Below are 54959 nucleotides of genomic sequence, written 5' to 3'. Positions count from 1 at the left end.
GCTCCTGGCACCCCTCATCGTGCTGTACAGCGATAAGGTGGTGCTGCGCTTTGCCGCCAGCGAATGGCTGATGCGCTCCATGGAACTGACCAAAATTGCGGCCCAGACCATGAGCACCGAGAAGCACGCCATCATCTGCGGCTTCGGCCGTAGCGGCCAGTACCTGGCCCGCTTCCTTTCCCGGGAGCACATTTCCTACGTGGCCCTGGACCTGGACCCCGAGCGGGTGCGGGAAGCGGCGGCAGCCGGTGAAACCGTGGTCTACGGCGATGCCGCCCGTCGGGAAACCCTGGTGGCGGCCGGCCTGGCCCGGGCCAGCGTGGTCATCGTCAGCTTTGCCAATACCCCGGCGGCGGAGAAGGTGCTGCACCATGTCCGGGAGCTGAAGCCCGACATGCCGGTGGTGGTGCGTACCGCCGACGAAGCGGACATGGATGCCCTGAGCCGGGCCGGGGCGGCGGAAGTGGTGCCCGAATCCCTGGAGGCTAGCATCATGCTGGCTTCCCACGCCCTGGTGCTGCTCGGGGTGCCCCTGAACCGCGTGCTGAAAATGATCCGCGATATCCGGGGGCAGCGTTATCGCCTGCTGCGAGGCTTCTTCCACGGGGTTTCCGACCGGGAGGCCGATCTGGGCGAGAACCAGCAGTCCCGCCTGCATTCCGTGGCTATCGGTGCTGGCGCCTATGGTGTCGGGCGTACTCTGGCCGAGCTGGACCTGGCCTCCTTCGGCGTGGAGGTCAGCGCCGTGCGTCGGCGTGACATCCGGGCCCTGGAGCCCCTGCCTGAAACCTGCCTGCGGGAAGGCGACGTGGTGGTCCTGCTGGGGACGGTGGAAGGGCTGGAGGCGGCGGAGGACCGCTTGCTTAAGGGGTAGCTACCCAAACCGCCCTGGCGTCAGGCGGAGGTTTTGCTCTGGCGCCAAAGAAAAAGCCCGCCGGATGGCGGGCTTTTTTACGTACTTTGTCTTGTTTGTTAGAGCGTCTTGCAAACGGTATAAACCGTTGCGCCGTCGTCCAAGTAAGAGGCAGCGAGAGCATTGGTTGCAGTGTCGAGGGCATAGGCACCGGCTACTCCGGCAATGCCCCGGACCTGGCCCGCATTGGGGCGGCCATCATCGAATTGGGCGTCGATGGCATTGGCAATCTTGCCAGGCAGGTTGGTGCTGCACAGTACCAATCCAGTCAGACCCAGTGCGCCATTCTGCACATGGAGAACGCCGCCAACCGCGTTTTGGGGAGCGAGGACATTGGTGGTGTCGCCACCGATGAAGCCGGCCAGGCGAAGGTGTTGCCAGAAGAGGCAGTTTTCGGCAGCGGCATTAGCGCCTGCTGAACAATCCAGAACTGCACCCAGGCCAACAGCACCCACTTGGGCGTTACCGTCACCATTGGCGGTCGTCCCACCCCAGCGGCCCACAACCGCTCCTGCCGTGGCGGCGCCATTGTCGTCGCCAGGGAAGCGCTTGTAGCGATCCTGGTAACCATAAACCGCGGCGCTCATGCCGTTCAGGTCGTTGGCCACATTCTTGATCTTGGCCTGGGTGATCAGTTCCTGACCCTTCAGCACCCCGCCAAGAAGCAGGCCGATGATGACGAGTACAATGGCAATTTCAACGAGGGTAAAACCCTTTTGACGTGCGTACATGGTGGTCTCCTTATGACCCGATACTTGAGTGAGTGCTTGGGTGTGAATTGTAAAGCATGTCTCGTGCCGGGACTCGGTTCCCGGCTAAATGGGGATTTTTGGCCGTTTTGCCGGTAAATTCCCTTACGAGTGCTGGCGAGGTGTTGGTTTTTTGACAGTGCTGTTCAAATTTTGCCGTTTCGAGAGGCGGAGCTGGGGATGCTGAACTGGATGAGCCGCTTGCTGCTGCGCCAGGAAGTCCTGCTGGTGGTGCTGCTTGCCTTCTTCTACGGCGCCCTCGCCCTGGGGCCCCGGGCTTTGCTGGGCCAGGGGCTGTGGTTGGTCCATGTGGGCCTCTTCATCCTCTGGCAGCCTTTTGTCGAAACGGCGCGCCGTCTCAGCGCTCTCGAACTGGTGGGCGTGCTGGGCGGGGTGGCCCTGCTCACCTTCAACCTCAACCTGTGGCTGCTGATTTTCTGGACGGCTACCCTCGCCGCCGTGGTCGGCGGGCGGGTGCTGTATGTGCGCCAGCGCCGGCAGCGGATCTTCCTCTTGTTGGCCTTCGGCTATCTGCTTGTCGCCCTGCTGGGCTGGCTGGTGCCCCAGGTGGTGCCCCAGCGCCTGTCTCCGGCTTCCGAACTGGAGCCCCTTTTCCGCTATGCCTTGCCCCTGTTGCTGCTGCTGATGTTGCTGTGGCCCAGGACTGCCTCCCCCGCTCCCGTGCGGCGGGCGGAAATGGTGGATTTCGTCTATAGCCTGTTCGTCCTGCTACTGCTCGCCGTGCTGGTGCTCGGCAGCCTCGCCTTTATGCTCCTTGATGGCACCAGCTACGGTGCTTCGGTGGCCTCCACCGTGCTGGTCATGGCGCTGCTGCTTTTTCTCCTGGCCTGGGCCTGGGACCCCCGGGGCGGTTTTGCCGGGTTTGGTGTTTTCTTCTCCCGCTACCTGATGAGCGTCGCCCTGCCGTTCGAGCAATGGATGCGTCGTCTGACCCTCCATGCAGAACGGGAGGCGGACCCGGAGCTTTTCCTTACCCGCACCCTGGAAGAGTTGCTGGTACTGCCCTGGATGGTGGGGGGTGAATGGCGGGCCGAGCATCGTAGCGGGACATTCGGCGGTCAAGGCGAATTCCAGCAAACCTTCGAATGCCCCCCCCTGAGCCTTTCCCTGAGTACCCGGCACAAGCTGTCGCCGGCCCTGATCCTGCACTTCCATCTGCTGTTGCGGCTGCTGGCGGAGTTCTACCTGGCCAAGCTGCGAGGCCGGACCTTGCAGCAGATGAGCTACGTGCAGGCCGTGCATGAGACCGGGGCACGTCTGACCCACGACGTGAAGAACCTGCTGCAGTCCCTCACCAATCTGTGCCATGTGGCGGAAACCGCCGGGCCGGACGATGCGGAGCGCTTCCAGGCCCTGATGCAGCGCCAGTTGCCCATGGTTACCCAGCGCCTGCGCCAGACCCTGGACAAGCTGGAGCAGCGGCCCGATGCCTCGGACATGCCGGAAGTGCTGGCCGCGGACTGGTGGTCGGCCCTGGTCCAGCGCTATGCCAACCAGGGGGTTGCCTTCACCTTGCGTGGCACCCTGGGGAATGCCCGGGTTCCGGCGAGTGCCTTCGATGCGGTGGCCGACAACCTGCTGCAAAACGCCCTGGGCAAGCGGGTCCAGGATGGGGCTGGCCTGCCGGTGACGGTGAGCCTCAGTGCGCCCGATACGGGCCGGGTCGAAGGCTTGGTGTTACGGGTGGAGGATGAAGGCAGCCCCGTGGCAGAGACCCTGGTGGACGATCTGGGGCGGGCGCCGGTGGCTTCCGCCAGCGGCCTGGGGATCGGCCTGTACCAAGCCGCCCGCCTGGCAGCAGGGGCTGGGTACGAGTTGTCTTTGGAGGAAAATCGGCCCGGGCGGGTGTGCTTCCGCCTGGCGCTGCCTAGCCCATGATGTCGGGAATGGCCTGGGGGACTGCCGGAATGGCCGGCTTCTTGCCGTTCAGGCGGTAGACCGTCATGTTGCCCTTGCCCTTCAGGTACAGGGTCTGAGGTTCGTAGAAGTCGTAGCGTTCGCGCAGGCGCCGGTAGGTGGTTTCATCCACCTGGATCATGCCGGGCACCCCTTCCGCCGTGATGCGGCTGGCGATGTTCACCGTGTCGCCCCACAGGTCGTAGATGAACTTCTTCTTGCCTACTACGCCGGCCACCACCGGGCCGGTACCGATGCCGATACGCACATCCAGATGCATGCGATTGACTTCGAAGTCCCGGTGCAGCAGATCCCGCACCGCCAGGGCCAGATCGGCGATGGCGTCAGCGTAGTTGTCCTGATCCTGGCTCAGGCCGCCGGCCACCATGTAGGCATCGCCAATGGTCTTGATCTTCTCCAGGCCGTAGGCCTCCGCCAGCTCGTCGAAGGACGAGAAAATGCGGTTGAGCATGGAGAACACCTGCTGGGGCGAGAGTCCCTCTGCCACCTTGGTGAAATTGACGATGTCGGCAAACATCACGGTGACGTCGGCAAAGCCGTCGGCAATGGTCTGGTTGCTGTGCTTCAACCGTTCCGCCACCGCACCGGGGAGAATATTGAGGAGCAGCTTTTCCGAGCGTTCCTGTTCGGCCTGCAGCAACTGGTGGGCCTCGGCCATGCGGGCCTGGAGTTTCTGCTTTTCCAGGGTGGCAAAGCGCAGCAGCAGATAGACGATGCTGGAAACGGCGGAGAAATTGAGGGCAAAGAAGAAGATGCTGGTGCGCAGCGGCACCTTGCTCGCCTCCATGGCTGACATGTCCGCCAGGTAATAGTCAAAGCCGCCGGAGAGCACCGTGAGGAAAATGTAGGCAATGAACCAGGCCAGGGATTCCCGTACGCCGAAGAACAGGATGGCGCCGATAGGGGCCAGCAGCCCCCACAGGCTGATGCCCGAAGCGGTGATGAAGTTGCCCATGCTCCATTGGGCGACGAAGGGCACGAAGAGGAAGAGGCCCAGCTGGGTGGTGCGGAACAGGGTGAAGTTGCGGGTCTTGAAGTAGAGCAGCAGGTTACCCGTCAGCAGTAGCTGGAAGGCGAAGGGAATGGTGGAGGAAAAGCGGGGGCCCAGTTGCCAGTAGAGCAGCAGCCAGAGCATGGAGGCCGAACTGATCAGGCCCGTGGCGAAGATCAGCAGGGACTTGTTGAGGCGCATCTCCTCCGTATCGCCGGTGGTCAGGCCGGCATCGCGGAAGGGTTCGAGAAGGCTGTTGAGGGGCATGGGAGCAGCGCAGTCCAGGCGCGCCGGTACGGAAGTACGGGCAATTGCAGGGAGTTTGGCAGGAGGTCCCGGGCTAGGTCAATGCGAAAAGCCTGACAAATGCTCACAAAGCTAGCGGTCAAGAAGCCTCTACAAGGGACGTCCGGCGGCAATGAGGCGGTTGAAGAGGATGTTGGGAGAAATCCAGCTGACCTGGTCGTCGAAGCCGCCGGGGGTGGGCGTGTGGGAGACGAAATCATTGTCGCCGTCGCCATTTTCCAGTTCATCGGCATCGCTAGAGACCGGGTTGGCGGCGCCGCTGGCGCTGATGGCGCCCAGGCCGTTCTTGCCGTGGGAGAGCACCACAACCGGCAGGCCGCTGGCCAGAATGGTGGCATTACAGGCCGCGTTGTCACAGACCCGCAGGGTGTTGGCGGGAGTGATCGGCATGCCCAGATAGAAGCCGGTTTGGCCATTGCTGAAGCCGGTGGCGACACGATAGCGGTAATGGTTCTGCCAGCTGTCGGTCTGCGCCAGACCCAGGGTGACCCAAGGCAGGATTCCTTCCTGGCTGGGGCAGACGCCGCTGCCGGAGCGGGGTTGCTCCACCCCATCATTATCCGTATCCGGGCAGGGCAGGTAGGGGCGGCCGTCCGTTGCCGAGTGGCTGGCGGCAAAGCCGAGCAAGGCTTCGTTGATGTCCGCCAGCTGCTTGCGGGTGTCGCCGCTGTCCCGCATGTCGCTCTGGGTGGAGAGGGAGAGCAGCATGCCACCGGCCAGCAGGGCAATGATGACCAGCACGATAGCCAGTTCGGCCAGGGTAAAACCCGAGACGCGGGAGCGGGGTGGGCAGGTCATCGCAAATGGTCGTTGAAGTCGTTGCCGGAGGGCTTCCGGATGAAGGCTGCATCCGGATTATCCCCCGGTGCGTTGCGGCTGGGGGAAGCATTGATGTCTTCCAGATAGTCGCCGATTGCCGCCGAGGGGCGGCTACCCTGGCTGGCCAGGCGCCGCCCGGCGGCGACCACCACCACCTGATTCTTGCCCTTGCCGTTGATTGTCAGGGTGCCGGCGGAACCATCGTTGGTCTTGCGGTAGATCTGGTAGAAAACCAGGGCCTTCCACTGGTTGCGGGCCCACCAAGTGTCGACGTTGATGCCCTCCAGCCAGGCGCACTGGCTCGGCCAGCTCACCGGCAGCGGCGTGGTCGTGGCCTGGTAGCTGGCATCCAGGCGGTCGAGTGAGGCCAGGGCGGTGTCGATGCGGGTCAGCAGTGTGGTGAAGTCGCCGGTACTGCCGCCGCCTCCGTCGATGACCGACTGGGCCGCGGCAATGCCAGCGCTGGCTGCGTCGTAAACCGGCGGCTGGGAAGGGTTGGAGCCGCTGAAGGCCAGCTCCACGATGGTGCCCAGATCATCGTAAGTCGCCTGTTCGTAGTCCCGCAGGATGGCGGCACTGGCCTTGATGTTATTCAGGATGCCGCTGCTGCGGGCCAGTTGCAGGTCACCGGTGTAGGCCTGCAGGGTACTCAGGCTGAGGTTGTCGCCGTTGGCATCCACCGCCCCGGCGAGGGCCGCGCCCAGGCTGGCGGTGCTGCTTCCCTGGCTCTGTACTGCCGTCAGGAGCAGGGGCGCGGCGTTGTCGGCAGCCAGGGCGTCCACCGCATTCTGCAGGGCCAGGGCCCCGTCGCGGGCCGTCTGCCGGGCTGCCATCAGGCTGCTGCCACCGGTGATGGCGTCAAGAAAGGCAATATATCCGGCAGTGGCGCTACGCAGGTCCTGGGTGGCCTGAGGGTCGGCGGGCAGAGCCAGGGCGGCGATCTTTTGCGCCAGCAAGTCCAGATAGGGGCTGATGTTCTCCGGCAGGATGTTGGTACCGTTGAGCAGGATGGTTGCCCGCAGGGACTGGGCCCCGGCCACTGCCTGGCTGGCGGCCAGGTCGGCATCGGCGTAGGTGGCGGTGGGAGGCAGGGCAGCGGCAGCCTGGGCGGTTAGCCGGCTACTCAGGGCCTGGGCCTGAGTGCTGCCGAGGGCTGTGGCTACGGCGGCGTTGAGGGTGCGGGGTGCGGCGGTCAGGCTGCGCAGTTCCTCGGCCCGCTGGGCCAGGGTGGTGGCTGTGCCGCTGCCCGGAGCGGCGAGCATCGCCTGGCGTGCAGTCTCCAGGGCGGTGGTGGCGCTTTCCAGGCGGGGCAGGAAAAGATCGACCCGGGATTTGCGCAGGGCCTGGGCCATGGTGTTGGCGTAGGTTACGGCCTGGTCGGCTTTACTGGCGGCGGTGCTGGCGCTGGCGGTAGCGGCCTTGGCCGCCTTGTCCTTGGCATCGTAGGCGGCCTTCTGGGCCGCCAGGACATTTTCGTAGATGGCGTAGGCAATGCCACGAATTTGGGAGAGCAGCACCAGGACCTGGGTGGCTCCAGCCAGTCGCTGGGCCGCGGTGCTGGCGGTGGCGATGGTGGCTTGCAGGGTGAAGAGGGCGCTGCGGGCAGCCTCGGGGCTGCCGGCGCCCTCTTCCTGGTCCGGCAGGCGGCCGACCAGGGTGGCTACCCGCCCCAGGTAGGCAGCGGGCAGCGCCAAGGGGGCGGGCCAGGGGAATTCGCCCCGTTCCTTGAAGTAGCTTTCCAGGCAGGTTCTGACGTCGCCGGCGATGCGCTGCTCTACCACCCCCAGCAGTTCATCCCGGGAAATGCTGATGATCCGGTCATTGACCAGCGTCAGCTGGCCGTCATTGCTGCTGACGCTGACCGGGCCGGCGATGAAGCCGTCGGGCGCTGCCGCTCCGGCCTCGGCATCGCTGAAAACGGCGTTGTCCTCGTCGTTGCCGGGGCCGGCGTTGCAATCCCCCGGGAGCCGGTTGCGGTCCAGATAATGGGCTGCGACGTTGGCGTTGGCTGCCGTCCGGTTCTGCTGCCCGATGTCACAGCGCCTCAGGGGGGCGCCGGGGGCGATGATGAGCGCGACTGCGCCGCTTTCCCCGCTGCCGCTCTGGGGCGCATGAATCCAGCCACTGCCGCCGGGGTCCCGCAGGGCCAGGGTGCCTTGGCTGCCGGGGCCGAGGTCGCTGTTCAGCACCTGTCGGTCAAGGGGGCGGAAGTTGCGCGACAGGGCATACCACAGCCGTTCGCCGCTGCTATCCCGCAGGTCGGGCAGGCCCAGGGTTTTCCAGGGCAGGCGGCCCAGGGCTCCCGCCGCGCAGGACGGCTCGGCAACGCCGTCATCGTTGAGGTCGGGGCAAGGCAGGTCGCCGGGCCGGGCGCAGCTGGCCAGATTGAGGCAGCTGGCGGCCGGCACGATGCTGGCACCATAGCCGAGGAGGGCCTCCTTGGCCTGGGCGAGGGCTTGCTGGGTGGCGCCCTCCTGGCTCTGGAAGAGGTCCCGCGGGCCCAGCTGGCGCAGCATGGCGTAGGCCCCGAGAACGAAAACGATGAGGAAGAAGAGCAGCAGGGCAGCGCCCCGCTGGGTGCCTGGCCGGGGTGGTGGTGCGGCAGGCATGGCGTTAGGGGGCGGGGCGAGCCGCCGTAGTAGGGGGGCGGGCTGCCGGAGGGGCTGGCGGTACCCGCAGCAGGCTGCCGCTGGGCAGCAGTCCCACCGCTTCATTGGTGCCCCGGTGGAGGGAATCCCCCACATTCAGGGGGATGGGCCGGGTGCCGGCTTCCTGCAGGCGGGTGTCGGCCGGGCGGGCCTGGCCGGGAACGACCCGCACGCCCACCAGGTTTTCATCGTCGTGCTGGGCCACCCCGTTGATCCAGGCGGTGCGTTTGCCGCTGGATCGCTTGACGATGCCGTTCAGGGTGAGCACCGGCTCTTCCGCTGCTGGGGCGCTGTCGGGAATGTTGTAAAGACGTTGCCGGTCCAGGGCCTGGCGCCGCTCCGGAGTGAAGAACAGTCGCCCCAGGTTGCCGTCGTCCGCCAGTACGGTGGCGGGAGCCAGCACGCTCCAGAGCAGTAGGGCCAGCAGGCCGTGGCGGACTTGCCGGGGGCAGCAATCCTGCCGGCGGATGGCGGGCAGCGGGTGACCGGATGACAGGAGGGGCATGGTGTTTCTCCGGGGTCAGCGGGGGGCAGGGCCGCGCAGGGTGACCCAGTCCAGGGTGCATTGGGCCTGGAGGTTGGGATGCAGGGCGGTGGGCTCGGCCACCATCCGGGGCTGACGGCTGACCTCGCAGGAGCGCACCAGTACCAGGGCCTTGGCGGTGTTGCGCAGGTCCGCCAGGACATTCAGCAGGTCTTCCTCGTGCAGCAGCTGCAGTTGCAGTTTCATGGTGCTGGCGTAGAAGCCCCAGGCCCCGGGGCTGTTGCCCAGGGGCTGTTGCGGAGCGAATTCGTACTGGATGTCGAGCAGGCGGCGGTTGTCCTTGATGCTGCGCAGCAGCTCCACCCACTCCAGGCGCTGCTCTTCCCCGACCATGCCGCGGGCGGCCAGATTGCTGTAGAGGGCGCTCTTCAGCTTGATTTCACTCTCTTCCTCGCTGACCTGTTTCAGCTTGCCCAGGGCCTGGTTGCGCTGGGTCTGGGCGCTTGCCTGCTGCGCCCGGGCCTGCTTGTGGCGATCGAGGGAGAGCAGGACGAGGGCGGCCCCCGCCAGGCAGAAGCCCAGGCAGAGGGCGAGGCTGAGTCCGAGCTTGCGCCAGTCCTTGGGTGTGATGTTCATGGGGCCACCCGCCGGGTAATCAGAATGGTGAAGGGCCGGGGCTCCGGGCGTACCGGCGTGCTTTCGCCGCTGCCGCCCTTCAGGGCCTTGCCGGATTCCACGTCGAAAGGCTGCTGCTGTACCGTGACCTGAAGCTGCGGGTCGCGCCGCAGGGCGGTGAGGAATCGCTCGAAAAGGGCCAGCACCTGGCGGGGATTGGTCTGGGGCCCCATGGGGATGGCGCCCTTGACCAGGGCGCTTTCATCCCCGGGCAGGTTGTTGCCGACGGCCACCGGGGTGCCGGGCAGGGCGCCCCGTTGCCAGGCGATGGCATCCACGTCCACCTGGGGGGCGGCCTCCAGCCCGCGGCTGAGGGCACGGTAAAGTCCGAGGGGCGTGCCGGATTGCTGTTCCAGGGTCTGGTAGCGGTTGATTACCTGGCGCAGGGTTTCGTTATCCAGGGGGAGCGGCGGGAAGGTGCGCGCCACATCGTTATAGCGCTGGCTGGCTTGGGCCGCCTCGGCCTGGATCTGGTCAGTCTGCTCCTGCAGCCGGGTTGTATCGTAGAAGTGCTTGCCGGCAAACAGCAGGCAGGCCAGCAGGACCAGCAGGCCGCCGCTGGAAAGTGCTTTTTTGAGCTGCCAGATGCGGTAGTTGTGGCGCAGTTCCCCGTCGGCAAATTGCTGGGCTGGCGGCTGGGTGGCCAGCAGGTGGAGGAAGAGGATTTCGCTGCGGCTGTCGGCGAGCCCGGCGTTCAGGCCGATTGCCCGCGCCGCCTCGTCGGTGGTGAGCACCTGGAGTTCGATGGCCGGGTTGCCGGCACTGGCAGCCGCTACGCTCTTGGCCGCCTGGGGATGAACCAGGGCCAGGGCCCTGAGTGGCTGGCCCCGGGCGATCTGGCGCTGGCTGACCAGGTATTGGTGCATCTTGGCGGCTTCCGTTGCCAGGGCCTGGCTGATGCCGCCGATGCTGGAGTCGTGGAGAGGGGCGAGGCGGGAGAAGCGCAGTTCGCCCTCGTCGTAGAAGCTCTGGCGCAGGCTGTGGTCCTGCAGGGTGAGCAGCAGGCAGGGGCCGTCGGGCACCTTGAGCTTCCTCAGCAGCCGGCTGCCCAGCAGGGCCTGGGAATAGATGCCGGCCAGGGCTACGTCCAGGGATTGCAGCACCGAGAGCCAGGGCGACACCGCCTGGGCATTGGTAAAGCCCGCCAGCAGCAGCCGCTCATCCTTGCGCCGGCCCTTGTCGAAGCCCAGGCGCAGGGCCAGGGAAAGGTTGGTGGCGAAGAAGTACTGGCCCAGCTTGCGCTTGAGGACAACGTCTCTGTCCCGGCCCTGGAGGAAGGGAATGGTTTCGAACTGGAAGCCTTCGTCGGCGATGTTCAGCAGCAGGTAAAAGAGGTGGTCCCGCCGGGATTGCAGATAGTCGTGAAAAGCGGCCAGTCCTTCGGTAGTGGCCGGGAAGCTGGTCTGCACGCCCAGCCGGCCGCCCTTCCAGGGGAAGGCGGAAAGCTGCTGGGCCGACAGGTAAAGAAGATGGCGTTGGGTCATGGCGGCCGTTCTCAGGTCTTGATCTTGCTGATCACGTCATACACCGGCCCGAGGACAGCGAGCATGATCCAGCCCAGCACGGAACCCAGGACCAGGGTCAGGGCCGGCTCGATGAGGGTCTGGATCTTGTCCACCGATTCCTTGACGTCCCGGTTGAAGAAATAGCTGACGTTGCGCAGTGCCGTATCCAGGGAGCCGGTATTTTCGCCGACCCGCAACATGCGGATGACCAGGGGCGGAAAGAGGCCGATGGTGTGGAAGGCGGTGGTGACGTTCTGGCCCTCGCCGATCAGCTCTTCCACCTTTTCCAGGCCCTTGCGGATGACCTGGTTGCCTACCACCTCCTGGGTGGTGCGGATGGAATCCAGAATGGGAATGCCCGACGCGTAGAGCAGGGCGAAGGTGTTGGCGAAGCGGGAGAGAATGATCTTCTTCAGGATCGGGCCGAAGACCGGTATCCGCAGCTTGAAGGCGTCGAAACGGTGCCGCACCAACGGGTTGGTGCGCAGCAGGAACTGTAGCAGCGCCAGGGCGAATACCGGCAGCAGCAAGGCGATGTACCAGTAATTCACCAGTAGGTCGGAGACGAAGAACAGGGCCTTGGTCTGGGGCGGCAGTTCCTGCCCCATGTTGCGCACGAACTGCTTGAGTTGGGGCACCATGTAGATCATCAGGAAGAAGGTGGCGCCGAGGACGATCGTGCCGACAAAGGCCGGGTACATGATGAGCTTCTTGGTGTGGGAGGCAATTTCGTCCTCCCACTTGAGGGATTCGGTGAGGCTTTGCAGCACTTCGGAAAGCCGGCCGGTGAGTTCCCCCGCCTTGACCAGGCTGACGAAAACCTTGGAGAAGACTTGCCGATGGTCCGCCATGGCCTGGGAGAGGGTGTGGCCACCTTCGATGGATTCGATGAGACTGGCCACCACTTCCCGGAAGCGCGGATGTTCGAGGGAGTCCCGCAGGTCCGCCAGGCCTTCCAGAATGGGCACGCCGGCCCGGTTGAGCTGCTCCAGGTGGAAGCAGAAGTTGATCAGCTCCCGGCGGGGCACGGAGCCGCCGAACAGGTCCCAGCTGCTCACCGGGGTGCCGCTGACCAGGTCCATTTCCATGCGCTTCAGGCGCATTTCCAGGTCCACCAGATTGATGGCATCCAGGCGCCCCTGGATCAGTCGCCCCTCCGGGTCTACCGCCTTGTAGTTGAAAATGGCCATGGTCGCTTGGTCCCAGGTTCCCGGGGCTTACATCCGGTCGGTGAGATCCACCACGCGGGAGAGTTCTTCCAGGGAGGTGGAGCCATCCAGCACGCGGCGCAGACCGTCGTCTGCCAGGGGGCGGAAACCCTGGCGGGCTGCCTCGTTGCGAATCTCCCGGGCAGTGGCCCGGTGGGCAATCAGTTCGTCCATGGTGGGCGTCATGCGCAGCAGTTCCATGATGCCGATACGGCCCCGATAGCCCTGGAAATCGCAACGCTCGCAACCGCAGGGGCGGTAGATGACCGGCCGCGGGCCCTCGGCGGGAATGCCCAGCAGGCGGGATTCATGGGCCTCCGCCTGGTAGGGCGTCTTGCAGTTGAGGCAGAGGCGGCGCACCAGACGCTGGGCGACGATGCCGATGATGTTGCCGGCCATCAGGTCCGGCAGCACGCCGATGTCGAGCAGCCGGGGAATGGCGCCGATGGCCGAGTTGGTGTGCAGGGTGGAATACACCTGATGGCCGGTCATGGCAGCGCGGAAGGCCATTTCGGCCGTATCCGCATCGCGGATTTCGCCCACCAGGATGACGTCCGGGTCCTGGCGCATCATGGAGCGGATGCCGTTGGCGAAATCCAGCTTGGCCGATTCGGCCACCGAGGTCTGGCGCACCAGGGCCATGGGGTACTCCACCGGATCTTCCAGGGTCATGATGTTCACGCCCTCGGAGTTGATGTGGTTGAGCACCGAATAGAGGGTGGTGGTCTTGCCGCTGCCGGTGGGGCCGGTGACCAGAATGATGCCTTCGGGCCGGGCGATCATCAGCTTGAGCAGGTCCAGATGGTCTTCCGCCAGGCCCAGGCCTTCCAGAGGGACGATGCCCTTCTGCCGGTCGAGGATGCGCAGCACCACGTTTTCGCCGTGAATGGTGGGCTGGGAGGCCACCCGGAAGTCCACCTGGCGGCCGCTCAAGACCAGATTGATGCGACCGTCCTGGGGCGCCCGGGTCTCGGCGATGTTCATGCCGCTCATGACCTTGATACGCACCGCCATGGCGGGCCAGTAGGACTTATGCAGGGCGCGGATCTGCCGCAGCATGCCGTCGATGCGATAGCGGATGCGCAGAAAGTTGGCTTCCGGCTCGAAGTGCACGTCGGAGGCATCCCGCTTCACCGCATCGGCCAGAATGGCATCGATCAGCCGCACCACCGGCTGGCTGTATTCGTCGGAGGACGATTGCAGGCTCTTCCAGTCGATCTCGCCGGTTTCGATCTCGTGCAGGATGCCGTCGATGGACAGTTCGTAGCCGTAGTACTGGTCGATGGCCCGGTCGATTTCCGATTCCCCGGCCAGCAGGGTCTCGATTTCCAACTCCTCGTGGAGCTGCCCCCGCACCTTGTCTAGGGCCACGATGTCGTTGATGTCCGACAGGGCCAAGGTCAGGCGATGGGTATCCGCGTCGAAATCCAGGGGAATGATGTGGTGGCGTTTGGCCAGATCCCGCGGTACCAGTTTCAGGGCCGAAGGGTCCACCACGGCCCGGGAGAGGTCGATGGAGCGCTTGCCCAGGCTCTCGGAGAGGGCCTCCCGCAGGGTGGTTTCGGAAACGAAACCGAGGGAAACCAGCAGCTTGCCCACCGGCTGGTTGGATTTCATCTGCTCCAGCAGGGCGATGCGCAGCTGGTCTTCGGAGATGATGCCCTGGGCGATGAGAATCTGGCCCAGGGGCCGGCGCTGGGGGCTGGGGGCGTTCATGGCGGGCTCAGTTCCTGGAGCCGGCGGCGGGCCGTTTCCTTGTCGAAGGCGGCCGGCCGGGATTCGGCGGCGCCCAGGGCCGCCTGGTAATACTGCAGGGCGGGGCGGATCTGGCGCAGGTGATCCAGGCTGACCGCCAGGTTGAACAGGTAGTCCGGGTTTTCACTGTCAGCCCCGAGGGACTTGAAATAAGCCTGCTGGGCCTCGCTCCAGCGGTTCTGGCGGGCGTACAGATTGCCCAGGGCGAAGTAGGCGTGGCCCGCTTCCGGCTGGCTGGCGATGATGGTCTTCAGGCGGCTTTCTGCCGCCCCGTCGCTACTGCCGCTGAGGGTGCTGAGCCCGGCCAGTGCCACCGGATTTTTCGGGTCGGCCTCCAGGGCCTTCTGGTAAAGCGCTTCGGACCGCTGCAACTGCCCTTCGCGCCCGGCGATGGTCGCCAATCCCAGGAGTGCATCGACGTTGCGGGGATCGCCCTGCAGCACCTTGTCGTAACCCTGGGCGGCACTGGCGAAGTCTTCCCGTTGCAGGGCGGCGTAGGCCTGGTCGAGCACCGGGTTGCCGAGGGGCTTGCCGCGGCTGAGACGGATCGGGCCGGAGGCTTCCGCCTGGGGCGGCTGGGGGCGGGGCGGCGGTGCTTCCCGATGCACGGGAGCTACTGGCTCGGGGGCGTTCGTCGAGGCCGATTCCGGCAGGGCAGCGGGGGCGGCGGTGGCAGGAGCGGGCTGGGGCGTCAGGGCCTGTACTGGCGCCACCGGCTGGGCTGGCGGCGGGAGAGGGGCGGTGATGGCGGCTGCCGGTGGCGGCGGGCGGGTCAGCCCGCCGGGATTGAGCCCCTGCAACTGGTACCAGAAGAAACCGCCAATGCCCCCGAGGGCGAGGACCAGCCCGCCGACGAGCAGGATGATCTTGGTCTGCCGCGATGGACCGGCATCGTTGGTGATCTTGGCGTTGAAGAGGTTGCGTGCGCCCTGGCGCTCGGCCTCGATGGCCACCTCCTGGGTGTGGGTCATGCTCGCCGGCTGTGCTGCCGCGGAGCGGTCGGCCGAGGCTTGCGGTGGGGTGCGGGCGCTGGCGGCGACAGCGGCCAAGTCGGCATCCACCGTGTCCAGGTGGTCGTCCAGGTTGGGCAGGGCGCCGCCTGCCGGCAGAATCGGCTCCAGTTTCAGATCCACCTCCGTCACCGAGCCGGGGGGGAGGGCGGGAGATTCGCCGCCGCCGCGCTTGGCTTCTTCCGCCTTCTTCAAGGCATCCATGAGCAGGCTCATGGCCGTGCTCCCATGCCGGAGGGCACCAGCTGCTGCTGGGGGCCTGGGTTGTTGCCGAAGAAGTCGCGGTTGGGCAGGGTGTCTCGCAGGCCGGCGTAGTCGCCGTGGATGCTGGCTTCCCGGATGATGATGGGGCGCAGGAAGATGACCAGCTCGGTCTTCTCCGTGGTGTCGTCGCGGCGGGCGAACAGGCTGCCGATGGCCGGCAGGCGGGACAGTCCGGGCACGGCATCATCGGTGTTGCGCACCACGTCTTCCATCAGGCCGCCCATGACGGCGATGTTGCCGTTTTCAACGCGCAGGACGGATTCCATCTCCCGGGTGCGGATGACGGGAATCTCGCTCTTGATGTCCTCCGTCAGGCCATTGATGCCCTTCTTCAGCGCCGGGTTGGGGTCCTGAATGGTGCTGACCACCCGGGAGATGCTGGGGCGGATGTTGAGCAGCACGGTGTCGTTGTCGCTGACCTGGGGAGTCACGTTCATGACGAAACCGACGGGCACCGAGTTAAGGGTGCTGGTGTAGGTGGTGATGGAATTCACCTGGTTCTGGGAGGTGTCGGCCTTGATGGTGAAGTACACCCGGTTGTCTACCACCTTGATCACCGCCGTCTGGTTGTTGAGCACGCTGATCTTCGGGCTCGACAGCACCTTGACCGTGCCGAAGGTCTCCAGCAGGCGGATGGCGCTGGTGAAAATGCCGTCGGAGGTGGGGTTGGTGTAGCCGATGGCCAGCAGGCCGGCAATGCCGCCGCCGGCGGTCTGGGTGAAGGAGAAGCCGGTGCCGCCGGTAATACGGCTCCAGTTGATGCCTTGCTGGTAGTTCTGGGCCAGCTGGACTTCGGCGATGGTGGCTTCGATGAGCACCTGGCGCTTGGCACTGCTCATGACCTGATCCAGGAATTCCTGGATTTTTTCATGCTGCCGGCCGGTGGCCCGCACGGTGATGATGCCGGTTTCCGGGTGGGCCATGACGGAGGCGGCTTCCCGGAAGGTGCTGCGACGGACCACGGTGGCCCCGGCTGCCTGGAAGGTGGCGGCGTTGGGGCTGGTGACCAGGCTGCCGGCGGCGTTGCTGCCCCGCCCCTGGCTCGGGGCCGGAGCGCCGGTGCCGCTGGTGTTCTGGCTGTTGCTCTGCTCCGTGATGGTTTCGGAAGAGCCTTCCGGCAGCACCTTGTCGGTCTCCCGCAGGATGTCCTTGACGTTCTGGATCAGGGTTTCCCAGAAGTGGTGTTGGGCCTTGTTCTCGATGCGGGTGACGGAGCTGTTGCCGCCGCTCCCCGTGGCACCGGCGCCCCCCGCAGCAGTGGCGCCGGTGGTGGCGGTGACGCCCGCAGCGGCAGTGGCGATCTGGGTGGTGACCGAAACGGTGCCGGTGGTATCCCGGCTCATATTCACGTAGTCGATCTTGTAGTTACGCAGGAAGGGCGTATCCGGCATCACCGCCAGATTGGGGCCATCCAGCTCGAAGCGCATGTCCACTTGCTTGGCGAGTCGGTTGAGAATCTGGGGCAGGGTCTGGTCGATGGCGTTGAGGGTGACATTGCCGCTGATGCCGGGGTGGATGTCCACGTTCAGCCGGGCATCCCGGGCCAGGGCAAACAGCAGTTCCTGCACCTTGACGTTGTTGACGACCACTGAATAGGTTTCGGTGCGCGGTGCCGCCTTCGGCCGGGGCAGGGCCACGGTCTGTTGCACGGGGGCGGGAATGGCGCCACTGCTGGGCGGAACCGATTCGGCTTGCAGATGGGTTTTGGCCGGCTCCCGGGCCGGTGGGGAGGCACAGGCACCGAGCAACGCAACAACGCCGGCCAGAGCGGCAATGGGAAAACGGGTGCGGGCCGCCGGTTGGGGGAGGTGACAGGCAGACTTCATGGACGGGCCTCTTTTCAGAATTGCTTGTTGTGGGGCCGGATCATCACCCAACGCAATGTTTATTATCAGTTTTATGCATTTTGTGACGATTTCACTCTAGCATAGATTGGGCGCTGTAAATCGGGCTTTCGTCACACTTTGTCCGGTGTTTGCCTAACGTTCCCCTAGCGCAGTTGCTGCACCGGTCGGGGGTAGGGGCGGGCGTTGCGGATGTGGGCCGGAAAATCCTGGATGGCGGCAAGGGCGCTGGCCCGGTCCGGGTAATCGCCGTAGATGACGCCCCAACGCTCCCGTTCCCCCTGGCGGCTATGGTAGGCGCCGAGCTTTTCGGCCGGCAGGTCGCGGCTGGCCAGGGTAAGAAAGTTCTCCACTTCCCGGTTGGCTTTGCCATTGACGGCTAGAAGCTGCACCACGAAGTGACGATTGTCAGCGTGGGCCAGCCATTCCTGGGTCGCGGCCAGCCGGGCACGGGTAAGGGGCCCAGCGTTGCCTTCTGGTCGCGCTGCGGGCGACTGGGCTGCGGCAGCAGGGGGGGCGGTGGCTGCAAGGGGAACTGCTTCTTCACCGGTGGCCGGGCTGCTTTCCGGGCTGGCCGGCGCTTTGCTGGTTGGGGCGGCGGTGGAGAGCGAAGCGGTGGCCGCAGCCGGTGTGGCTTCGGTCGTAGGCGCCGCTGCTGATGTGGGGACAGTGGCTGACGGAGGAGCCGATCGGGAGGCTGGCGGAGTGGCGGCGGCCGCGGGGGGCGGTGTCGTCCTGGGGGAGGGGGCTAGCTGTCCCGATGCTTCCGGCCCTGCCGGGGCGGGGCTTGCCGCATTGCTCTGGCGTCCGGCCCAGTAGGCGCCGCTGGCCACCAGTACCGTCAGGGCCAGGCCTAGGGTGGCCGTGCGCCATTGGCCTGGGGCTGGGCGGGAGGGCTGGGCGATGGCGCTGAACTGGGCGTCCCGCACGGCGGCCTGGGCTTGGGGGGTGTCCACCAGATGGGTGTTGTCGGCGAAGGCAGCGAGCAGGGACTTGTCGGCCAGGATGTTGATGCGCCGGGTGAGTCCTTCCGAAGCGTCGGCGATGGTCTGCAGGGCCTTGGCGCTGAACAGGTCGGGGCCATGGTAACCGGCAGCCCGCAGGCGGAACATGAGATAGGGGCCCACGTCGGTACGGCGCAGGGGCTCCAGGGCGAAATTGTGGGTGATGCGTTCCTTGAGCTGGCGCAGGTCAGGCTGGGCGAGGCGGCCGTCGAGTTCCGGCTGGCCGAAAAGAACGATCTGCAGCAGCTTGTGGCGGGAGGATTCCAGGTTGGAGAGCAGCCGGATTTCCTCCAGGGTCTCCCCGGGCATGGCGTGGGCCTCGTCGATCAGCACGACGACCCGGCGATCGGCGGCGTAGCTTTGCAGCAGCCGTTCCTGCAGGGCCCGCAAGAGCTGGGAGGGGCGGCTTTCCGGCAGATCCATCTGCAGTTCGGCGGCCAGGGCGTGGAGTATTTCGTCCCGGGTATAGGAGGGGTTGGCCAGGTAAACGGTTTCAACCTCGGCAGGCAGCTTTTCCAGCAGCATGCGGCAGAGCATGGTCTTGCCACTGCCTACTTCGCCGCTGACCTTGACGATGCCTTCATCGTGGGTGATGGCGTAAATCAGGGCCTCCAGGGTGGCGCCCCGGTTGCCGCCGGCGAAGAAGAAGTCGGTATGGGGGGTGATGCGGAAGGGGGGCTCCCGCAGGCCGTAGTGTTCAAGATACATCGCTGTCCTCTCCTCCCCGTCCGCTCTTTTCCCGGCGGGCGTGCAAGGTGGTGCGGTTGATGCCCAGCAGGCGGGCGGCCTGGCTCAGGTTGCCCTGGGTCAGGTGCAGGGCGGCGTCAACGTAGGCCCGCTCCCATTGGGCGAGGAAACGGTCCAGTTCGAAGCCAGGGCCATCTTGCCGCAGTCGGGCCAGGGCGCTCTGCATCAGCGCATCCCGGTCGTCGCCCGACTGGTTGGGTTCGGCCAGGGCTGGCAGGTCCAGCTCGGCGGCCAGCTGTTGCGGGGTGACCGTCTGGCCGGCGTGCTTGGCGGTGAGGCGGATGACGATGTTGCGCAGTTCCCGCACATTGCCTGGGAAGGCGTAGCTAAGCCATTGCGCCCGGGCGGCCGGGTCCAGATCGAAGGCTCCCTGCCGACCCTGCTGGGCGAAATGCTGGCGGAAGTGTTCGAGCAGTAGTAGCCGATCCTCCCCCATTTCCCGCAGGGGCGGGACGCTGAGGCTGAAGACGGAAAGGCGATGGTAGAGGTCGGCACGGAAGCGCCCCTCCCGAACTTCCTTTTTCAGATCCCGGTTGGTGGCAGCGACGATGCGTGCCCGGCTCTGGCGGCTCTGGGTTTCGCCGACGCGCTGAAACTCGCCGTTTTCCAGCACCCGCAGCAGCTTGGGCTGCAGTTCCAGGGGGAGTTCACCGATTTCGTCGAGGAAGAGGGTGCCTTCCCCGGCTTCCTCGAAATAGCCGGCCCGGGCCCCGGCGGCGCCGGTGAAGGCGCCCTTGGCATGGCCGAACAGGGTGGGTTCGAGCAGGGTGGGCGAAATGGCGGCGCAGTTGAGTGCCAGGTAGGGCTTGTCCTTGCGCCCGGTTTCCTGGTGCAGCTGGTGGGCGACGATTTCCTTGCCACTGCCCGACTCCCCTTCGATGAGGACAGGGAAGGGGGAGTCGGCGTAGTGGCCGATCTGCGTGCGCAGCTTGACCATGGCTTCGCTGTGTCCCAGCAGGGGCGTGGCTGCCTGGGGCGGGTCCTGGAAGTTGAGGCTGTCCAGCAGGGTCTTGCGTAGTTGGGCCGGGTCGGCCGGCTTGGCGATGAAGTCGGTGGCGCCCAGGGTGCGGGCGTGGCGCCCGAGGGCTTCCTCGTGCTGGCCCGAGAGCACGACAATGCGCATTTCGTGCGACAGGGCGAGCAACTCGCCGATCAGGGCAAAGCCTTCGTCCGGCTGGTGGGGCAGGGGTGGCAGGCCCAGGTCCACCAAGGCCAGCCGTGGTGGCTGGCGCAGTTGACGCAGCAGCCGGGTGCAATGGGCTCGGGAGTGGCTGGTGAGCACTTCGAAGGTGCCGGCCAGGAAGTAGGCAAGGCTGTCGCTGATCAGGGGGTCGTCGTCCACGATCAGCAGCAAGGGGCGTTCCGGCGCGGCGGTGTCGTCCAGATCCGGCATGGTTATAGTGTTTTCCTGGATGGCGGGGCGGCAAACGGGCAGGTTTTCTTGCCCTCCTCTGGAGGCAAGCTACCTCTTCCACGGGATTATAACGACGGAATTTGTCACGGTTTGGGGCTCCCCTTCTGTTAAAATCCCGGCCTTCGGATTTTTCAAGGGAGTCCCCGTGCCGGCTGAAAGCCTGGTCGAGATTCGCGGCCTCAACTTCGCCTACGATACGGATTCCGGCCCCCGCAAGGTGCTGGAAGGCATCGACATGAGCTTCCACAAGGGCAAAGTGGTGGCGATCATGGGCGGTAGCGGCTGCGGCAAGACGACCCTGTTGCGCCTGATCGGCGGCCAGTTGCGGCCGACGGCGGGCGAGGTGAAGGTGGCCGGTCATGCGGTGCACCGCATGAACACCCGGGATCTTTACGCCCTGCGCCGCCGCATGGGCATGCTGTTCCAGTTCGGCGCCCTGTTCACCGATATGTCGGTGTTCGACAATGTGGCCTTCCAGATGCGGGAGCACACCGATCTGCCAGAAGAGCTGATCCGCGACTTGGTGCTGCTCAAGCTGCAAGCCGTCGGCCTGCGGGGGGCCGCCAAGCTGATGCCCAGTGAGCTTTCCGGTGGCATGGCCCGCCGCGTGGCCCTGGCCCGGGCCGTGGCCCTGGACCCCATGCTGATCATGTACGACGAGCCCTTCACCGGTCTGGATCCCATCTCCTTGGGCGTCATCGGCCAGTTGATCCGCAAACTCAACGATGCCCTGGGGGCCACGTCCATCATGGTGACCCACGACATCCAGGAATCCCTGCTGATCGTCGATTACATCTATTTCATGTCCGGCGGCCGGGTGGTCGCCGAGGGCACGCCGGACGAAATCCGCGCTTCCCGGGACCCCTTCGTCTATCAGTTTGTCCATGCCGAAGCCGACGGGCCCGTGCCCTTCCATTATCCGGCGCCTCCGGTAGCCGAGTCCCTGCTGGCGGGAGGTGTCCGTGGCTGATTTCTTGCGTCGGCTCGGTGCCGGCCTGGTGGATCGCATCTGGCAGCTGGGTTTTGCCAGCCGCTTCTTCTGGGCCCTGCTTTGCTATTCAGGTCAGTGTCTGACCCGCCCGCAGTTGATGATGCGGGAAATTTATTTCAGTGGTGTCCTGTCCCTGCTCATTATTACCGTTTCCGGCTTGTTCGTCGGCATGGTGCTGGGTCTGCAGGGCTATGAGACGCTGCAGCGTTTCGGTTCGTCCGAGGCGCTGGGCATCCTGGTGGCTCTTTCCTTGGTGCGGGAACTGGGGCCGGTGGTGGCTGCCCTGCTCTTCGCCTCCCGGGCCGGCTCCTCCATCACGGCTGAAATTGGTCTGATGAAGGCCACCGAGCAGCTCAAGGCCATGGATATGATGGCCGTCAATCCCATGGCCCGCGTCGTGGCTCCCCGATTCTGGGGGGGGGTCATCTCCATGCCGCTGCTGGCTGCCCTGTTTTCCGCCATGGGCGTCTTCGGTGGCTGGCTGATCGGTGTGGTGCTGATCGGCGTCGATGATGGTGCGTTCTGGTCCCAGATGCAGGCTTCGGTGGATTTTCGTGAAGATATTCTCAACGGCGTCATCAAGAGCGTGGTCTTCGGGGCCGCTGTCTCCCTGATCGCCGTTTTTGAGGGTTATGACTCGGTGCCCACGGCCGAAGGGGTTTCCCGCGCCATTACGCGCACTGTGGTTACGTCAGCGCTGGTGATTCTGGCGCTGGACTTTGTTCTCACCTCGTTTATGTTCCGGGGGGCTTGATGAATCGCAAGGTGCTCGACCTGTGGGTCGGAGTTTTTGTAGCAATCGGTTTTCTCTCACTGTTGTTTTTGGCACTAAAAGTTGGGAACCTTTCGGGGGCCAACTTTGCCGAAACCTACGTCTTGCAGGCCAAGTTTGATAACATCGGCGGCCTGAAGGTGCGCGGGCCGGTGAAGAGTGCCGGTGTCGTGGTGGGTCGGGTGGCCGAAATTCATTTCGATCCCCAGACCTATGAGGCGGTTGTCACCATGAAGGTGGATACCCGCTTCAAGTTTCCCAAGGATACTTTCGCCTCCATCCTGACCTCCGGCCTGCTCGGCGAGCAATATGTCGGCCTGGATGTGGGGGGCGACGAGAAGATGCTGGCCCCCGGCGATAGCATCGCCAAGACCCAGTCGGCCGTGGTGTTGGAGAAGCTGATCAGTCAGTTCCTCTTCAGCAAGGCCTCCGAGGGACAGGACAAGAAGTAGCGTTTCCGCTATGCTTTAGGCTGTTGGCATGAGGCTGGCGGCCTTTGGTCGCGCGGTTTCGGCAAAAAACAATTACTGATATTTCGAGGGATCAAAGTGCAAAAACAGGTAGCCAAGCGTCTGGGTATGTTCGCGCTAGCCACGGCCCTGCTGTCCGGCCTGGGCGGCTGTGCCAGTACGGCCAACAATCCCAAGGATCCCTGGGAAGGCTTCAACCGTGCCATGTTCTCCTTCAACGAAGGCGTGGACAAGGCCGTCATCAAGCCCGTGGCCCAGGGCTACGACGCAGTGCTGCCCCAGCCTGTGCAGACTGGCGTGGGTAATTTCTTCGGCAACATCGCCGATGTCTTCATCGCCTTCAACAACCTGATCCAGGGCAAGCCGGGCGACGCCGTTTCCGATGCCGGCCGTGTCTTCCTGAACAGTACCGTCGGTATTCTCGGCATTTTCGACGTAGCCAGCGTCGCCGGTCTGGAAAAGCATGACGAAGACTTCGGCCAGACCTTCGGTCGCTGGGGCGTGGGCGACGGTCCTTATGTGGTGTGGCCCTTCATTGGTTCCCGCACTGTGCGTGATACCGTGGGCTATGTGGTGGATGTGGCGGCTGACCCGGTCAGGAACGTGGATCACGTGCCGACCCGCAACGCTGCCGCTGCCCTGCGTCTGGTGGATACCCGTGCTTCCCTGCTGCCGGCGGAGAAGGTCATCGACGATGCCGCCCTGGACAAGTACTCCTACATGCGTGATGCCTATCTGCAGCGTCGCAAGAACCTGATTTACGACGGCAATCCTCCTCGCGAGAAGCTTGAGGACTGATTCCTCGCCGTTCCCACTCCATACCCCGCCGGCCGGCGGGGTATGTCTTTGCGTCACCGCATCAGCTAAAATTCCTCCTCCCCCGACCCAAGAGAAAAGACCATGAAGTTCATTCGTGCCCTGTGTGCTGCCATTGGCCTTGGCCTGCTGTCTGTTCCGGTGCTGGCTCAGGATCTCGGTCCCGACGCCCTGGTCAAGAAAGTGACCGATGACGTGCTGACGGTGGTGCGGACCGACAAGGATTTGCAAAACGGCAACACCAAAAAGGCCATCGAGCTGGTGGAAACGAAAGTGTTGCCCCACTTCAATTTCAACCGCATGACCGCCCTGGCCCTGGGGCGCGAGTGGTCCAAGGCTTCTCCTGAGCAGAAGACCAAGCTGACCCACGAATTCCGTACCCTGCTGGTGCGCACCTACTCCAACGCCCTGACCGCCTACAAGGATCAGACCGTGGAGTACAAGCCCTTCAAGATGCAATCCGGTGACACCGACGTGACCGTGCGTACCCAGATCAGCCAGTCCAGTGGCAAGCCCATCGGCCTCGACTACGCACTGGAAAAGCAGAACGACGGCTGGAAGGTTTACGACGTCGTGGTGGCCGGTGTCTCCCTGGTGACCAACTACCGTGAAACCTTCAACCAGGAAGTGCGCGCCAACGGCATCGATGGCCTGATTTCCACTCTGGCGGCCAAGAACAAGACGCTGGAAACTTCCTCCGGCAAGAAGTGATGATTGTTCTGGATGGTTCCACCCTGCGGGTGACGGCGCCCATGGTCATTGCCAATGCCAAGGAACTCCTGATCGCCGGCCAGGAAAAGCTGGCTGCTGGCAGCGGCACGCTGCAGGTGGATCTGGCAGCGGTGACAGCGGTGGATTCTTCCGCCCTCACCGTTCTTTTTGCCTGGATGCGCCGCCTGCAGGCTCAGGGCCGCAGTCTTTCCATTGTCGCGCCGCCGGCCAGTCTGCTCAGTCTGGCCGAGCTCTACGGCATCTCCGATCTCCTGCCGCTGGCCTAAGCCTTCAGCCCGGATTCCCATGGGCACTGCCGTCCACTTCGATTGTGTCACCAAGCGCTTTGGTGCCTTGCAGGCCCTGGGCGGCGTTTCCCTGGAAATTGCCCAGGGTGAGTTCTTCGGCCTGCTCGGTCCCAATGGGGCGGGCAAAACCACCCTGATTTCCTGTCTGGCCGGTCTGGTCCGCCCGGATAGTGGCAGCCTGCGAGTGCTCGGCCAGGATGTGGTGACCGATTATCGGGCTGCCCGCCGTCTGCTCGGCGTGGTGCCCCAGGAACTGGTCTTCGACCCCTTCTTCACGGTGCGCGAAACCCTGCGCATCCAGTCCGGCTACTTCGGCATCCGCAACAACGACGACTGGATCGACGAGATCCTCGCCAACCTGGACCTGACCGGCAAGGCCGACACCAACATGCGCCGCCTCTCCGGCGGCATGAAGCGCCGGGTACTGGTGGCTCAGGCCCTGGTGCACCGTCCCCCTGTGATCGTCCTGGATGAACCCACCGCCGGGGTGGACGTGGAATTGCGCCAGGGCTTGTGGGAATTCGTGCGGCGCCTGAACCAGGAAGGCCATACCATCATCCTCACCACCCATTACCTGGAAGAGGCAGAAACCCTGTGCGGCCGTATCGGCATGCTCAAGCAGGGCCGCCTGGTGGCCCTCGACGCCACGGCCAATCTGCTACAGCGTTTTTCGGGCCATACCCTGACCCTGCGTCTGGCGGCCGGCCGCCCCTTGCCCGAGTGCATGGCCCCCCGGCTGCTTGAACGCCAGGGCCAACTGCATCGCCTGCGCCTTGCCGGCGTGGCCGAACTGGAACCCCTGCTGGCCGAACTGCGGCTGGCCGGTTGCCAGGTGGAGGACCTGCAACTGGGCGCTCCGGACCTGGAAGAAGTCTTCGTGCGCCTGATGCGGGGCGAGGAGGCCGGCGCGTGATGCTCGGTTTCCGAACCCTGTTCCTCAAGGAAGTCCTGCGTTTCTGGAAGGTAGGCTTCCAGACCATGGCAGCGCCGGTGCTGACGGCCTTGCTCTACCTGCTTATCTTTGCCCATGTGCTGGACGACAATGCCCGCATCCATGGCGTCGCCTATACGTCGTTCCTGGTGCCTGGCCTGGTCATGATGTCGGTGTTGCAGAATGCCTTTGCCAACTCGTCCTCTTCCCTCATCCAGTCCAAGGTGACGGGCAGCATCGTCTTCGTCCTCCTGCCGCCCATTGCCTATGGCGAGTTTTTCCTCGCCTACGTCCTGGCGGCCCTGGTACGGGGTGTCGCCGTGGGGTTGGGAGTGCTGTTGATGACGTTGGCTTTCGCCCCCCTGCAGCTGGCCCATCCTCTGTGGGCTCTGGCCTTTGCCGTGCTCGGTGGCGCCATGCTGGGGGCTCTGGGCATGATCGCCGGCATCTGGGCCGACAAGTTTGACCAACTGGCCGCTTTTCAGAACTTCCTCATCATGCCCCTGACCATGCTGTCCGGGGTGTTCTACTCGATTCACAGCCTGCCGCCCTTCTGGCAGCAGGTGTCCCACTTCAATCCCGTGTTCTATATGATCGACGGTTTCCGCTATGGCTTTTTCGGCGTTTCCGACGCCGCCCCCGAAAAAAGCCTGTTGGTGGCAGCCGTCTGCTTTGCTGCGCTGACCGCGCTGACCCTGGCCCTGCTCAAGCGGGGCTACAAATTGAGAGCCTGACCCATGGTAAGACCTGAAGACATCGAAACCTACATCCAGGAGGGTATGCCCTGCGACCTCATCAAGATCGCCGGGGATGGGCATCACTTCGAGGCGGTCATCGTCAGCGGCGAATTCACCGGCAAGAGCCGGGTGCAGCGCCAGCAACGGGTGTACCAGACCATCAAGGATCGCCTGGACAGCGGCGAAATCCACGCCCTCTCCTTCAAGACCTTCACCCCCGAAGAATGGGAGGCCAACCGTGGATAAGCTCCTCATTCAGGGCGGTGTGCCCTTGCGCGGCGAAGTCGCCATTTCCGGAGCCAAGAATGCGGCCCTGCCCATTCTCTGCGCCGCCCTGCTGACTGCCGAGCCCCTCAAGCTTTCCAGTCTGCCCCACCTCAACGACGTTTCCACCATGCTCGGCCTGCTTGGCCAGATGGGCGTGGAAGTGACCCTCGACGGGGCTGACGGCGTGGTGCTGGATGCCCGGGGCCTCAACAACCCCGTGGCGCCCTACGACTTGGTCAAGACCATGCGCGCCTCCGTGCTGGTGTTGGGCCCCCTGATGGCCCGCTGCGGCGAGGCCAAGGTTTCCCTGCCCGGCGGTTGCGCCATCGGCGCCCGGCCGGTGGACCAGCACATCAAGGGCCTCCAGGCCATGGGTGCCGAGGTCAAGGTGGAACACGGTTACATCCACGCCAAGGCCGGCCGCCTCAAGGGTGCCCGCATCTGCACCGATATGGTCACCGTTACCGGTACCGAGAACCTGATGATGGCCGCGGTGCTGGCCGACGGTGAAACCATCATCGAAAATGCCGCCCGGGAACCGGAAGTGGTGGATCTGGCCAACTGCCTGATCTCCATGGGCGCCCGCATCTCCGGCGCCGGCAGCGATGTGATCCGCATCCAGGGGGTGGAAAAGCTCCACGGGGCTGAGCACCGCATCATGCCGGACCGTATCGAGACCGGCACCTATCTCTGTGCTGCAGCTGCTACCGGCGGTGAAATCCGCCTGACGCGCACCTCCTCCGCCTATCTGGATGCGGTCATCGACAAGCTCATGGACGCCGGCTGCGACATCCAGACCGAGCGCGATGCCATCAGCCTCAAGGCCCCGGCCCGCCTCAAGGCGGTGAGCATCCGCACCGCGCCTTATCCCGCTTTCCCCACGGATATGCAGGCCCAGTTCATGGCCCTGAACACCGTGGCCGACGGCGCCGCCACCATCCGCGAGACCATTTTCGAGAACCGCTTCATGCATGCGGTGGAATTGGCCCGCCTAGGCGCCTCCATCGACATCAATGGCAACACCGCCGTGGTCAAGGGCGTGCCCCAACTGGAAGGCGCCACCGTGATGGCCACCGATCTGCGGGCTTCCGCCTCCCTGGTCATCGCCGCCCTGGTGGCCCAGGGCGAGACCCTGATCGAACGTATCTACCACCTGGACCGGGGCTACGAGCGCATCGAGGAAAAACTCTCCAAGCTGGGGGCCTGCGTCCGCCGCGTGCGCTGAGGCGCTGATACCGCCAGGCCGAACCAGGCCCTGGCAGTTCCAGGCAGACCCAACAAAAACGCCCCGTTGTCGTGCATGCGACAACGGGGCGTTTTTCTTTACCCCATGAAAATCATGGGGTTGCGGTCAGGCATCAAGCTTGCTGAGGGAAGGGTATTCCCTTTGGAGAAACTGCCATGCCCAATTATCTGAACATCGGCGATGTGGTCTTTGCCCAGGAAGTCATTCAGAACGACGGCGGCGTGCCGGATCAGCCGGAAGACGCCGTGTTTGCCCGCCCGGGCAGCCGTGGCGTGGTGGTGCAGATCGGCGCCGCAGCCGCCGATTTGCGTCAGGAAATCATCCTGGTGCGTTTTGAAGATGAAGCAGGCGTTCTTGGCCCTCCCGTCGGCTGCCTGCCAGAAGAGCTGACCCAGGAGGAGGTGGCCGCCGGAGCCGGCGCGCCGGCCTAGGCTTGGCTAAACCGGCGGATAGCTGCGGCTGCCCGTCGCGTCTGGCTGCCAACAGTGGTCTGTGGCTTAGCCCTTGTCGTCGGGTTCGAAGAAAACCCAGCGTACGGCGGGAAAGGCGGCCTTGAGGGCATCCTGTACGGCGTTGATCTGGTCGATCAGGCTACGGGCACTTTGTTGCTCGGCCATGCGCGCCTTCACCGCGACGAAGAGGTAGCTACCCATCTGGAAGGAGATCAGGTTGTAGAGGGATTCCACCTCTGGGCGCTGTCGCAGCCATTGCTCCATGGCGGCATGGGCAGCGGGCTCGGCACTCTGGCCGATGAGCAGGGCCTTGACCTCCAGGCCGACGCCGATGGCGACCACCACCAGCAGGACGCCGACGGCGATGCTGCCCCAGGCGTCGAAGGCGGGGTTGCCGGTGGCGAGCGAGAGCAGGATGGCGCCCAGGGCCAGGGTCAGGCCCGCCAGGGCGGCGATGTCCTCGCCCATGACGACGATCAGTTCCGATTCCCGGCTGTCGCGGAAATAGCGCCACAGGGGCATGTCGCCTGCCTTTTCGCGGATTTCATGGATGCAGCCGCGCAGGGACCAGGCCTCCAGCAGCACGCCGACCCCCAGGACGATGATGGCGACCCAGGGATTCTCCAGGGGTTCCGGGTGGGAGAGCTTGTGCATGCCCTCGTAGATGGAAAAGGCCCCCCCCAGGGAAAACAGCATGATGGCCACCATGAACGACCAGAAATAGGTGGCCTTGCCAAAGCCCAGGGGGTGGTCCGGTGTCGGCTCCCGCCGGGCCTGTTTGATGCCCAGCAGCAACAGCAGCTGGTTGGCGCAGTCGGCGGCGGAGTGCACCGCCTCGGCCAGCATGGCGGAGGAGCCGGTATAGACGGCGGCGGCAGCTTTCGAGACGGCGATGCCGGCGTTGGCGGAAAGGGCGTAGATGATGGCGCTCATGATGGCGAGAAAAGTGGAGGTGCCATGCTTTTACCATATTCCACCCGGCCGCCCAAGGCAGCGGCACGCCATGACGGCATGTCGGGGGCGGGATACGGTAAAATGCACGTTTTTGCATCCGGGAATCCGCCGTGAACGGCATTACCATCGCCCTTTCCAAGGGCCGCATCTTCGAAGAAACCCTGCCCCTGCTGGCCGCTGCCGGCATCGTGCCGACTGAAAATCCCGAAACCTCCCGCAAGCTGATCATCGCCACCAACCGGCCTGACGTGCGGGTGGTCATTGTGCGCGCCACCGATGCGCCCACCTATGTCCAGCATGGCGCCGCCGACATCGGCGTGGTCGGCAAGGACGTGCTGATCGAGCACGGCGGCGCCGGCCTTTACCAGCCCCTGGACCTGAAGATTGCCAAGTGCCGCATGAGCGTGGCCGTGCCCGCCGGTTTCGACTATGAAAACGCCGTGCGCCAGGGCGCCCGCCTGAAGATCGCCACCAAGTACATCAAGATGGCCCGGGAACACTTCGCCACCAAGGGCGTGCACGTGGACCTCATCAAGCTCTACGGCTCTATGGAACTGGCGCCCCTGGCCGGTCTGGCCGACGCCATCGTGGACCTCGTTTCCACCGGCGGCACCTTGAAGGCCAACAACCTGGTGGAGGTGGAGCACATCATGGACATCTCCTCCCGTCTCATCGTCAACCAGGCTTCCCTGAAACTTAAGCGGGAAACCCTTGGTCCCATCCTGGACGCCTTTACCCAGGCCGTGGAGAAGAATGCATGAGCAGCGTGAATATCAAGCGCCTGAGCAGCGCCGACGCCGATTTCCAGCAGCGCCTCGATGAACTGCTGGCCTTCGAGGGCGCCCAGGACGAGAACATCGAAAAGACCGTGGTCGGCATCCTGGCCGACGTCAAGGCCCGGGGCGACGCCGCGGTGGTGGAATACACCAACCGCTTCGACCGTCTCTCCGTTGCCGGCATGGCCGCCCTGGAGCTGCCCAAGGCCGAGCTGCAGGCCGCCCTGGACGGCCTTCCCACCGAGCGCCGGGCCGCCCTGGAAGCGGCAGCCCAGCGCATCCGCACTTACCACGAGCGCCAGCTGGGTGCCGGCTTCACCTACACCGAAGCCGACGGCACCATGCTCGGCCAGATGGTGACGCCCCTGGACCGGGTCGGTCTCTACGTGCCCGGCGGCAAGGCCGCCTATCCCTCCTCGGTGCTGATGAACGCCCTGCCGGCCAAGGTGGCGGGGGTCAAGGAACTGATCATGGTGGTGCCCACCCCCGGCGGCGAACACAACGCCCTGGTGCTGGCGGCCGCCTGTCTGGCCGGCGTGGATCGCGTCTTCACCATCGGCGGCGCCCAGGCCGTGGCCGCCCTGGCCTACGGCACCGAAACCGTGCCCCAGGTGGACAAGATCGTCGGCCCGGGCAACGCCTATGTGGCCTGCGCCAAGCGCCGGGTGTTCGGCATCGTCGGCATCGACATGGTGGCCGGCCCCTCGGAAATCCTGGTGCTGGCCGACGGCTCCACGGACCCGGACTGGGTGGCCATGGACCTCTTCTCCCAGGCCGAACACGACGAGCTGGCCCAGTCCATCCTGATCTGCCCCGACGCCGCCTACATCGAGAAGGTGCAGGCCAGCATCGACAAGCTGCTGCCCACCATGCCGCGCCGCGACGTGATCCGCACCTCCCTGGAAAACCGGGGCGCCCTGATCCTGGTGCAGGATCTGGAAGAGGCCGTGGCCATGGCCAACCGGGTGGCCCCGGAGCACCTGGAACTGTCCCTGGCCGAGCCCGATGCCTGGGTGGAGAAGATTCACCACGCCGGCGCCATCTTCATCGGCCCCTACACCTCCGAGTCCCTGGGCGACTACTGCGCCGGCCCCAACCACGTGCTGCCCACCTCCGGCAGCGCCCGCTTCTCCTCGCCCCTGGGGGTCTACGACTTCCAGAAGCGCACCAGCCTGATCCGGGTGTCCCAGGCCGGGGCCCAGACCCTGGGCCGCATCGCCGCCACCCTGGCGGACGGGGAGGGCCTGCCGGCCCATGCCCAGTCGGCCCGCTACCGTCTCGATGCCTGAGACCGGCGCACAGGAACAGCCCGGGGGCGGGGGAGGCAACTCTCCCGCCCCTGTCACGTGCAGGCAGCTGTTTCTTGGCTTTTCCTCCGTCGGCATTTCCGGCTTCGGCGGTGTTTTGCCCTTCGCCAGGCGCATGCTGGTGGAGGAGCGGTGCTGGTTGACGGCGGAGGAATTCAATTCCCTTCTGGGCCTGTGCCAGTTCCTGCCCGGGCCCAATGTGGCCAACCTGTCCATTGCCGTGGGCTCCCGCTACCAGGGCATCCGCGGTGCCGTCGCGGCGGTCACCGGCCTTTTCGGCGGCCCCCTGCTGATCGTGCTGCTGCTGGGTCTGCTCTATGACCGCTACGGCCAGCTGCCTCAGGCCCAGGGCTTGTTGCGGGGCGTGGCGGCGGTGGGCTGCGGCCTGCTTTTCGGCACGGCCTGGCGCATGGCCCTGGCCCTCAAACTGAAGCGCCTGTTCCTGCCCTTCACCCTGGCGGTCTTTGTCGCCGTGGCGGTGCTGCGCTGGCCCATGCCGGTGGTCATGGTCGGCCTGCTCAGTCTCTCCGGCGGCGTGGCTTATGCCTACCTGCGGCGCAAGGCGGCGCCATGATGTTGCTGGCCGATCTCTTCTTCCAGTTTGCCCTGCTCTTCTGCGTGGCTTTCGGCGGCGCCTCGGCCCTGCTGCCGGAAATGCACCGGGTGGTGGTGCTGGAAAAGCACTGGCTGGACGACGCCACTTTCACCCATCTCTACGCCATCGCCCAGGCCGCGCCCGGGCCCAACGGCCTGGTGGTGAGCTTGATCGGCTGGGAGGTGGCGGGCGTGCCCGGCGCCCTGGCCGCCTCCCTGGGCATGATCCTGCCCACCGGCATCATGATCTACGTGCTGATGCGCCACTGGCACCGCTTCGCCGGGGCCCGCTGGCAGCAATCGGTGCAGTTGGGCGTGGCGCCTCTGGCGGTGGGCCTGATCTTCGCCGCCGCTTTCCTCATCGGTCAGTCGGCCGGCCTGGGCTGGGGCGGCACCATTCTCGCCGCGCTCACGGCGGTGGCGTTGTTGAAAACGAAATGGCATCCCCTGTGGCTGATCGGCCTGGGGGCGCTGGCGGGCTTGCTCGGCTGGGTTTGATTGGCGTCCCCGATGGCGGTTGGCCGGGGCTGTCTAGTGACGTGCCTGGAGAGGCAGGAAAGACGCCAATCTCCGTGGGGTATGCCTGGAACGTGGCGTGTTTGCTTACGGGAGGCGTGGGTGCCGGGAAGAATGGCTTGCTGCTTGCCTCTCCCGGGTGTTGCTTGAGGTGATGCGGCGGGGCCAGCCGGTCATCGACCGGCCCCGGGTCAGGCCTTAGCGGGCCATCAGCCGAGGATTTCCTTCAGGGCCGTCACCAAGGCGGCGCACTGTTCGTCGGTGCCGATGGTGATGCGCAGGAACTGGTCGATGCGCGGGGCCTTGAAGTGGCGCACGATGATGCTGCGCTGGCGCAGAGCCTGGGCCAGTTCGGCGCCATCCCGGCCCGGATGGCGGGCGAAGACGAAGTTGGCGGCGGAAGGCAGTACGTCGAAACCGAGCAGGCTCAGGTCGCTCACCAGCTGTTCCCGGCTGGCGATGACCGCATTGCGGGTGCGGTCGAACCACTCCCGGTCGGCCATGGCCGCCTCGGCGCCGACGATGGCGATGCGGTCCAGGGGGTAGGAGTTGAAGCTGTTCTTGACCCGTTCCAGGGCTTCGATCAGCGCCGGGTGGCCCACCGCGTAGCCGACCCGCAGGCCCGCCAGGGAGCGGGACTTGGAGAGGGTGTGCACCACCAGCAGGTTGGGGAAGCGATTCACCAGGGCAATGGCCGTGTCACCGCCGAAATCCACATAGGCTTCATCCACCACCACGACGGATTCCGTGTTGGCTGCCAGCAGCGCCTCGATCTCGGCCAAAGGCAGCAGGCGGCCGGTGGGGGCGTTGGGGTTGGGGAAAATGATGCCGCCGTTGGGCTGACGGTAGGCGGCCAGGTCGATGCCGAAATCCTCGCCCAGGGGCACGGTCTTCGGGGTGATGCCGTAGAGGCCGGCATAGACCGGGTAGAAGCTGTAGGTGATGTCCGGGTAGAGCAGGGGGGCGTCATGTTTGAGCAGCCCCATGAAGGCGTGGGCCAGCACTTCGTCGGAGCCGTTGCCGACGAAGACCTGCTGGGCGGTGATGCCGAATTCGCCGTAGAAGGCGGCAACAGCGGCCTTCAGGCGGTCGCTGTTGGGGTCCGGGTAGAGGCGCAGGCTGGCGCCATCATGGCCGATCTCCGCCTGCATGGCCGCCACGGCCTTGGGGGAGGGCGGATAGGGGTTCTCGTTGGTGTTCAGCTTCACCAGATTGGGCAGCTTGGGCTGCTCGCCGGGAACATAGGGGGTGAGGCTGTGAACCAGGGGGCTCCAGAATTTGCTCATGACGACAATCTACCGGGGGAAGGGGGGGGCGGAAAAACGCGCAGCGCAAGGCTGCATCAGGGCTGAAATGGTATCATGGCCGCCTGTTTGTCCCCCTTTTGAACGGTGTTACCCATGCGGCAAGCCGAAGTCTCGCGCAATACCCTCGAAACCCAGGTCACGGTACGTCTCAATCTGGACGGTACCGGCTGTGCCAAGCTCAATTCCGGCATCCCTTTCCTGGACCACATGCTGGACCAGATCGCCCGCCACGGCCTGATCGACCTGGAAGTGGAAGCCAAGGGCGACCTGCATATCGACGGCCACCACACTGTCGAAGATATCGGCATCACCCTGGGCCAGGCCTTGGCCAAGGCCCTGGGCGACAAAAAGGGCCTGACCCGCTACGGCCACGCCTACGTGCCCCTGGACGAAGCCCTCTCCCGCGCCGTGGTGGATCTTTCCGGACGCCCCGGCCTGGACTTCCGCGTCGATTTCAAGCGCGCCATGCTCGGCACCCTGGATACGGAACTGGTGCACGAATTCTTTCAGGGCCTGGTGAACCACGCCCTGATGACCGTGCACATCGACAATCTCAAGGGCGAGAACGCCCACCACCAGTGCGAGACCATCTTCAAGGCCTTCGCCCGCGCTCTGCGCGCGGCGGTGAGCCCGGACCCGCGCACTGCCGGCGTCATTCCCTCCACCAAGGGGGCGCTCTGATGAGCAGCGGCAACGGCAAGATCGCCGTCATCGACTACGGCATGGGCAACCTGCGCTCCGTCTGGCAGGCCCTGGTGCACGTGGCCGAAGGCAAGGAAGTGGTGGTTACCGCCGATCCGGCGGTGGTCGCCGCCGCCGAGCGGGTGGTCTTTCCCGGCCAGGGCGCCATGCCCGACTGCATGGCCGAGCTGGATGCCCGGGGGCTGCGCCCCGCCGTGCTGCAGGCCGCCAAGGACAAGCCTTTCCTTGGCATCTGTATCGGCCTGCAGATGTTGTTCGAACATAGCGAAGAGGGCGACGTGCCCGGCCTGGGCGTTTTCGCCGGCCAGGTGCGCCGTTTCCCCGCCGAGCAGATGGTGGCCGCCGACGGCTCCCGCCTCAAGGTGCCCCACATGGGCTGGAACCAGGTGCGCCACACCCGCCCCCACGCGCTGTGGGACGGTATCGAGGATGGCGCCCGTTTCTACTTCGTGCACAGCTACTACGTGACCCCGGAAGACCCGGCCGTGGTGGCGGGGACGGCCGACTACGGCATCCCCTTTACCTGTGCGGTGGCCCGGGATAATATTTTTGCGATCCAGTCCCACCCGGAAAAGAGTGCCCGCGACGGCCTCGCCCTGCTGCGCAATTTCATCCGCTGGCAGCCTTGAGCGGCCAGTTTTCCCTCTGATTTTCTTCTCATAATTCCGCCCGATCATGCTGATCATTCCCGCGATTGACCTGAAGGACGGCCAGTGCGTCCGTCTCAAGCAAGGCCTGATGGAAGAGGCGACCGTCTTTTCCGAGTCCCCCGCCGAGCAGGCCCGCCACTGGCTCGACCAGGGCGCCCGCCGCCTGCACCTGGTGGACCTCAACGGTGCCTTTGCCGGCCAGCCGAAAAACCAGGGGGCCATCAAGGCCATCCTCAAGGAAGTGGGCGACGAGATCCCGGTGCAACTGGGCGGCGGTATCCGCGACCTGGACACCATTGAGCGCTGCCTCGATGCCGGTCTCACCTACGTCATCATCGGCACCGCCGCGGTGAAGAACCCGGGCTTCCTGCATGACGCCTGTGTGGCCTTCCCCGGCCATATCATCGTCGGCCTGGATGCCAAGGACGGCAAGGTGGCTGTGGATGGCTGGTCCAAGCTGACCGGCCACGACGTCATCGACCTGGCCAAGAAGTACGAGGACTATGGCGTCGAATCCATCATTTACACCGACATCGGCCGCGACGGCATGCTCTCCGGCATCAATATCGACGCCACGGTGAAGCTGGCCCAGGCCCTGAAGATTCCCGTCATCGCCTCCGGCGGCCTCTCCAACCTGGATGACATCCAGAAGCTGTGCGAAGTGGAAGGCGAAGGCGTGGTCGGCACCATTGCCGGCCGGGCCATCTACGACGGCTCCCTGGACTTCAAGGCGGCCCAGGCGGCTGCTGATGCGGCCAACGGGGCCAGCAAGTAATGGCGCTGGCCAAACGCATCATCCCCTGCCTGGACGTAACTGCCGGGCGTGTCGTCAAGGGCACCAATTTCGTTGAACTGCGGGACGCTGGCGACCCGGTGGAAATCGCCCGCCGCTACGACGAGCAGGGTGCCGACGAAGTGACCTTCCTTGACATCACTGCCAGTTCCGACCAGCGCGACATCATCCTGCACATCATTGAGGCCTGTGCCTCCCAGGTGTTTATTCCCCTGACGGTGGGCGGTGGCGTGCGCAAGGTGGAAGATGTGCGCCGCCTGCTCAATGCCGGCGCCGACAAGGTCTCCATGAACACCGCAGCGGTGCAGAACCCGGACCTGGTGAGCGATGCTTCCGCCAAAGTGGGTTCCCAGTGCATCGTCGTCGCCATCGATGCCAAGCAGACAGCGCCGGGCCAGTGGTGCGTGTTCACCCACGGTGGCCGCAACAATACCGGCATGGATGTGGTGACCTGGGCCAAGGACGTGGCCGCCCGGGGCGCCGGTGAAATCCTGCTGACCTCCATGGACCGGGATGGCACCAAGAATGGCTTTGACCTGGCCCTGACCCGGGCGGTGTCCGATGCGGTGGCCATCCCCGTGATCGCCTCCGGCGGTGTCGGCAACCTCCAGCATTTGGCCGACGGCGTCACCCAGGGCGGCGCCGATGCGGTGCTGGCGGCTTCCATCTTCCATTTCGGTGAATACACCGTGCGTCAGGCCAAGGAATTCATGCGCGATCGGGGCATCGAGGTGCGCCTGTAAGGCACCGCCATGAGTCACGATCTCGATCCCTCCCTGTCCTGGCTGGATGCCCTCAAGTTCGGCGCCGATGGCACCATCCCGGTGATCGCCCAGGACGCCGCCAGCGGCCGCGTCATCATGTTCGCCTACGCCAACCGGGAAACCCTGGAAGAGACTGCCCGCACTGGCCGTGCCACCTACTGGAGCCGTTCCCGCAACCGGGTATGGCGCAAGGGCGAGGAGTCCGGCCACTTCCAGCACGTCAAGGAAATGCGTGCCGACTGCGACGGCGATGTGGTCCTGCTCAGTGTCGAGCAGGAAGGCGGCATCGCCTGCCACACCGGCCGCGAAAGCTGTTTCTTTTACCGGCGGGAAGGCGATCGCTGGATTCCGGCCGACCCGGTTCTCAAAGACCCGAAGGAAATTTACGCAAAATGAGCACTCACGACATCCTGCACCGCCTCTCCGATACCCTGGCCTCTCGCCGCAACGCGGACCCGGAGACCTCCTACACCGCCCAGCTCTTCGCCAAGGGGCCGGATGCCATCCTCAAGAAGATCGGTGAGGAATGCGCCGAGCTGATCATGGCTGGCAAGGAAGGCAAGCGCCTCAACATCGTCTGGGAATCCACCGATGTGATCTACCACATCCTGGTGCTGCTGGCCTTCTACGGCCTTTCCATCGAGGACGTGTCCCAGGAAATGCGCCGTCGTGAGGGTATTTCCGGGATTGACGAGAAGGCTTCCCGCACGAAATGATGCGGCTCCCCGCCATTTTCTGAACCCGGGTAATCATGGATAACTGCATTTTCTGCAAGATCGTGCGCGGCGAGATTCCCTCCCGCAAGGTCTATGAAGACGAGCATGTCTTCGCCTTCCTCGACATCAACCCGCTTCGGCCGGTGCATGTGCTGGTGGTGCCCAAGCGCCACATCGAGTCCCTGGCCCACGTTGGCGAGGCCGATGGCGAGGTGCTGGGCCGCCTGCTGTCCGTGGCCAACAAAATTGCGGTGGATCAGGGAAGTCCCGAGGGCTTCCGCGTCATCATCAATACCGGCCGCATCGGCCAGCAGGAAGTACCGCACCTGCACGCCCACATCGTCGGGGGCGACGCGCCTGTCGGACCGATGCTGAAACGAATTCAAGGAGACTGATATGGGTAGCTTTAGCATTTGGCACTGGCTGATCGTTCTGGTGATCGTCATGCTGGTTTTCGGCACCAAGAAGCTGCGCAACATAGGCCAGGACCTGGGCGGTGCGGTCAAGGGCTTCAAGGACGGCATCAAGGAAGGTACCGCTGAAGGTACTCCGGCCACGCCTCCCCAGCAGGTCTCCGGTGGCCAGACCATCGAGGGCGAGATCAAGGAAAAGACCAAGTCCTGATGAACCCCTCGTGCCGGGATCGCCCGTGGAGCCGCCGGCTGCCGGGCCCCCGGCCTTTTATTGGCCTTTCTCCCTCTACTTATGTTTGATGTCGGCTTTTCCGAACTCATCGTCATCGCCGTGGTGGCGCTGATCGTCATCGGCCCCGAGCGCCTGCCCAAAGTGGCGCGCACGGCCGGCCATCTGCTCGGCCGCCTGCAGCGGTACGTCAATGACGTGAAGTCCGACATCAACCGGGAAATGCAGCTGGATGAGCTGAAGAAGCTCCAGGGGCAGATCCAGGATTCGGCCCGCAGCTTCGAGAACTCCATCCAGCAGGGCCTGAGCAGTACCGAAAAGGGGCTCAACGAGGCGATTCAGCCGCCGGCGCCCGCTGCCGACCCGGTGGCGGACGTTGCCCCGGCTACCGCCCCGGCCGCGGTGCCAACTGATGTGGTGGCCGAAGTTGCCGCCGCCGCTCCTGTTACCCCTCCGGCCGCTCCCGAAGTGATCACTTCGCTTGCCGATGCCGCTGTGTCTTCTCCGGCTCCGGCCGAAGCCCCCAAGTCCTGATGCTCCGCCATTCCTCCCGCCATCCATGAGTCTCGACAGCCCCGACGACAACGGCCAAGCCGAAGAGTCCTTCCTTTCCCACCTGGTGGAACTGCGGGACCGCCTGATCCGCGCCCTGCTGGCCGTGGTGGTGGTGTTCGTCTGCCTCTTCCCCTGGTCCAAGGAGCTGTACTCCCTGCTGGCCAATCCCCTGCTGGCCACCCTGCCGGCCGGCGGCCAGATGATCGCCACCGATGTGGTGGGGGTGTTCCTGGTGCCGATGAAGGTCACCATGATGGTGGCTTTTCTCATCGCCTTGCCCTACGTGTTGTTCCAGGCCTGGGCCTTCGTGGCGCCGGGCCTTTATGCCCATGAGAAGCGCCTGGTACTGCCCCTGGTCATCGCCTCGGTGCTGCTCTTCTTCTGTGGTATGGCCTTCGCCTACTTCCTGGTATTCCCTACGGTCTTCGGTTTCATGGCCAAGGTGGCGCCGGAAGGCGTGGCCTGGATGACGGATATCGACAAGTACCTGTCCTTCGTTCTCTCCACCTTCGTCGCCTTCGGCATCACCTTCGAAGTGCCGGTGATTGTCATCGTGCTGGTGCGTATCGGTCTGGTGGATATCGCCAAGCTGAAGGAATGGCGGCCCTATGTGATTGTCGGCGCCTTCGTCATCGGCGCCATCTTCACGCCCCCCGATGTGTTGTCCCAGATCATGCTGGCGGTGCCCCTGTGGCTGCTCTACGAACTGGGTATCATCCTGGCTTCCTTCATCGGCCGCCGGCCCGAACGGCCCACCCTACCGGCAGACCACAAGCCGGAATAATCCCCCGCCGGCCTAGGTTGCCGCGCAGGCAGCCTTCTTTGGGCCGGGCACGGTCGTCGCGGTCTGCACCACTTTCCCTTCCTCGAACCACCACAGACTGCCCGGCTCCATGGGCGTCCATACCTCGTCGTCCGTCAGGGGCTGGGTGGCGATCACCGCCACCCGGTCATCGGGAGTGGTCACCTCGCTGAAATCCACCGTGACGTCCTGGTCCTTCAGATGGGCCTTGGCAAAGGGCGCCTGGCGCACGATATAGGTGAGCTGGGTGGAGCAATGGACGAACAGCCAGTCGCCGTTGGAGAGCAGGAAATTGCACTCGCCCCGGGTGCCGAGGTCCCGGGCCAGTTCCGTGAGGGCGGTGAAAAGCTCGGCGGAGGCCGGCGCATGATCGCCGAAACGCTGACGCAGGCATGTGAGGAGCCAGCAGAAGGCGCGTTCGCTATCCGTGTTGCCCACGGGCATGACGCTGCCGTCCAGGGGCGGGTCGAAATCGATCAGGTTGCCGTTGTGGGCGAAGATCCAGTAGCGGCCCCACAACTCGCGCATGAAGGGGTGGGTGTTCTCCAGGGCCACCACGCCCTGGGTGGCCTTGCGGATGTGGGCAATGACGTTGCGGGAGCGGATGGGGTACTGCCCTACCAAAGCCGCTACCGGCGAATGGGCCGAAGGCTGGGGGTCAAGGAAGAGGCGGGTCCCCCGGCCTTCGAAGAAGGCGATGCCCCAACCGTCGGCATGGACGTCGGTGAGGCCGCCCCGGGCCTGGAAACCGGTGAAGGAAAAACAGATATCCGTCGGCACGTTGCAGTTCATGCCCAGCAGTTGGCACATGGCAGTCTCCGCCCGGCCTTACTGGTCGGGGTCACGCCGCATGGGCGGACGCTTGCCGATCTTGACCTGCACGTCCACCAGGGACTGGTTGCGCCGCAGCTTGAAGGGGACGGCGGTCCCGGGCTTGAGTTCGGCAATGAGGTCGAGCATGACCTGGGGGTCCTTTACCGTCTTGCCGTCTACTCCCAGGAGGATGTCGCCAGGCTTGATGCCGGCACTGTCGGCCGGGCTGCCACGCAGCACCCCGGCAATGAGGGCGCCCTCGGCATCAGGCAGGCCGAAGGATTCGGCCAGCTCGGGCGTGATTTCCTGGGCCTCGACGCCGATCCAGCCCCGGGTCACGGTGCCGCTCTGGATGATCTGCTCCATGATGCTCTTGGCGGTGGACACGGGGATGGCGAAGCCGATGCCCAGGGAACCGCCGGAGCGGGAGTAGATGGCGGTGTTGATGCCGATCAGGTTGCCCTGGGCATCCACCAGGGCGCCGCCGGAATTACCCGGGTTGATGGCAGCGTCGGTCTGAATGAAGTTCTCGAAGGTGTTGATGCCCAGGTGGGAGCGGCCCAGGGCGGAGACGATGCCCATGGTGACGGTCTGCCCGACGCCAAAGGGATTGCCGATGGCCAACACCACGTCGCCGACCCGGATGCTGTCCATCTGGCCAAAGACGATGGCGGGCAGCTTGTCGGCATTGACCTTGAGCACCGCGAGATCGGATTCCGGGTCGGCCCCGATGACCTTGGCCTTGAGCTTGCGCCCGTCGTTCACCGCCACCTCGATATCGTCGGCCGCCTCTACCACGTGGTAGTTGGTGAGAATGTAGCCCTCAGGGCTGACGATGACGCCGGAGCCCAGGCCCGAGGACCGCTGGGGTTCGTTATCGAAGCGGTCGCCGAAGAAATGGCGGAAAACCGGATCGTCGAACAAGGGGTGGCGGGAGGCTTTCACCTCCTTGCTGGTGAAGATGTACACCACGGAAGGCAGGGAGCGGCGCACCGCCTCCCGGAAGCCGCCCTGCACCGCGCCGTCGTTGCCGACGGCAAGGGGGGCCTCCTGCAGCGAGACAATGCCGCCCGGCTGCTTCAGCCATTCGGGCTTGAGGGTGCCGATGACAAACAGCACGGCAAGACTCACCGTCACCGTTTGTGCAAAAATCAACCAGGTCTTGCGCATGAAAAATAAGGGGGAACACCCATGAAACGTGAAGAATTGACCCGCTATCTCGATGAATTGCTGGAAGCGGCCCGGTTCCGGGATTATTGCCCAAACGGTTTGCAAGTGGAAGGCAAGCCCGAGATTGGCCGCATCGTGGCGGGCGTCACCGCCAGCCAGGCCCTGCTGGATGCCGCAGTCGCGGCCGGTGCGGATGCAGTGCTGGTGCACCATGGCTGGTTCTGGAAAGGGGAGGATGGCCGGGTCACCGGCTTCCGCAAACAACGCCTAGCCACCCTCCTGCGCCATGACATCAACCTCATCGCCTACCACCTGCCCCTGGATGCCCACCCGGAGCTGGGCAACAACGCCCAGTGGGCTCAAGGTTGCGGCTTCGTGCCGGAAGGGCGCTTCGGTGACCAGGATATCGCCTGGCACGGCCGCCTGGCCGAGCCCTGCACGGCCGCAGCGTTGGCGGCCCGGGTGGGCCAGGCCCTGGGGCGCCCGGTGCAGCTGGTGGGCCCGGCGGAGCGCCTGGTCGGCCGCATCGGCTGGTGCTCCGGGGGTGCCCAGGGCTACTTTGAACAGGCCGTGGCCCTGGGGCTGGACGCCTATCTATCCGGCGAAATCTCCGAACAGAACACCCATCTGGCCCGGGAAACCGGCGTGCCCTACCTGGCCTGCGGCCACCATGCCACGGAGCGGGGCGGTGCCCGGGCCCTGGCCGACCACCTGGCCGAGCGTTTCGGCCTCGACTGCCGCTTCATCGATATCGACAACCCGGTCTAACCCCGTGCAGGAATTGCCCATGCCCTACCTCTTCGCTCCTCCTCCCGTCGTTGCCCTGCCGGTGCTTGGCGCCGACACGCTGTTCCCCGTGCGGCGGGTCTATTGCGTTGGCCGCAACTATGCCGACCACGCCCGGGAAATGGGTGCCGATACCCGGGAACCGCCCTTCTTCTTCAGCAAGCCCCGGGATGCCCTGGTGCCGGTGGCCGAAGGGCACGTCGCCACGGTGGCTTACCCGCCCGCCACGGACAACCTGCAGCACGAGGTGGAGCTGGTGGTGGCGCTGGGGCCGGCGGTGGCGGAACTGGGCCGGGCCGGCCAAGATATCCCCCTGGCGCAGGCTCTGGATGCGGTATTCGGCTACGCCGTCGGCTTCGACCTGACCCGCCGGGATCACCAGCAGCGGGCCAAGGACAAGGCCCAGCCCTGGGAAATGGGCAAAGGCTTCGACCAGTCCGGCCCCGTCGGCCCCCTGCTGTCGGCCGCTCGGGCTGGTCACCCGGAGCGTGGCCACATCTGGCTGGAGGTCAATGGGGAACGGCGCCAGTCGGGGGATCTGGGGCAGATGAACTGGCCGGTGGCGGCCATCATCGCCAACCTTTCCACCATGGTGCGCCTGGCCCCTGGCGACCTCATCTTCACCGGCACACCGGCCGGGGTATCCACCATCCTGCCCGGCGATACCCTGGTCGGCGAGGTGGCCGGTGTCGGGCGTCTGAGCGTCACTCTGGCCTGATTTTTTGGCCGGGGTTGGGGCCCCGGCCGAAGCCATCTACCAATGGTAATATGACTGCCAGCCAGGGCTGTGGGCGCAGCGCCCATTCATAACAAAGCAAGCCGGCACGGAGACAATGTGAGTCTGAAGACCAAAATGGCCCTGGCCATCACCTTGCTGGTGGTGCTGCTGGTGGGGGCCGGCAGCTATGTGCAGCTCAACCTGACCCTGGGGCGGCTCCAGCAGACGGTGGCTGATCAGCAATATTCCCTCGTCTCCCGCGTGGCCGAAGAAATGGACCAGCGGGTGCAACTCAATCAGGCTGCCCTGGCCCGCACCGCCGCCGCCATCACTCCTGAACTGCTGCAACAGCCCCAGCGTTTGCAAGCCTTCCTCGACGACAAATATTCCCTGCTGCTACTCTTCGACGACCTCATCGTCGCCAATCCTGATGGCCGGGTCGTTGCCGATACCCCGGAGCTGCCGGATCGCCGGGGTACCGACGTTTCCACCATGCCCCACGTGCGGGAAGTGCTGGACCAGGGCCGGCCGGTGGTTTCGGCGCCCTTCATGGGGCGGGTCACCCGGGTGCCCACCTTGGCTATGTCGGCCCCCATTCTGGATCGGGAAGGCCGGGTCATGGCGGTGCTTTCCGGTACCCTGCAATTGCTCAAGCCACAGTTCCTGGGCGGCCTGGCCGGGCGCAAGGTGGGTCGCAGCGGCCACTTCACCCTGCTGACCAAGGACCGGATCACCCTGGTCAGCCGCTTTCAGGAGCGGATTCTCAAGGTGGCCGTGGCGCCCGGGGAGAACCCGGTTCTGGACAAGGCCCTAGCTGGCTTCGAGGGCAGTGCCGAAGGCGGCACCAGCTACGGCGAGCGGGTGCTGATGAGCTTCAAGACCATTCCCAGCACCGGCTGGGTGCTCGGTGCCTTGCTGCCGGTGGATGAAGCTTATGCGCCGATCCGCGAGGGCCGTTGGGTGGCGGTCTATTCCCTGGCGGTCATGACCCTGGTTCTGGGGTTGCTGGTGTGGTTGGCCATGCGTCGGGTACTCAAGCCCCTGACCCATCTGCAGGAGCATGTGGTGGCCCTGCGACTGGACCACGGACATGCCCTGGACAGCCCGCCCTTCAACGACGACGAAATCGGCCGTCTGGCGCGGGAGTTTTACCAGTTACTGGGGGAGTTGGGCCAGGCCCGGAGCGATCTCTCGGCCCGGGTGGCGGAGATGGAGTCCATCTTCGATGCCAGCCCGGTGGTCATCGCGGTGGTGCGGGGGCGTCAGCTGATTCGCGCCAACCGTGCCCTGGAGCGCCTTTTCGGCATCTCCCTGGGCCAGGCCCTGGGCCGTTCCGTGGAGCCTTTCTACCCCAGCAGTGCCGAGTTTTCCGAGTTCGGCAGTCAGCTTTACCCCGCCGTTGCCGATGGCGGTGTGGCCCATTTTGAGCGGCGCTTCCGGCGCATGGACGGCTCCATCTTCTGGGCCAACTTCTACGCCCGTCTGGTGGATGCCCAGCGGCCGGAGGAGGGCGTCGTGGTGGTCATCGAAGATATCGACCAGGCCAAGCGCCAGGAGCAGGCCCTGCGGGAGAACGAGGAACGCTATCGGCAGATGTTCGAGAACAACACCTCCATCAAGCTGCTCATCGATCCGGAAAGCGGTGCCATCGTCGATGCCAACCCGGCTGCCGCGGCCTTCTACGGCCATCCCGTGGAAGTGCTGCGCAGCATGAGTATCAAGGACATCAATTCCCTCTCGGCAGAGGAGGTGGCAGAGGAGATGGCTCTGGCCGTGCGGGAGGCCCGCCGTTATTTCAATTTCCGCCACCGTATCGCCAGCGGCGAGGTGCGGGAGGTGGAGGTGCACAGCGGCCCGGTACAGCTCGGTGGTCGCCAACTGCTCTATTCCATCATCCACGACATCACCGAACGGCGGCGGGCGGAGGCCCAGCTGCGGCTGGTGGCGAAGGTGCTGGATGGGGCCAGCGAAGGCATCCTCATTTGCGACCGGGACAACCGCATCCTCTCGGTCAATCATGCCTTTACCGAAATCACCGGCTACAGTGAAGCCGAAGTGCTGGGGCGGGACCCCCGGGTGCTCAATTCCGGGCGCCATGACAGCGCCTTCTTCGGCACCCTCTGGCATCACCTAAAGAGCGCCGGGGCCTGGCAGGGGGAAATCTGGAATCGGCGCAAGGACGGCAGCGTCTACCCCGAGTGGCTCTCCATCACCACGGTGCCGGATGAAGCAGGCGCCCTGGGCAACTACGTGGCGGTATTCACCGATATTTCCGAGCGCAAGCGGAGCGAGGAGCGGATCCGCTTCCTGGCCGAGCATGACGGCCTGACCAGCCTGCCCAATCGCAGCCTGTTGCTGGACCGCCTGGAGCAGGCCATCGCCCATGCCGGGCGCAATGGTGACCAGCTGGCCCTGCTTTGCCTGGACCTGGACCGCTTCAAGAACATCAACGATTCCCTCGGCCATCAGTTAGGGGACCTGCTGCTGCAGGAAGTGGCCCGTCGTATCCTCGATTGTGTGCGCAACGCCGATACGGTGAGCCGCCCCGGTGGCGACGAATTCGTGGTCTTGCTATCCACCATCGAGGCGCCCCAGGATGCGGCCCAGGTGGCGGAGAAGTTGCTGGCGGCCCTGACCCGGCCCTATCAACTGGAGGGCCATGATCTGGTAATCACGGCCAGTATCGGCGTCGCCGTCTATCCCGACGACGGTGCCGACGCCCAGACCCTGGTGCGTAATGCCGATGCGGCCATGTACCACAGCAAAGAGGCCGGCCGGGATAGCTTCCACTTCTTCACCCCGGACATGAATAGCCGGGTGCTGGAGCGCCTCTCCCTGGAAAACAGCCTGCGCCGCGCCCTGGAGCGCCAGGAGTTCTGTCTCCATTACCAGCCCCAGGTGGCCCTGGCCAAGGATGGGCGCCACTACCAGCTGATCGGCTTCGAGGCCCTGATCCGCTGGCACCACCCTGAAATGGGGCTGATTCCCCCGGGGCGTTTCATCCCGGTGGCCGAGGATTCCGGGCTGATCGTGCCCATTGGGACCTGGGTGCTGGCCGAGGCCTGCCGCCAGAACCGCCGCTGGCAGGAACAAGGGCTGCCGCCAGTGCCAGTGGCGGTGAATATTTCCGCCCTGCAGTTCCGTCATCCCCAGTTCGAGCATTCCATCACTTCGGCCCTGGCTGATAGCGGTCTGTCGCCGGACTGGCTGGAACTGGAACTGACGGAGAGCATGATGCTGCACCATGGCGACCAGGCGGTGGAGTTGCTGGACCGCCTCAAGGCCCAGGGGGTACAGCTGTCGGTGGATGATTTCGGCACCGGCTATTCTTCCCTCGCCTACCTGAAGCGCCTGCCGCTGGACAAGCTAAAGATTGACCAGGCTTTCGTGCGGGATATCGCCAGTGACCCGGATGATGCGGCGATTACGGCCACCATCATCCAGATGGCCCATAGCCTGGGCCTGGCGGTGATTGCGGAAGGGGTGGAAACGGTGGAGCAGCTGGACTTTCTGCGGCACCACGATTGCGGCGCCGCCCAGGGTTTCTACTTTGCCCGGCCCATGCCGGCAGCGGAGGCGGAGTCCTTCTGGCGGGCCAGCCTGTAGGCGCCGGCCCTAGTTGCCGGTGGCGACGGTGCTGTCCAGGGCATCGGCGCTGACCACCCGGTTGCGGCCCAGGCGCTTTGCTTGGTAGAGGGCGACGTCCGCCGCCCGTAGCAGGTCCACTGCCCGGGCATCGCGGTCCGGGCGGGCGGTAGCAACGCCGATGCTCACCGTCAGGTGGCTGGAGGCCTGGGAAGAGGCGTGGGGCATGCCAAGCATGGCTACCTGCTCCTGGAGCGCCACGGCCACGGTGCAGGCCGCCTTGTGGTCACTACCCGGCAGCACTACCGAGAATTCCTCGCCGCCGTAGCGGGCAACGAAATCCCCCCCCCGTTGCAGGCAGTGCTTGAGGGCATTGGCAACGACGGTGAGGCAGGTGTCCCCGGCCTGGTGGCCGTAGGTGTCGTTGTATTCCTTGAAGTAATCGATATCCAGCATCAGCACGGAAAGATGGCCACCATGGCGCTGGGCCCGCTGGAATTCCTCCTGGAAGCGGCTATCGAAACTGCGACGGTTGGCGACGCCAGTCAGGCTGTCGATGTTGGAGAGGGCCTGCAGCTGCTGGGCCTGTTCCCGCAACTGGCGTTCCCGGCGCACCGCTGCCGTCACGTCCTGGATCTGGATGAGGCAGTAGGGCGTATCGGCAAAGCCCCGCAGCGGCGCGATGGTGATGGCCTGCTCGATGGGCACGGTTTCACCATGGGGCCGGTCGGTCAGGGGGAAGGGGCGGCGGTTCAGGGTCTGGGAGAGGATGGCCGGCAACTGCTGGCGCAGGGCCGTATCCACGGCGTGAGCCAGGCGGCTGTTGGCCAGGGGAGGGAAAATGTCTTCCAGGCGGCGCCCTTCAATGCTGGCGGCGGCAATGCCTGAACGCTCCTCCAGCCAGCGGTTCCAGAGTTGTACGGTGCCGGCGGAATCGAGCAGGATCAGCCCTTCATTGACCGTGTGGGCCAGTTGCAGCAGCAGGGAGGTGCTCAGGCGGGACGGCTCCATGTCACTGGCCTCCCAGGGCCTGGGCGATGTAGCGGTCAATTTCGCCGACCAGGGCGGCGATGGAATCCACGCTCAGCAGGAAGGCGACGAAGCCTTTAATCTCGTGCTGCTCCAGGGTCAGATCAATGTGCAGCAGCAGCACCGCTTCGCCATTGAGGCCGATCTGGGGGCCGATGACTTCCTGGGGTGAGCCCAGGTAATAGGTCGGCAGGGTGCTGTTGAGGGGGCGCTGAAAAAGGTTGGCCAGGGTGCCGACGCAGGCATTGAGCAGGATGTTGCCGATTTCGCTCATGGCCTCCTGTTCCAGTTCCGTCAGCTCTTTGAGAGAGAGGGATTCGCCCACCATGCGGCGCACCACCTCCAGGCCCTGCTCCTCCGGGAAGATGAGGAAACCCATGGCGTCGAAGGCGCCGCTGAAGCGCTGGGAGACGGCACAGATGCGGTCGCTGTTGTGGAAGTTGAACTGCTTCAGGGCTTCGTCCCGGGGAATCAGTTGCAGCGTGAGGACGGAGAGCTTCACCTCCTCGTTGACGATGCTGGCCAGGCTGGCAGCTGCCTGACCCACGCCGATGTTGAATGCCTCAACCAGGGCGTCCCGCTGCAGTTCACTCAATTCCATGGCAGGCTTCCAAAAAAGGGGATTTTGGCCCCCGGGCAGGGGCGAAAGCTCGATTATATAAGGGTGTTAGCTTCTTCCGGCAGCCACGATGGCTTCCGGAATGCGGTGCAGGGGCAATACGGTGCGTGCGGCCCCCAGCTTGATCGCCTCCTTGGGCATGCCGAAGACCACGCAGGTGGATTCGTCTTCCGCCACCGTATCGGCACCGGCATCGGCCATTTCCTTGAGGCCCCGGGCACCATCGTCGCCCATGCCGGTCATGATGATGCCCAAGGCATTGCGCCCAGCGAACTTGGCGCAGGAGCGGAACAGTACGTCCACCGAGGGGCGATGTCGGTTCACCAGGGGGCCATCCACCACTTCCACCGTGTATTGGGCGCCGCTGCGGGTCAGCAGCATATGCTTGCCGCCGGGGGCGATAAGGGCGCGGCCCGGCACCACCCGGTCGCCGTGCTTGGCTTCCCGCACCTCGATCTGGCACAGGCCGTTGAGGCGTTCGGCAAACATGGCGGTGAACTTCTCCGGCATGTGCTGAACGATGACGATGCCGGGGCAGACCGCCGGCAGTTTGGTGAGGACCGCTTCCAGGGCCTGGGTGCCGCCGGTGGAGGTGCCAATGGCGATGATGCGGTCGGTGGTCTTGACCATGTTGGCGCCGCTGCCCAGGCCGCCGGCGGAAATGACGGCGTCCGCCGTCAGCTTGGGGGCCACGTTGAGGACACCGTTGCTGCCGGTGGTCATGCGCTGGTTGGGTACCAGGCGGCGCACATTAGCCCGGGCAGCCGCCTTGACGGCGCTGACCAGGTCGGCGGAAGCGTCTTCGAGGAATTGCTTGAGCCCCATCTTGGGCTTGGTGATGATGCTGACGGCGCCGGCGCCCAGGGCGTTCATGGAGGCCTCGGCACCCTTTTCCGCCAGGGAGGAGCAGATCACCACCGGCGTGGGGTGCTCGGCCATGATCTTCTTGAGGAAGGTGAGGCCGTCCATGCGGGGCATTTCGATGTCCAGGATGATGACATCCGGCCATTCCCGCTTCATGTGTTCCAGGGCAAAGAGGGGGTCGGAGGCAGCCCCCAACACCTTCATGCCCGGGTCGGCTTCCAGGGTCTGGCGAACCACCTGCCGGACGACGGCAGAGTCATCGACGATCATTACTTTGATGGGAGGCATGGGGTCTGCAGTCCTTTGTTGTCGGGAGCGGCTTCTTGGAATGCCAGCCAGGCATCGCCGCTCCACAGGTCGAATACGAGCTTGCGGTGGCCTTCCCCACCGAGGTGTTCGGCAACGACGGGTATCTTTCGTTCAGCCAGCAACTGGTGGGCCATTTCAATGTTGCGCTGGCCGATTTCAAAGCCAGTACGCACCGGCTTGCCGGGAAACATGTTGCCGCCGCCAAAAATCTTGGCCAGGTATTCATTGGCCCGGGTGCCATATTTGCTGATGGCCGTATCGAACAGGGCCATGGCCTGGTCGGCATAACGGCCATCCAGCTCGGCCCGGGGACGCAGCCCCCGGTTTGGCAGCATGTAGTGGCACATGCCGCCGATGTGGCGGGTCGGGTGCCACAGGGCGATGGAAACGCAGGACCCAAGCAGGGTGCGAATTCGCGTATGGCCGCCACCGAAGTGGAAGTCCCCGGGATTGAGGAAGACCTCGTGCATGTCGGCCATGGCGGATTCAGGGCTTGCGATAGATGGTCGGGCGGAGCGTCTCCAGCTTGTCCGTGATGCCGTTGAGGCTCTCGGAATGTCCGACGATGAAATAGCCGCCTGGCTTGAGGCGGGTAATGAGGTTGTTCACCACCAAGCGCTTGGTGTCCATGTCGAAATAGATCATGACATTGCGCAGGAAGATGACATCGAAGGGGCCGATATCAGGAGGCGGCTTGGTCAGGTTAACCTGCCGGAAGCTGACCCGCTCCCGCAATTCCCGGGAGATGAGGAGGGTGCCGGCCTCGGAGCGCACGCCTTTCAGGCAGTACTTCTTCAGGTAGTCGAGAGGAATGCCTTCGGTGCGTTCCAGGGGGTAGTGACCGGCTCGGGCCTTGGCCAGCACCACGGTGCTGATGTCGGAGCCGGTGACTTGCCAGGGCGTGCTGCGGCCAAACTTCTCGGCCAGCACCATGGCGATGGTGTAAGGCTCTTCACCGCTGGAACAGGCAGCACTCCAGACGGCGAAAGGGCTGCCCGGCCGGACCTTGGGCAGCAGTTCGTTAGCCAGGAAATCGAAATGCTTGGGCTCGCGGAAGAAATAGGTTTCGTTGGTGGTCAGCAAATCCACCATCGTCTGCAATTCACCGTTTTCCTCGTGGGAGGTGACGAGCTTGTAGTACTGCCCGAAACTGGTCATGCCGTAGTGCTTGAGACGCCGGCTGAGGCGCCCGACCACCAGGACCTTCTTCGCCTCGGAAAGCTGGATGCCGGCAATCTTGTAGATCAGGGCCTGGATATGGGCGAATTCCTGATTGGTGATGGCGGGGTTGTCCATCAGACCGCCATGCTTTCCGGGCTCCCGGATTCGCTGGCATTGACCAGCAGGGCCATTTCATCCACCGAGAGCACCCGGGCGATGTTGAGGATGATGACAAACTTGCCAGCCACCTTGCCCATGCCATGGATGAAATCGGCCCGGATGCTGGAGCCGAAGGAGGGCGGGGGCTCGATGTCGGCAGCAGGAATCTCGAGAACCTCGTTGACGCAGTCCACGATGATGCCGATATCCTGGGGCGCTGCGGCGCCGGCAAGCTGCATCTCAATGATGACGATGCAGGTGCGGCGGCCCAGGGACGTTTGCTGGCCACCAAAGCGTGTGGCCAGGTCGATCACCGGCACGGCGGCGCCTCGCAGGTTGATAACGCCACGGATGAAGCCCGGCATCATCGGAATTTCGGTCAGGGCGCCGTACTCAATGATCTCCCGGACATTGAGAATGCCGACGGCGAAAGCCTCTGCTCCCAGGGTGAAAGTCAGGTATTGCCGGGAATCATCGGTGACGGCCAGTTGCGCCGTATTTCGCTGGGGAACGAGGTTGGCCATGGTGCCGCTCCTGTCGCTCAGAAGCGCTCGAAGTTATGCTCGTCCGGGCCTTGGCCGGAGGGCGTGCGGGAGGCGACGCTGCGGGCGGCAGCGGGGCGGCTGGGGGTTGCTACTGCCTTGCTTGCCACCTTGGGCTTGCTGGGGGTGTAGCTGGCTGCCGGCAAACCGTCATCGACACGGAAGAAGCGCATCAGGCTTTGCAGTTGCTCGGCCTGGCCGCCCATTTCCTCGGCCGTGGCGGCCAGCTCTTCGGAGGCGGAGGCATTCTGCTGGGTCGCCTGGTTGAGCTGGTTCATGGCCTGGTTGATCTGGGAAATGCCGGTGGTTTGCTCACTGGAGGCGGAGGCGATTTCCTGCACCAGATCGGAGGTCTTGCGGATGGTGGGGACCATTTCATCCAGCAGGGTGCCGGCCTTCTCGGCCATACCGACGGAGTCGGAGGCCAGTTCGCCGATTTCCTGGGCGGCAATCTGGGAGCGCTCGGCCAGCTTGCGCACTTCTGCTGCCACCACGGCAAAGCCCTTGCCATGGTCGCCGGCCCGGGCTGCTTCGATGGCGGCATTGAGGGCCAGCAGGTTGGTCTGGTAGGCGATGTCGTCGATGATGCCGATCTTGCCGGCGATCTGCTTCATGGCGCTGACGGTGTCTTTCACCGCCGTGCCGCCTTCCGCTGCCTCGGTAGCTGCCTTGGCGGCCATGTTGTCGGTGATCTTGGCGTTCTCCGTGTTCTGGGTGACGGAGGCCGTGGATTCTTCCAGGGTGGAGGTGATTTCCTCGACGGAGGCTGCCTGTTCGCTGGAGGATTGGGAAAGGGACTGGGCGGTGGCCGAGACCTGTTCGGAGGCGGAGGAGAGGTTGTCGGCGGCGCTGCGCACTTCGCCGATGATCTGGGAGAGCTTGCTCACCATGCTCTGCACGGCAAACAGGAGGCTCGAGTTGTCGCCGTCCTTGGTCTTGATCTCCACCGTGAGGTTGCCTTCTGCCACTTCACGGACAATTTCCACCACTTGGGAGGGGTCGGCACCCAGCTGCTTCAGCAGGGTGCGGGTGATGATCAGGGCGATGATGGCGATGGCCACGATGGTGATCAGGGAAATGATCAGGGAGAGGGCAACGGCGCTGGATTTGTCGGAAATCGCAGCCTCGGCAGAGCGCTTGCCAATCTCCACGTTGTAGAGATTGTGCTCTTCGATGGCGTTATTCACCTTCTCGGCGATGGCCGAATAGGTGCCAAGCAGTTCCTTGGCCTGGTCGTTACGGCCGGCCCGGGCGGCTTCGGCGATCTGTTCGATGCCCTTGGCGTATTCCTGAAAAAGGGTGCGCTCATTGTCCAGCAGCTGCTTGTCCTTGGCGTCGGCCACGAGGGCCTCGTAGTCCTTGAAGTTCTTCTGTAGCACTTCCTTGGCCTTGGCCAGCTTGTCGTCGATGGCCTGGCGTTGGGCCGGGTCGGTATTGATGACGTGGCGCAGGATGGTGACGCGGACGGTGCTGAAGGATTGGGCTGCAGTGTTGAGCAGCACCATGCTGGGCACCACGTTCTCGTTGGTGTAGTTGGTGGTATTGAAAACCTTGTTGATCTGCATATAGCCCAGCCCGGTCAGCAGGGCCAGGCCGAGAATGGCCGAGATGGACAGTAGTAGCAGACGTTTGGCAACAGTCATGAAGTTCTCCTGGGAATTTTTGGGCCGGATCTTAACGGACTGCGCCGGTCTCTTCTGGGGTGTTGGTGGGGTGGGCGGAGAGCTGGGTCAGGGCCGTCATTTCCTCGACCGACAGTACCCGGTCGGTGTTGAGGATGATGACGAACTTGCCCGCTACCTTGCCCATGCCGGCAATGAAGTCGGCGCGGATCTTGGCACCGAAGGCAGGAGGCGGTTCGATCTCCGCCCCCGGGATTTCCAGCACTTCATTGACGCAATCGACGACCACGCCGATGTCCTGGCGGACTTCACTGCCTTCCACCGTCTGCATCATTTCGATGATGACGATGCAGGTACGGCGCCCGATGTTGGCCGGTGCGCCACCGAAGCGAGCCATCAGGTCGATCACCGGGACGACGGCCCCACGCAGGTTGATCACCCCGCGAATGAAGGAGGGCATCATGGGAATTTCCGTGATGGTGCCGTACTCAATGATTTCCTTCACATTGAGGATGCCGAGGGCGAAGACTTCGCCCCCCAGCTGGAACGTCAGGTACTGGGCGGGAGCAGCATCGACAGCAGCCGGCAGCTTCGCGCCGCCGACTGCCAGTGACGTTTCCGCCCCCTTGGGAGCCAGATTGGTCATGAACTTACTCTCTCCTGTTAGAACTTCTCGAAGTCATCGTCATTGATCTGGGGCGAAGCCAGGGCCGCCCGCGGATGAGCTTCGGAGTGATGTACCACCGGTGCTGAATAGGGGGCGCGGGCGGAACGCCGGCCCTGTTCGGCAATGGTGAAAAAATCCATCAGCTGCTGCAACTGACTTGCCTGGCCGCCGAGTTCTTCCGCTGTTGCTGCCAGCTCTTCCGAAGCCGAGGCGTTTTGTTGGGTGGCTTGGTTCAGCTGGTTCATGGCGTTGTTGATCTGGGCTACGCCGGTGGATTGTTCCTGGGAGGCGGAGGCAATTTCCTGAACAAGATCCGAGGTCTTGTTGATGGACGGGACAATCTCGTCCAGCAGATGCCCTGCCTTTTCCGCCAGTCCAACAGAGTTGGAGGCCAGCTCACCGATTTCCTGAGCGGCTACCTGGGAACGCTCGGCCAGCTTGCGCACTTCGGCGGCAACCACAGCAAAACCTTTGCCGTGTTCGCCGGCCCGGGCCGCCTCGATGGCGGCATTGAGGGCGAGCAGATTGGTTTGATAGGCGATGTCGTCGATGATGCCGATCTTGCCGGCGATCTGCTTCATGGCGCCGACGGTATCCTTTACCGCCGTACCACCTTCCTTGGCTTCGGTGGCTGCCTTGGACGCCATGTTGTCGGTGATCTTGGCATTCTCGGCATTCTGGTTGATGGAGGAACTCATCTGCTCCACCGAGGCCGTGGATTCCTCAACCGAAGCCGCTTGTTCGGAAGACGACTGGGAGAGGGACTGGGCGGTGACGGAGACCTGGCCGGAGGCATTGGTCAGGGCATCGGCCGCGGTCTTCACCTGGGCAACAGTGTCAGCCAGCTTGGCGACGGTGTTATTGACGGCATCCTTGAGCAGCTTGAAGTCGCCCAGGTATTCCTTGGCCACATTCTGGGTCAGGTCGCCCACTTCCAGAGCGCTCATGATACGGCGCACTTCGTTGATCGGGCCGACGATGGCGTCGAGGGTCTCATTGACACCATTGACGATCTTGCGGAAGTCGCCCTGATGTTGGGTGGCATCGGCACGCGTTTCCAGACGGCCGTCCACCGCCGCCTTGGATAGCATGTTGGCGTCGGCCACCAGCTTGTTGACTGCCTCGATGCAGGTATTGAGGTTGTTCTTGATGGTGTTGAAGTCACCGTTGTAGGAATCGGTGATCTTCGGCGGAATGTCGCCCTTGGAGATGCGATCCACGTAGTTGGCAGCGACATTGAGGGGGCCGATGACGGCATCCAGCGTCTCGTTGACCCCTTCGACGATGCGGCCGAAGTCGCCCTGGTGCTGGGAAGCATCGGCCCGGGTGGCCAGACGACCTTCTACGGCAGCCTTGCTCAGCATAACGGCGTCGGCTACCAGCTTGTTGACCGCTTCGATGCAGGTGTTGAGGTTGTTCTTGATGGTGTTGAAGTCGCCGTTGTAAGAATCGGTGATCTTCGGCGGAATGTCGCCCTTGGAGATGCGGTCCACGTAGTTGGCGGCGACGTTGAGGGGGCCGATCACCGCATCCAGGGTGTTGTTCACCCCTTCGACAATGGCGCGGAAATCACCCTGGTGCTGGTTGGCATCGGCGCGGGTGGCCAANTTGCTCAGCAGGCCGGCGTCGGCCACCAGCTTGTTGACCGCTTCGATGCAGGTGTTGAGGTTGTTCTTGATGGTGTTGAAGTCACCGTTGTAGGAGTCGGTGATCTTCGGCGGGATGTCACCCTTGGAAATGCGATCGACGTAGTTGGCCGCCACATTGAGGGGGCCGATCACCGCATCCAGGGTCTCATTGACGCCTTCAACGATGGCCCGGAAATCGCCTTGGTGCTGGGTGGCATCGGCACGGGTGGCCAG

General features: G+C 64.5%; 56 protein-coding genes (1 of these 56 cut by a window edge). 30 read left to right on the top strand and 26 right to left on the bottom strand.

Annotated elements, in window-relative coordinates:
• A protein-coding gene (locus AZSI13_RS02345) for a monovalent cation:proton antiporter family protein (protein ID WP_109039572.1) crosses the window boundary here: on the top strand, positions 1 to 874 show its 3' portion. 1094 nt of this gene lie to the left of the window's left edge; 874 of the gene's 1968 nt are visible here — the last part of the coding sequence; the start codon falls outside the window, past its left edge; the stop codon is at positions 872 to 874.
• 98 nt (positions 875 to 972) lie between these two features.
• Here the strand turns inward: AZSI13_RS02345 and AZSI13_RS02340 are convergent, their stop codons facing one another.
• Positions 973 to 1644, bottom strand: a complete 672-nt coding sequence (locus AZSI13_RS02340) for a prepilin-type N-terminal cleavage/methylation domain-containing protein (protein WP_109039571.1) — start codon at positions 1642 to 1644, stop codon at positions 973 to 975.
• Positions 1645 to 1842: 198 nt separating this feature from the next.
• Here AZSI13_RS02340 and AZSI13_RS02335 point away from each other — a divergent pair, with 198 nt between their 5' ends.
• On the top strand, positions 1843 to 3561 hold the full coding sequence (locus tag AZSI13_RS02335) for a HAMP domain-containing sensor histidine kinase (RefSeq protein WP_109039570.1): 1719 nt from the start codon (positions 1843 to 1845) through the stop codon (positions 3559 to 3561).
• Here the strand turns inward: AZSI13_RS02335 and AZSI13_RS02330 are convergent.
• The 12 genes from AZSI13_RS02330 to AZSI13_RS02275 form a co-directional block, all read right to left on the bottom strand.
• Positions 3551 to 4858, bottom strand: coding sequence for an adenylate/guanylate cyclase domain-containing protein (locus tag AZSI13_RS02330; protein WP_109039569.1), 1308 nt, complete (start codon positions 4856 to 4858; stop codon positions 3551 to 3553). The two genes, AZSI13_RS02335 and AZSI13_RS02330, sit on opposite strands and share 11 nt — an antisense overlap.
• Before the next feature lie 129 nt (positions 4859 to 4987).
• Positions 4988 to 5695 (bottom strand): type II secretion system protein, encoded by a 708-nt coding sequence (locus tag AZSI13_RS02325; protein WP_109039568.1) that lies wholly within the window; start codon positions 5693 to 5695, stop codon positions 4988 to 4990.
• A complete protein-coding gene (locus AZSI13_RS02320) occupies positions 5692 to 8325 on the bottom strand; it encodes a hypothetical protein (protein WP_109039567.1) in 2634 nt (877 codons plus the stop codon). Before AZSI13_RS02320 ends, AZSI13_RS02325 begins: the two co-directional genes overlap by 4 nt.
• A 4-nt stretch (positions 8326 to 8329) precedes the next feature.
• Positions 8330 to 8869, bottom strand: coding sequence for a hypothetical protein (locus AZSI13_RS02315; RefSeq protein ID WP_109039566.1), 540 nt, complete (start codon positions 8867 to 8869; stop codon positions 8330 to 8332).
• 15 nt (positions 8870 to 8884) lie between these two features.
• Positions 8885 to 9484 (bottom strand): hypothetical protein, encoded by a 600-nt coding sequence (locus tag AZSI13_RS02310; RefSeq protein ID WP_109039565.1) that lies wholly within the window; start codon positions 9482 to 9484, stop codon positions 8885 to 8887.
• Complete coding sequence (locus AZSI13_RS02305; protein ID WP_109039564.1) at positions 9481 to 11007, bottom strand: hypothetical protein; 1527 nt, start codon at positions 11005 to 11007, stop codon at positions 9481 to 9483. The genes AZSI13_RS02310 and AZSI13_RS02305 overlap by 4 nt, the downstream gene beginning before the upstream one ends.
• Before the next feature lie 11 nt (positions 11008 to 11018).
• The gene (locus AZSI13_RS02300) at positions 11019 to 12218 is read right to left on the bottom strand and encodes a type II secretion system F family protein (protein WP_109039563.1); all 1200 of its coding nucleotides are present in this window, start codon (positions 12216 to 12218) and stop codon (positions 11019 to 11021) included.
• Between the two features lie 27 nt (positions 12219 to 12245).
• On the bottom strand, positions 12246 to 13952 hold the full coding sequence (locus tag AZSI13_RS02295; RefSeq protein ID WP_109039562.1) for a GspE/PulE family protein: 1707 nt from the start codon (positions 13950 to 13952) through the stop codon (positions 12246 to 12248).
• Complete coding sequence (locus tag AZSI13_RS02290; protein WP_109039561.1) at positions 13949 to 15217, bottom strand: lipopolysaccharide assembly protein LapB; 1269 nt, start codon at positions 15215 to 15217, stop codon at positions 13949 to 13951. Before AZSI13_RS02290 ends, AZSI13_RS02295 begins: the two co-directional genes overlap by 4 nt.
• A complete protein-coding gene (locus AZSI13_RS02285; RefSeq protein WP_109039560.1) occupies positions 15214 to 17091 on the bottom strand; it encodes a type II secretion system protein GspD in 1878 nt (625 codons plus the stop codon). Before AZSI13_RS02285 ends, AZSI13_RS02290 begins: the two co-directional genes overlap by 4 nt.
• A 164-nt stretch (positions 17092 to 17255) precedes the next feature.
• On the bottom strand, positions 17256 to 18821 hold the full coding sequence (locus AZSI13_RS02280) for an AAA family ATPase (RefSeq protein WP_109039559.1): 1566 nt from the start codon (positions 18819 to 18821) through the stop codon (positions 17256 to 17258).
• Positions 18811 to 20253, bottom strand: a complete 1443-nt coding sequence (locus AZSI13_RS02275; protein ID WP_109039558.1) for a sigma-54 dependent transcriptional regulator — start codon at positions 20251 to 20253, stop codon at positions 18811 to 18813. The genes AZSI13_RS02280 and AZSI13_RS02275 overlap by 11 nt, the downstream gene beginning before the upstream one ends.
• 166 nt (positions 20254 to 20419) lie before the next feature.
• Between AZSI13_RS02275 and AZSI13_RS02270 the strand changes: the two genes are divergently transcribed.
• The 11 genes from AZSI13_RS02270 (at position 20420) to AZSI13_RS02220 (ending at position 27954) form a co-directional block, all read left to right on the top strand.
• Positions 20420 to 21244: an ABC transporter ATP-binding protein gene (locus AZSI13_RS02270; protein WP_109039557.1), complete on the top strand. Its 825-nt coding sequence runs from the start codon at positions 20420 to 20422 to the stop codon at positions 21242 to 21244.
• Entirely contained in the window at positions 21237 to 22019 is a 783-nt protein-coding gene (mlaE, locus tag AZSI13_RS02265) for a lipid asymmetry maintenance ABC transporter permease subunit MlaE (RefSeq protein WP_109039626.1), read from the top strand. Before AZSI13_RS02270 ends, mlaE begins: the two co-directional genes overlap by 8 nt.
• A complete protein-coding gene (gene mlaD, locus AZSI13_RS02260; protein WP_109039556.1) occupies positions 22019 to 22489 on the top strand; it encodes an outer membrane lipid asymmetry maintenance protein MlaD in 471 nt (156 codons plus the stop codon). The genes mlaE and mlaD overlap by 1 nt, the downstream gene beginning before the upstream one ends.
• Before the next feature lie 96 nt (positions 22490 to 22585).
• Complete coding sequence (locus AZSI13_RS02255) at positions 22586 to 23305, top strand: VacJ family lipoprotein (protein ID WP_201262278.1); 720 nt, start codon at positions 22586 to 22588, stop codon at positions 23303 to 23305.
• 102 nt (positions 23306 to 23407) lie between these two features.
• Positions 23408 to 24034, top strand: coding sequence for a phospholipid-binding protein MlaC (locus AZSI13_RS02250; RefSeq protein WP_109039554.1), 627 nt, complete (start codon positions 23408 to 23410; stop codon positions 24032 to 24034).
• The gene (locus tag AZSI13_RS02245) at positions 24034 to 24321 is read left to right on the top strand and encodes a lipid asymmetry maintenance protein MlaB (protein WP_109039553.1); all 288 of its coding nucleotides are present in this window, start codon (positions 24034 to 24036) and stop codon (positions 24319 to 24321) included. Before AZSI13_RS02250 ends, AZSI13_RS02245 begins: the two co-directional genes overlap by 1 nt.
• A gap of 19 nt (positions 24322 to 24340) precedes the next feature.
• On the top strand, positions 24341 to 25255 hold the full coding sequence (locus AZSI13_RS02240; protein ID WP_109039552.1) for an ABC transporter ATP-binding protein: 915 nt from the start codon (positions 24341 to 24343) through the stop codon (positions 25253 to 25255).
• On the top strand, positions 25255 to 26007 hold the full coding sequence (locus tag AZSI13_RS02235; RefSeq protein WP_109039551.1) for an ABC transporter permease: 753 nt from the start codon (positions 25255 to 25257) through the stop codon (positions 26005 to 26007). Before AZSI13_RS02240 ends, AZSI13_RS02235 begins: the two co-directional genes overlap by 1 nt.
• 3 nt (positions 26008 to 26010) lie before the next feature.
• Positions 26011 to 26256 carry a BolA family protein gene (locus tag AZSI13_RS02230; protein ID WP_109039550.1) on the top strand — a complete coding sequence of 82 codons (246 nt, stop codon included), beginning with the start codon at positions 26011 to 26013 and terminating at the stop codon, positions 26254 to 26256.
• A complete protein-coding gene (gene murA / locus AZSI13_RS02225) occupies positions 26249 to 27502 on the top strand; it encodes a UDP-N-acetylglucosamine 1-carboxyvinyltransferase (protein WP_109039549.1) in 1254 nt (417 codons plus the stop codon). The genes AZSI13_RS02230 and murA overlap by 8 nt, the downstream gene beginning before the upstream one ends.
• Positions 27503 to 27678: 176 nt before the next feature.
• Positions 27679 to 27954, top strand: a complete 276-nt coding sequence (locus tag AZSI13_RS02220; RefSeq protein WP_109039548.1) for a nitrogen fixation protein NifZ — start codon at positions 27679 to 27681, stop codon at positions 27952 to 27954.
• Positions 27955 to 28020: 66 nt separating this feature from the next.
• Here the strand turns inward: AZSI13_RS02220 and AZSI13_RS02215 are convergent, their stop codons facing one another.
• A complete protein-coding gene (locus tag AZSI13_RS02215) occupies positions 28021 to 28908 on the bottom strand; it encodes a cation diffusion facilitator family transporter (RefSeq protein ID WP_109039547.1) in 888 nt (295 codons plus the stop codon).
• Between the two features lie 131 nt (positions 28909 to 29039).
• On the opposite strand from AZSI13_RS02215, the gene hisG reads away from it, so the two are divergent.
• The 4 genes from hisG (at position 29040) to AZSI13_RS02195 (ending at position 32104) form a co-directional block, all read left to right on the top strand.
• Positions 29040 to 29690, top strand: a complete 651-nt coding sequence (gene hisG, locus AZSI13_RS02210; protein ID WP_109039546.1) for an ATP phosphoribosyltransferase — start codon at positions 29040 to 29042, stop codon at positions 29688 to 29690.
• Positions 29687 to 30994: a histidinol dehydrogenase gene (gene hisD / locus AZSI13_RS02205; protein WP_109039545.1), complete on the top strand. Its 1308-nt coding sequence runs from the start codon at positions 29687 to 29689 to the stop codon at positions 30992 to 30994. The genes hisG and hisD overlap by 4 nt, the downstream gene beginning before the upstream one ends.
• Positions 30995 to 31061: 67 nt before the next feature.
• On the top strand, positions 31062 to 31586 hold the full coding sequence (locus AZSI13_RS02200; RefSeq protein WP_268807496.1) for a chromate transporter: 525 nt from the start codon (positions 31062 to 31064) through the stop codon (positions 31584 to 31586).
• Positions 31583 to 32104 (top strand): chromate transporter, encoded by a 522-nt coding sequence (locus AZSI13_RS02195; RefSeq protein ID WP_109039543.1) that lies wholly within the window; start codon positions 31583 to 31585, stop codon positions 32102 to 32104. The genes AZSI13_RS02200 and AZSI13_RS02195 overlap by 4 nt, the downstream gene beginning before the upstream one ends.
• Positions 32105 to 32331: 227 nt before the next feature.
• On the opposite strand, the gene hisC is transcribed toward AZSI13_RS02195, so the two are convergent.
• On the bottom strand, positions 32332 to 33408 hold the full coding sequence (hisC, locus tag AZSI13_RS02190; RefSeq protein ID WP_109039542.1) for a histidinol-phosphate transaminase: 1077 nt from the start codon (positions 33406 to 33408) through the stop codon (positions 32332 to 32334).
• 114 nt (positions 33409 to 33522) lie between these two features.
• On the opposite strand from hisC, the gene hisB reads away from it, so the two are divergent.
• The 10 genes from hisB (at position 33523) to tatC (ending at position 39035) form a co-directional block, all read left to right on the top strand.
• Positions 33523 to 34110 carry an imidazoleglycerol-phosphate dehydratase HisB gene (gene hisB / locus AZSI13_RS02185; protein ID WP_109039541.1) on the top strand — a complete coding sequence of 196 codons (588 nt, stop codon included), beginning with the start codon at positions 33523 to 33525 and terminating at the stop codon, positions 34108 to 34110.
• Positions 34110 to 34760, top strand: a complete 651-nt coding sequence (gene hisH, locus AZSI13_RS02180; RefSeq protein WP_109039540.1) for an imidazole glycerol phosphate synthase subunit HisH — start codon at positions 34110 to 34112, stop codon at positions 34758 to 34760. The genes hisB and hisH overlap by 1 nt, the downstream gene beginning before the upstream one ends.
• Before the next feature lie 46 nt (positions 34761 to 34806).
• The gene (gene hisA, locus AZSI13_RS02175) at positions 34807 to 35556 is read left to right on the top strand and encodes a 1-(5-phosphoribosyl)-5-[(5-phosphoribosylamino)methylideneamino]imidazole-4-carboxamide isomerase (RefSeq protein WP_109039539.1); all 750 of its coding nucleotides are present in this window, start codon (positions 34807 to 34809) and stop codon (positions 35554 to 35556) included.
• Positions 35556 to 36317, top strand: coding sequence for an imidazole glycerol phosphate synthase subunit HisF (hisF, locus tag AZSI13_RS02170; protein ID WP_109039538.1), 762 nt, complete (start codon positions 35556 to 35558; stop codon positions 36315 to 36317). The genes hisA and hisF overlap by 1 nt, the downstream gene beginning before the upstream one ends.
• A 9-nt stretch (positions 36318 to 36326) precedes the next feature.
• The gene (hisI, locus tag AZSI13_RS02165) at positions 36327 to 36734 is read left to right on the top strand and encodes a phosphoribosyl-AMP cyclohydrolase (RefSeq protein ID WP_201262277.1); all 408 of its coding nucleotides are present in this window, start codon (positions 36327 to 36329) and stop codon (positions 36732 to 36734) included.
• Positions 36731 to 37054: a phosphoribosyl-ATP diphosphatase gene (locus AZSI13_RS02160; protein ID WP_109039537.1), complete on the top strand. Its 324-nt coding sequence runs from the start codon at positions 36731 to 36733 to the stop codon at positions 37052 to 37054. The genes hisI and AZSI13_RS02160 overlap by 4 nt, the downstream gene beginning before the upstream one ends.
• A 35-nt stretch (positions 37055 to 37089) precedes the next feature.
• Positions 37090 to 37449 carry a histidine triad nucleotide-binding protein gene (locus AZSI13_RS02155; protein ID WP_109039536.1) on the top strand — a complete coding sequence of 120 codons (360 nt, stop codon included), beginning with the start codon at positions 37090 to 37092 and terminating at the stop codon, positions 37447 to 37449.
• A 1-nt stretch (position 37450) separates the two neighbouring features.
• Positions 37451 to 37678 carry a Sec-independent protein translocase subunit TatA gene (gene tatA / locus AZSI13_RS02150; RefSeq protein WP_109039535.1) on the top strand — a complete coding sequence of 76 codons (228 nt, stop codon included), beginning with the start codon at positions 37451 to 37453 and terminating at the stop codon, positions 37676 to 37678.
• Positions 37679 to 37759: 81 nt separating this feature from the next.
• Entirely contained in the window at positions 37760 to 38230 is a 471-nt protein-coding gene (gene tatB, locus AZSI13_RS17850) for a Sec-independent protein translocase protein TatB (protein ID WP_235609600.1), read from the top strand.
• A 25-nt stretch (positions 38231 to 38255) separates the two neighbouring features.
• Positions 38256 to 39035: a twin-arginine translocase subunit TatC gene (gene tatC, locus AZSI13_RS02140; protein WP_109039534.1), complete on the top strand. Its 780-nt coding sequence runs from the start codon at positions 38256 to 38258 to the stop codon at positions 39033 to 39035.
• Positions 39036 to 39047: 12 nt separating this feature from the next.
• Here tatC and AZSI13_RS02135 read toward each other — a convergent pair whose 3' ends face one another.
• Positions 39048 to 39863 (bottom strand): class II glutamine amidotransferase, encoded by an 816-nt coding sequence (locus tag AZSI13_RS02135; protein ID WP_109039533.1) that lies wholly within the window; start codon positions 39861 to 39863, stop codon positions 39048 to 39050.
• An 18-nt stretch (positions 39864 to 39881) separates the two neighbouring features.
• Complete coding sequence (locus AZSI13_RS02130) at positions 39882 to 41036, bottom strand: Do family serine endopeptidase (protein WP_109039532.1); 1155 nt, start codon at positions 41034 to 41036, stop codon at positions 39882 to 39884.
• A 21-nt stretch (positions 41037 to 41057) separates the two neighbouring features.
• Between AZSI13_RS02130 and AZSI13_RS02125 the strand changes: the two genes are divergently transcribed.
• From AZSI13_RS02125 to AZSI13_RS02115, 3 genes are all read left to right on the top strand, one after another.
• On the top strand, positions 41058 to 41804 hold the full coding sequence (locus AZSI13_RS02125; RefSeq protein ID WP_109039531.1) for a Nif3-like dinuclear metal center hexameric protein: 747 nt from the start codon (positions 41058 to 41060) through the stop codon (positions 41802 to 41804).
• Positions 41805 to 41823: 19 nt separating this feature from the next.
• On the top strand, positions 41824 to 42540 hold the full coding sequence (locus tag AZSI13_RS02120) for a fumarylacetoacetate hydrolase family protein (RefSeq protein WP_109039530.1): 717 nt from the start codon (positions 41824 to 41826) through the stop codon (positions 42538 to 42540).
• 117 nt (positions 42541 to 42657) lie between these two features.
• The gene (locus tag AZSI13_RS02115; protein ID WP_109039529.1) at positions 42658 to 46146 is read left to right on the top strand and encodes an EAL domain-containing protein; all 3489 of its coding nucleotides are present in this window, start codon (positions 42658 to 42660) and stop codon (positions 46144 to 46146) included.
• A 9-nt stretch (positions 46147 to 46155) separates the two neighbouring features.
• On the opposite strand, the gene AZSI13_RS02110 is transcribed toward AZSI13_RS02115, so the two are convergent.
• The 9 genes from AZSI13_RS02110 to AZSI13_RS17845 form a co-directional block, all read right to left on the bottom strand.
• Positions 46156 to 47136 carry a diguanylate cyclase gene (locus tag AZSI13_RS02110; RefSeq protein ID WP_109039528.1) on the bottom strand — a complete coding sequence of 327 codons (981 nt, stop codon included), beginning with the start codon at positions 47134 to 47136 and terminating at the stop codon, positions 46156 to 46158.
• A gap of 1 nt (position 47137) precedes the next feature.
• Positions 47138 to 47755, bottom strand: coding sequence for a chemotaxis protein CheC (locus tag AZSI13_RS02105; RefSeq protein WP_109039527.1), 618 nt, complete (start codon positions 47753 to 47755; stop codon positions 47138 to 47140).
• 66 nt (positions 47756 to 47821) lie between these two features.
• Entirely contained in the window at positions 47822 to 48925 is a 1104-nt protein-coding gene (locus AZSI13_RS02100; protein WP_109039526.1) for a chemotaxis response regulator protein-glutamate methylesterase, read from the bottom strand.
• Complete coding sequence (locus AZSI13_RS02095; protein ID WP_109039525.1) at positions 48907 to 49425, bottom strand: chemotaxis protein CheD; 519 nt, start codon at positions 49423 to 49425, stop codon at positions 48907 to 48909. Before AZSI13_RS02095 ends, AZSI13_RS02100 begins: the two co-directional genes overlap by 19 nt.
• A 7-nt stretch (positions 49426 to 49432) precedes the next feature.
• Positions 49433 to 50242, bottom strand: a complete 810-nt coding sequence (locus AZSI13_RS02090) for a protein-glutamate O-methyltransferase CheR (RefSeq protein WP_109039524.1) — start codon at positions 50240 to 50242, stop codon at positions 49433 to 49435.
• Positions 50242 to 50790: a chemotaxis protein CheW gene (locus AZSI13_RS02085; RefSeq protein WP_109039523.1), complete on the bottom strand. Its 549-nt coding sequence runs from the start codon at positions 50788 to 50790 to the stop codon at positions 50242 to 50244. Before AZSI13_RS02085 ends, AZSI13_RS02090 begins: the two co-directional genes overlap by 1 nt.
• 17 nt (positions 50791 to 50807) lie before the next feature.
• Entirely contained in the window at positions 50808 to 52451 is a 1644-nt protein-coding gene (locus AZSI13_RS02080; RefSeq protein ID WP_109039522.1) for a methyl-accepting chemotaxis protein, read from the bottom strand.
• A gap of 31 nt (positions 52452 to 52482) precedes the next feature.
• Positions 52483 to 53076, bottom strand: coding sequence for a chemotaxis protein CheW (locus AZSI13_RS02075; protein ID WP_109039521.1), 594 nt, complete (start codon positions 53074 to 53076; stop codon positions 52483 to 52485).
• A 17-nt stretch (positions 53077 to 53093) separates the two neighbouring features.
• On the bottom strand, positions 53094 to 54959 hold a 1866-nt coding region (locus AZSI13_RS17845; RefSeq protein ID WP_235609599.1), incomplete at its 5' end, for a methyl-accepting chemotaxis protein.

Source organism: Azospira sp. I13, assembly GCF_003112695.1.
Lineage (GTDB): Bacteria > Pseudomonadota > Gammaproteobacteria > Burkholderiales > Rhodocyclaceae > Azospira.
The sequence above is the reverse complement of the archived record's forward strand: the minus strand, read 5'-3'. Positions and strand labels throughout refer to the sequence as shown.

Excerpts from the sequence above, each read along its gene's own strand:
- hisH (WP_109039540.1), top strand. The coding sequence starts at position 34,110 with ATGAGCAGCGGCAACGGCAAGATCGCCGTCATCGACTACGGCATGGGC.
- hisA (WP_109039539.1), top strand. The coding sequence starts at position 34,807 with ATGCTGATCATTCCCGCGATTGACCTGAAGGACGGCCAGTGCGTCCGT.
- AZSI13_RS02135 (WP_109039533.1), bottom strand. The coding sequence starts at position 39,863 with ATGTGCCAACTGCTGGGCATGAACTGCAACGTGCCGACGGATATCTGT.
- AZSI13_RS02105 (WP_109039527.1), bottom strand. The coding sequence starts at position 47,755 with ATGGAATTGAGTGAACTGCAGCGGGACGCCCTGGTTGAGGCATTCAAC.
- AZSI13_RS02305 (WP_109039564.1), bottom strand. The coding sequence starts at position 11,007 with ATGACCCAACGCCATCTTCTTTACCTGTCGGCCCAGCAGCTTTCCGCC.
- AZSI13_RS02285 (WP_109039560.1), bottom strand. The coding sequence starts at position 17,091 with ATGAAGTCTGCCTGTCACCTCCCCCAACCGGCGGCCCGCACCCGTTTT.
- tatA (WP_109039535.1), top strand. The coding sequence starts at position 37,451 with ATGGGTAGCTTTAGCATTTGGCACTGGCTGATCGTTCTGGTGATCGTC.
- hisD (WP_109039545.1), top strand. The coding sequence starts at position 29,687 with ATGAGCAGCGTGAATATCAAGCGCCTGAGCAGCGCCGACGCCGATTTC.
- AZSI13_RS02120 (WP_109039530.1), top strand. The coding sequence starts at position 41,824 with ATGCCCTACCTCTTCGCTCCTCCTCCCGTCGTTGCCCTGCCGGTGCTT.
- AZSI13_RS02335 (WP_109039570.1), top strand. The coding sequence starts at position 1,843 with ATGCTGAACTGGATGAGCCGCTTGCTGCTGCGCCAGGAAGTCCTGCTG.
- hisI (WP_201262277.1), top strand. The coding sequence starts at position 36,327 with ATGAGTCACGATCTCGATCCCTCCCTGTCCTGGCTGGATGCCCTCAAG.
- AZSI13_RS02235 (WP_109039551.1), top strand. The coding sequence starts at position 25,255 with ATGCTCGGTTTCCGAACCCTGTTCCTCAAGGAAGTCCTGCGTTTCTGG.
- AZSI13_RS02220 (WP_109039548.1), top strand. The coding sequence starts at position 27,679 with ATGCCCAATTATCTGAACATCGGCGATGTGGTCTTTGCCCAGGAAGTC.
- hisB (WP_109039541.1), top strand. The coding sequence starts at position 33,523 with ATGCGGCAAGCCGAAGTCTCGCGCAATACCCTCGAAACCCAGGTCACG.
- AZSI13_RS02075 (WP_109039521.1), bottom strand. The coding sequence starts at position 53,076 with ATGACCAATCTGGCTCCCAAGGGGGCGGAAACGTCACTGGCAGTCGGC.
- AZSI13_RS02215 (WP_109039547.1), bottom strand. The coding sequence starts at position 28,908 with ATGAGCGCCATCATCTACGCCCTTTCCGCCAACGCCGGCATCGCCGTC.
- AZSI13_RS02100 (WP_109039526.1), bottom strand. The coding sequence starts at position 48,925 with ATGCCTCCCATCAAAGTAATGATCGTCGATGACTCTGCCGTCGTCCGG.
- mlaD (WP_109039556.1), top strand. The coding sequence starts at position 22,019 with ATGAATCGCAAGGTGCTCGACCTGTGGGTCGGAGTTTTTGTAGCAATC.
- AZSI13_RS02275 (WP_109039558.1), bottom strand. The coding sequence starts at position 20,253 with ATGCCGGATCTGGACGACACCGCCGCGCCGGAACGCCCCTTGCTGCTG.
- AZSI13_RS02340 (WP_109039571.1), bottom strand. The coding sequence starts at position 1,644 with ATGTACGCACGTCAAAAGGGTTTTACCCTCGTTGAAATTGCCATTGTA.
- AZSI13_RS02085 (WP_109039523.1), bottom strand. The coding sequence starts at position 50,790 with ATGGCCAACCTCGTTCCCCAGCGAAATACGGCGCAACTGGCCGTCACC.
- AZSI13_RS02325 (WP_109039568.1), bottom strand. The coding sequence starts at position 5,695 with ATGACCTGCCCACCCCGCTCCCGCGTCTCGGGTTTTACCCTGGCCGAA.
- AZSI13_RS02195 (WP_109039543.1), top strand. The coding sequence starts at position 31,583 with ATGATGTTGCTGGCCGATCTCTTCTTCCAGTTTGCCCTGCTCTTCTGC.
- hisC (WP_109039542.1), bottom strand. The coding sequence starts at position 33,408 with ATGAGCAAATTCTGGAGCCCCCTGGTTCACAGCCTCACCCCCTATGTT.
- tatB (WP_235609600.1), top strand. The coding sequence starts at position 37,760 with ATGTTTGATGTCGGCTTTTCCGAACTCATCGTCATCGCCGTGGTGGCG.
- AZSI13_RS02130 (WP_109039532.1), bottom strand. The coding sequence starts at position 41,036 with ATGCGCAAGACCTGGTTGATTTTTGCACAAACGGTGACGGTGAGTCTT.
- tatC (WP_109039534.1), top strand. The coding sequence starts at position 38,256 with ATGAGTCTCGACAGCCCCGACGACAACGGCCAAGCCGAAGAGTCCTTC.
- AZSI13_RS02290 (WP_109039561.1), bottom strand. The coding sequence starts at position 15,217 with ATGAGCCTGCTCATGGATGCCTTGAAGAAGGCGGAAGAAGCCAAGCGC.
- AZSI13_RS02095 (WP_109039525.1), bottom strand. The coding sequence starts at position 49,425 with ATGGCCGACATGCACGAGGTCTTCCTCAATCCCGGGGACTTCCACTTC.
- AZSI13_RS02160 (WP_109039537.1), top strand. The coding sequence starts at position 36,731 with ATGAGCACTCACGACATCCTGCACCGCCTCTCCGATACCCTGGCCTCT.
- AZSI13_RS02090 (WP_109039524.1), bottom strand. The coding sequence starts at position 50,242 with ATGGACAACCCCGCCATCACCAATCAGGAATTCGCCCATATCCAGGCC.
- AZSI13_RS02245 (WP_109039553.1), top strand. The coding sequence starts at position 24,034 with ATGATTGTTCTGGATGGTTCCACCCTGCGGGTGACGGCGCCCATGGTC.
- AZSI13_RS02315 (WP_109039566.1), bottom strand. The coding sequence starts at position 8,869 with ATGCCCCTCCTGTCATCCGGTCACCCGCTGCCCGCCATCCGCCGGCAG.
- AZSI13_RS02310 (WP_109039565.1), bottom strand. The coding sequence starts at position 9,484 with ATGAACATCACACCCAAGGACTGGCGCAAGCTCGGACTCAGCCTCGCC.
- AZSI13_RS02240 (WP_109039552.1), top strand. The coding sequence starts at position 24,341 with ATGGGCACTGCCGTCCACTTCGATTGTGTCACCAAGCGCTTTGGTGCC.
- AZSI13_RS02125 (WP_109039531.1), top strand. The coding sequence starts at position 41,058 with ATGAAACGTGAAGAATTGACCCGCTATCTCGATGAATTGCTGGAAGCG.
- AZSI13_RS02320 (WP_109039567.1), bottom strand. The coding sequence starts at position 8,325 with ATGCCTGCCGCACCACCACCCCGGCCAGGCACCCAGCGGGGCGCTGCC.
- AZSI13_RS02330 (WP_109039569.1), bottom strand. The coding sequence starts at position 4,858 with ATGCCCCTCAACAGCCTTCTCGAACCCTTCCGCGATGCCGGCCTGACC.
- AZSI13_RS02080 (WP_109039522.1), bottom strand. The coding sequence starts at position 52,451 with ATGACTGTTGCCAAACGTCTGCTACTACTGTCCATCTCGGCCATTCTC.
- AZSI13_RS02280 (WP_109039559.1), bottom strand. The coding sequence starts at position 18,821 with ATGTATCTTGAACACTACGGCCTGCGGGAGCCCCCCTTCCGCATCACC.
- AZSI13_RS02110 (WP_109039528.1), bottom strand. The coding sequence starts at position 47,136 with ATGGAGCCGTCCCGCCTGAGCACCTCCCTGCTGCTGCAACTGGCCCAC.
- AZSI13_RS02230 (WP_109039550.1), top strand. The coding sequence starts at position 26,011 with ATGGTAAGACCTGAAGACATCGAAACCTACATCCAGGAGGGTATGCCC.
- AZSI13_RS02300 (WP_109039563.1), bottom strand. The coding sequence starts at position 12,218 with ATGGCCATTTTCAACTACAAGGCGGTAGACCCGGAGGGGCGACTGATC.
- AZSI13_RS02250 (WP_109039554.1), top strand. The coding sequence starts at position 23,408 with ATGAAGTTCATTCGTGCCCTGTGTGCTGCCATTGGCCTTGGCCTGCTG.
- AZSI13_RS02295 (WP_109039562.1), bottom strand. The coding sequence starts at position 13,952 with ATGAACGCCCCCAGCCCCCAGCGCCGGCCCCTGGGCCAGATTCTCATC.
- AZSI13_RS02155 (WP_109039536.1), top strand. The coding sequence starts at position 37,090 with ATGGATAACTGCATTTTCTGCAAGATCGTGCGCGGCGAGATTCCCTCC.
- hisF (WP_109039538.1), top strand. The coding sequence starts at position 35,556 with ATGGCGCTGGCCAAACGCATCATCCCCTGCCTGGACGTAACTGCCGGG.